Source organism: Ktedonobacterales bacterium, assembly GCA_036557285.1.
Taxonomy (GTDB): Bacteria; Chloroflexota; Ktedonobacteria; order Ktedonobacterales; family DATBGS01; genus DATBHW01.
Window position 1 is genome coordinate 1 of sequence record DATBHW010000037.1, and the last position, 48,425, is coordinate 48,425.

The 48,425-nt window shown below is 60.0% G+C and carries 34 protein-coding genes and 1 other RNA gene; 19 read left to right on the forward strand and 16 right to left on the reverse strand.

What is annotated here, in order from left to right:
* Positions 1–441: 441 nt before the first annotated feature.
* Positions 442–1,158, reverse strand: coding sequence for an HD-GYP domain-containing protein (locus VH599_10420; GenBank protein HEY7348718.1), 717 nt, complete (start codon positions 1,156–1,158; stop codon positions 442–444).
* Between the two features lie 556 nt (positions 1,159–1,714).
* Between VH599_10420 and VH599_10425 the strand changes: the two genes are divergently transcribed.
* Positions 1,715–2,518: an SPFH domain-containing protein gene (locus VH599_10425; protein HEY7348719.1), complete on the forward strand. Its 804-nt coding sequence runs from the start codon at positions 1,715–1,717 to the stop codon at positions 2,516–2,518.
* A 10-nt stretch (positions 2,519–2,528) separates the two neighbouring features.
* On the opposite strand, the gene VH599_10430 is transcribed toward VH599_10425, so the two are convergent.
* Complete coding sequence (locus tag VH599_10430) at positions 2,529–3,344, reverse strand: helix-turn-helix domain-containing protein (GenBank protein ID HEY7348720.1); 816 nt, start codon at positions 3,342–3,344, stop codon at positions 2,529–2,531.
* Positions 3,345–3,477: 133 nt separating this feature from the next.
* Between VH599_10430 and VH599_10435 the strand changes: the two genes are divergently transcribed.
* The 6 genes from VH599_10435 to VH599_10460 all read left to right on the forward strand — a co-directional run bounded on the left by VH599_10435 (position 3,478) and on the right by VH599_10460 (position 12,369).
* Entirely contained in the window at positions 3,478–3,651 is a 174-nt protein-coding gene (locus tag VH599_10435; GenBank protein ID HEY7348721.1) for an Arc family DNA-binding protein, read from the forward strand.
* Complete coding sequence (locus VH599_10440; GenBank protein ID HEY7348722.1) at positions 3,638–4,909, forward strand: transposase; 1,272 nt, start codon at positions 3,638–3,640, stop codon at positions 4,907–4,909. Before VH599_10435 ends, VH599_10440 begins: the two co-directional genes overlap by 14 nt.
* A gap of 148 nt (positions 4,910–5,057) precedes the next feature.
* On the forward strand, positions 5,058–6,806 hold the full coding sequence (locus VH599_10445; protein HEY7348723.1) for a long-chain fatty acid--CoA ligase: 1,749 nt from the start codon (positions 5,058–5,060) through the stop codon (positions 6,804–6,806).
* A gap of 82 nt (positions 6,807–6,888) precedes the next feature.
* Positions 6,889–8,670 (forward strand): acyl-CoA dehydrogenase family protein, encoded by a 1,782-nt coding sequence (locus VH599_10450; GenBank protein ID HEY7348724.1) that lies wholly within the window; start codon positions 6,889–6,891, stop codon positions 8,668–8,670.
* Positions 8,671–8,752: 82 nt separating this feature from the next.
* Positions 8,753–9,946: a thiolase family protein gene (locus tag VH599_10455; protein HEY7348725.1), complete on the forward strand. Its 1,194-nt coding sequence runs from the start codon at positions 8,753–8,755 to the stop codon at positions 9,944–9,946.
* A gap of 32 nt (positions 9,947–9,978) precedes the next feature.
* Positions 9,979–12,369, forward strand: a complete 2,391-nt coding sequence (locus VH599_10460) for a 3-hydroxyacyl-CoA dehydrogenase/enoyl-CoA hydratase family protein (GenBank protein HEY7348726.1) — start codon at positions 9,979–9,981, stop codon at positions 12,367–12,369.
* Positions 12,370–12,458: 89 nt separating this feature from the next.
* Here the strand turns inward: VH599_10460 and VH599_10465 are convergent, their stop codons facing one another.
* Positions 12,459–13,316: a DMT family transporter gene (locus VH599_10465; GenBank protein HEY7348727.1), complete on the reverse strand. Its 858-nt coding sequence runs from the start codon at positions 13,314–13,316 to the stop codon at positions 12,459–12,461.
* A 219-nt stretch (positions 13,317–13,535) separates the two neighbouring features.
* Here VH599_10465 and VH599_10470 point away from each other — a divergent pair, with 219 nt between their 5' ends.
* Positions 13,536–14,444, forward strand: coding sequence for a WD40 repeat domain-containing protein (locus VH599_10470; protein HEY7348728.1), 909 nt, complete (start codon positions 13,536–13,538; stop codon positions 14,442–14,444).
* Here VH599_10470 and VH599_10475 read toward each other — a convergent pair.
* From VH599_10475 to VH599_10485, 3 genes are all read right to left on the reverse strand, one after another.
* Complete coding sequence (locus VH599_10475) at positions 14,441–15,070, reverse strand: hypothetical protein (protein ID HEY7348729.1); 630 nt, start codon at positions 15,068–15,070, stop codon at positions 14,441–14,443. The genes VH599_10470 and VH599_10475 overlap by 4 nt on opposite strands.
* Before the next feature lie 39 nt (positions 15,071–15,109).
* Positions 15,110–15,655, reverse strand: coding sequence for a holo-ACP synthase (acpS, locus tag VH599_10480; GenBank protein ID HEY7348730.1), 546 nt, complete (start codon positions 15,653–15,655; stop codon positions 15,110–15,112).
* Between the two features lie 61 nt (positions 15,656–15,716).
* Positions 15,717–18,557 (reverse strand): nucleotide sugar dehydrogenase, encoded by a 2,841-nt coding sequence (locus VH599_10485; protein HEY7348731.1) that lies wholly within the window; start codon positions 18,555–18,557, stop codon positions 15,717–15,719.
* 390 nt (positions 18,558–18,947) lie between these two features.
* Between VH599_10485 and lgt the strand changes: the two genes are divergently transcribed.
* Together lgt and VH599_10495 are read left to right on the forward strand one after the other, a co-directional pair.
* A complete protein-coding gene (gene lgt, locus VH599_10490; protein ID HEY7348732.1) occupies positions 18,948–20,204 on the forward strand; it encodes a prolipoprotein diacylglyceryl transferase in 1,257 nt (418 codons plus the stop codon).
* 153 nt (positions 20,205–20,357) lie between these two features.
* Positions 20,358–20,951, forward strand: coding sequence for a hypothetical protein (locus VH599_10495; protein HEY7348733.1), 594 nt, complete (start codon positions 20,358–20,360; stop codon positions 20,949–20,951).
* A gap of 38 nt (positions 20,952–20,989) precedes the next feature.
* On the opposite strand, the gene VH599_10500 is transcribed toward VH599_10495, so the two are convergent.
* Complete coding sequence (locus VH599_10500; protein ID HEY7348734.1) at positions 20,990–21,406, reverse strand: response regulator; 417 nt, start codon at positions 21,404–21,406, stop codon at positions 20,990–20,992.
* An 86-nt stretch (positions 21,407–21,492) separates the two neighbouring features.
* Positions 21,493–24,297, reverse strand: coding sequence for a GAF domain-containing protein (locus VH599_10505; GenBank protein ID HEY7348735.1), 2,805 nt, complete (start codon positions 24,295–24,297; stop codon positions 21,493–21,495).
* Positions 24,298–24,492: 195 nt separating this feature from the next.
* Here VH599_10505 and VH599_10510 point away from each other — a divergent pair, with 195 nt between their 5' ends.
* Positions 24,493–24,690 carry a hypothetical protein gene (locus VH599_10510; protein ID HEY7348736.1) on the forward strand — a complete coding sequence of 66 codons (198 nt, stop codon included), beginning with the start codon at positions 24,493–24,495 and terminating at the stop codon, positions 24,688–24,690.
* A gap of 181 nt (positions 24,691–24,871) precedes the next feature.
* On the forward strand, positions 24,872–26,179 hold the full coding sequence (locus VH599_10515) for a pitrilysin family protein (protein ID HEY7348737.1): 1,308 nt from the start codon (positions 24,872–24,874) through the stop codon (positions 26,177–26,179).
* Between the two features lie 307 nt (positions 26,180–26,486).
* Here the strand turns inward: VH599_10515 and VH599_10520 are convergent, their stop codons facing one another.
* Both VH599_10520 and VH599_10525 read right to left on the reverse strand, forming a co-directional pair.
* Positions 26,487–27,443, reverse strand: a complete 957-nt coding sequence (locus tag VH599_10520; GenBank protein HEY7348738.1) for a threonine/serine dehydratase — start codon at positions 27,441–27,443, stop codon at positions 26,487–26,489.
* 56 nt (positions 27,444–27,499) lie between these two features.
* Positions 27,500–31,339 carry an ATP-dependent helicase gene (locus tag VH599_10525; GenBank protein ID HEY7348739.1) on the reverse strand — a complete coding sequence of 1,280 codons (3,840 nt, stop codon included), beginning with the start codon at positions 31,337–31,339 and terminating at the stop codon, positions 27,500–27,502.
* A gap of 145 nt (positions 31,340–31,484) precedes the next feature.
* Here VH599_10525 and VH599_10530 point away from each other — a divergent pair, with 145 nt between their 5' ends.
* The 6 genes from VH599_10530 (at position 31,485) to VH599_10555 (ending at position 40,826) form a co-directional block, all read left to right on the forward strand.
* Complete coding sequence (locus VH599_10530) at positions 31,485–32,171, forward strand: hypothetical protein (GenBank protein ID HEY7348740.1); 687 nt, start codon at positions 31,485–31,487, stop codon at positions 32,169–32,171.
* Positions 32,172–32,197: 26 nt separating this feature from the next.
* Complete coding sequence (locus tag VH599_10535) at positions 32,198–33,130, forward strand: MBL fold metallo-hydrolase (GenBank protein HEY7348741.1); 933 nt, start codon at positions 32,198–32,200, stop codon at positions 33,128–33,130.
* A 41-nt stretch (positions 33,131–33,171) separates the two neighbouring features.
* Entirely contained in the window at positions 33,172–34,932 is a 1,761-nt protein-coding gene (gene argS, locus VH599_10540) for an arginine--tRNA ligase (protein HEY7348742.1), read from the forward strand.
* A 412-nt stretch (positions 34,933–35,344) separates the two neighbouring features.
* Positions 35,345–37,996 carry a DNA translocase FtsK gene (locus tag VH599_10545; protein HEY7348743.1) on the forward strand — a complete coding sequence of 884 codons (2,652 nt, stop codon included), beginning with the start codon at positions 35,345–35,347 and terminating at the stop codon, positions 37,994–37,996.
* Positions 37,997–38,305: 309 nt separating this feature from the next.
* Positions 38,306–38,686 carry a hypothetical protein gene (locus tag VH599_10550; GenBank protein HEY7348744.1) on the forward strand — a complete coding sequence of 127 codons (381 nt, stop codon included), beginning with the start codon at positions 38,306–38,308 and terminating at the stop codon, positions 38,684–38,686.
* A gap of 100 nt (positions 38,687–38,786) precedes the next feature.
* Positions 38,787–40,826 carry a HAMP domain-containing sensor histidine kinase gene (locus tag VH599_10555; GenBank protein HEY7348745.1) on the forward strand — a complete coding sequence of 680 codons (2,040 nt, stop codon included), beginning with the start codon at positions 38,787–38,789 and terminating at the stop codon, positions 40,824–40,826.
* A 20-nt stretch (positions 40,827–40,846) separates the two neighbouring features.
* Here the strand turns inward: VH599_10555 and VH599_10560 are convergent, their stop codons facing one another.
* The 6 genes from VH599_10560 to ffs all read right to left on the reverse strand — a co-directional run bounded on the left by VH599_10560 (position 40,847) and on the right by ffs (position 46,628).
* A complete protein-coding gene (locus VH599_10560) occupies positions 40,847–41,635 on the reverse strand; it encodes a hypothetical protein (GenBank protein HEY7348746.1) in 789 nt (262 codons plus the stop codon).
* A 223-nt stretch (positions 41,636–41,858) separates the two neighbouring features.
* The gene (gene recA, locus VH599_10565; protein HEY7348747.1) at positions 41,859–42,953 is read right to left on the reverse strand and encodes a recombinase RecA; all 1,095 of its coding nucleotides are present in this window, start codon (positions 42,951–42,953) and stop codon (positions 41,859–41,861) included.
* Between the two features lie 262 nt (positions 42,954–43,215).
* A complete protein-coding gene (gene recR, locus VH599_10570; protein HEY7348748.1) occupies positions 43,216–43,815 on the reverse strand; it encodes a recombination mediator RecR in 600 nt (199 codons plus the stop codon).
* 29 nt (positions 43,816–43,844) lie between these two features.
* Entirely contained in the window at positions 43,845–44,147 is a 303-nt protein-coding gene (locus VH599_10575) for a YbaB/EbfC family nucleoid-associated protein (GenBank protein ID HEY7348749.1), read from the reverse strand.
* Positions 44,148–44,284: 137 nt separating this feature from the next.
* Positions 44,285–46,330 carry a DNA polymerase III subunit gamma/tau gene (gene dnaX, locus VH599_10580; GenBank protein HEY7348750.1) on the reverse strand — a complete coding sequence of 682 codons (2,046 nt, stop codon included), beginning with the start codon at positions 46,328–46,330 and terminating at the stop codon, positions 44,285–44,287.
* 32 nt (positions 46,331–46,362) lie between these two features.
* Positions 46,363–46,628, reverse strand: an RNA gene (gene ffs, locus VH599_10585) — signal recognition particle sRNA large type.
* A gap of 250 nt (positions 46,629–46,878) precedes the next feature.
* Here ffs and VH599_10590 point away from each other — a divergent pair.
* On the forward strand, positions 46,879–48,425 hold a 1,547-nt coding region (locus VH599_10590; GenBank protein HEY7348751.1), incomplete at its 3' end, for a protease pro-enzyme activation domain-containing protein.

Genomic DNA, 48,425 nt, shown 5'->3' on the forward strand with positions numbered 1-48,425 from the left:
GGTGGTGTCATTGCTTCCCCTTGCTTTTGGTCATTGCTGGTGATAGACTGCTTTCCGGGCGTGGTGGGGTTCCCCTCCAAAATCGCCGAGGGGGTAAAACGAGCGCGTCCTCTGCCGCCGATTCGGCAAGCGTCTGGCAACGGATAAGCACACAGCCAAAGGGCGAGAGGAAAGGCAAGCGTTCTCCGACTCCTCTGCGTGAGCAGAAGCAGGAGATAGAGGCCGTGAGCAGTTCGGCCAGTACGGGTAACGTGTGTTTGGTTGATTCAGCCTGGGGCGCTGATGACCACTGCATTCGTACCAACAAGGCAATGGTTGTCCATTGTTGAGAAACTGTAGAGATATGCCTCATGACGACCCGCTGAGGGTATTGAAAACTAAACAGAGCCGCCCGCGTTGAGAGCGGGCGGAACAATGCAGCGAAAACGCCAGCTTCTCTGCTCACGACTGGCCGACCAGCAGCGGCCCACTGGGACGCCTGGCGCTGGAGGCGGCTGCAACGCCCGCCATCTGGAAGGGCAGCGTTTTAGACACGGCAGGGAGCCGACGAGTAATCACCCGTTCAGCTTCCGGTTCGAGCGAATGCAGGAACACCCGCGCCAGACGGGGATCGAAACGGCGGCCAGCTTCGGCCAGCACATATTGCCCCACCGTCTCTGGCGAAAGCGCCGCTTTATATGGCCTTGCCGAGAGCAGCGCGTCATACACATCAGCCACTGCCAGCATGCGAGCGCCTATCGGAATCGCTTCGCCATGCAGACCTGATGGATACCCATGTCCATCATAGGCTTCATGGTGATAGAGAACCGTCTCGATGAAGAATGCATCAAGACCATAGCCAGCCAGCATCTGTGCGCCGACGATAGGGTGGCGCTCCATCTGAAGGCGCTCTTCACCAGAGAGCGCGCTCTCTTTGAGCAGAATATCGTTGCCGATCCAGGTTTTGCCCAGATCATGCACCAGAGCCGCCAGAGCAAGCTGATGCGCGCTCTGTTGGTCCCAGCCGAGGCGGCGCGCCAGCCGCTCAGCATATCCTGCCACCCGCTGGCAGTGTTCATAAGTCAGGACATCGCGCTTCTGAATACTTTGGGCCAGATCATGAAAAATGCGATCAGTCTCATGCTGGCCGATAGACAGGATCATTTCTAGCGCAGCCACCTCGCTGCCTCCCTCTCCCAAATCCTTTTGGATACCAATTTGTACAAGCCGCTCAGCCTGGTTCCACTCGCCTTTATTACGTCAGGAAGAGCGGAAGTATCACGACATTGTGATAGCCCCGTAAGCTCGCACATGGCTCCTGCACCCTATAACGCTGCGTTATCTGAAAGGTAACGAGCGCTTGTCGTTTGCCCCGGTTCAGTAGGACTTTTGGCAGGGGAAGAGCTTGCTTTCGCTCTACAAGCGCCAGTTGCAAGAACCTTGCCAAAACTCCCCTTGCATGACCGCCTTTTTAGAAAAGACGTTGAAACTCACCTTTTTGTTTCTTCGTACTTTATTGTTTCCTTTTGGAAAAAGGAAATGGCGGCGGGTTCATAGCAGGCAGCAAGGTTCAGCCCAAATCCGGCACAGGATGTGCTATGAGGAGGTTAATGCCTTGCCCGTTTGAGTGAACAATGAAGCACCCCCGGCCAGGGCGGCATGCTCTTCTGTTACCCTGGCCGGGATGAAATAACCGGCGCTGGCGCTGCCCGCGGGGTTTGAGGGCCGAGAGACTATGACGACGTACCGCATCCTCTGCTTTATTACGCTGTGCATTTGTCTGGTGTTCATCTTCTACTATCCCTGGACCGTCTTCTTTCTGCTCCCCCTGTGGGTCGCATTTATTTTGCTGCTCTGGAAAGTAGCTATGGTGGCCGTCAGCGAACCCAAACGCGCCATCATCTTTCGTCTGGAGGTCTTCCACCACATCGCCAGATCGGGCTATATCTTCCTGATGCCCGGTCTGGACCGGATTGAGCGTGAAATCTCTGTTGCCGAAGAACTGCTGGAATTGAAGGTTCCCCAATTTGTGACCGCCGATGGTCAGCGGCCAAATTGCAATCTGGAGATCGCCTGGAAGATAAGAAACGATGTCGAGGGGCGCGTGAGTGATAAGGTGCGCGAGACGGCGCTTATGCCTGAAGAACGCCGCCAGAAGCTCGTCGAGCATACCCTCATCCGTATGGCGCGTGAACTGGCGCTGAGCTACAACTACGACCAATTGAAAGACAACCGTATCCGCGAAGGCTTCTGCACCACCGTCGTGCAGGCGGTCAACGAGATGCTCAACAGTCATGGCCTGGTCGTCGAGCGCATCTTCTGGCGCGGTTCTTTTACGCCCCCCTCTGTGCTGGATGCGCAGGTGCAGACCCAGGTGGCGGAAGAAGAGGTCAAGGCTATGGTAAAGATGATTAAAACCATCCGCGACGACCTGGGCGAAAATATCAGCGCCGAAGACCTCTATGCCATGCACGAGTTCATCAAAATGATGCGGAAGGGCGGGGCGAACCCCTTCAATCGCAGCGCCCACCAGGGATAATGAGGAACCTTCAATCGCCCGATGACCTTGGCCCCTCACGGTGCCAGCCGGAGGCTTGGAACGCCTCCAGCGCCGCCTGATCGCCAGGGATATAGCTCACTATCGGGTATTCGGGCGCGCCGCTGAAGACCGTCAGCGACGTGCGCAGTGTCAGCCAGCCCAGGCGCGAATGGCGCATCTCAAAGACAAAACTCGGCGCTGGAACGCCACCAGGCTCAGTCGCGCGGGCAAGGCGAGTAAAATCGGGCAGCCTGCGCAGGTCACGCCAGAGGGTGTGGTATTCGGGGAGATAGGTATAGGCGCTCACGTTGAACTTAAAATCGCTCAGCAGACGCCGCGCCAGGCTTTCCCAGGGACGAAAACGCGCGCGATAGACCGGATCAAAGATAATTGCCAGCAGGTGCGTCGGCGGCGCTCTGTGCAGGAACAGGCCATGCGCCGCCAGCTCAAACAGGTCAACAGCCGCCTGGTTCCACGAGCGAATATACCAGAGGCGATCCAGGTTATGGGCAGGATACGAGATGTTATGCACCAGCAGAGCCGCCAGGTTATTAAAGTCGAGCAGTTCGCGCTCTTCCGTAGTATCTTCGGCGTGTTCGCCAGTCAGCGCGTAAAAAGCGTCGAAGAACTGGCGGCGCTCCGCGCCCCGTAGTTCCAGCGCCCGCGCCAGCGCCCGCGCTACATGTGGCGAAGGGTTGGCGCGCTGCCCCGTCTCCAGGTGATAGATATACGTCCGCGAGAGGCGCGCTGCCTGCGCAAGCTGCCCCTGCGACATGCCCCGACGGCGGCGATATTCGCAGATGAGGGTGTTGAAGGGTGTTTGCATAGTTGTTAGCTGTTAAGGCCAGTATAGCATGAAAAGTGTTGGAACCGTTCGCAAGAAATAATGCTATTGCTTGGCGAATAACGACAGCTATGTCCTGCTTGCGGTGGTGCTACTACTATAGTATTATGGGGACATGAAAGAACCATCTCCGATCAAGAAAACTCATGTCTATTTGCCCGTTGCGCTGCATGCTCAGTTGCAAGAACTCGCTCGCCAAGAACGGCGTTCGCTCAACAGCGAAATTGTCTGGCTCTTGGAGCAAGCCCTTGCGGCCCGCGAGAAAGGCCAGGCCCATGCAACTGGTTGAGCAGCACATCATCGACAAGGCTGATAAACGTTTTGCCGCGATTGATGCTGCCGCGTTTGCCGCCAAGAACCTCTATAACGCCGCGCTGTACGAGGTGCGGCAAGCCTTCATCTTTGAGGGGCGCTCTCTCTCGAACAAAGCAGTCTATCATCGGATGAAGCACACGGATGCCTATCGTGCCTTGCCCTGCAAAGTCTCCAATGACGTGCTGCGCCAACTGGATAAGAACTGGCGAGCCTTCTTTGCCGCGCTGAACGCCTGGAAGGAAGACCCCTCCAGGTTTGTTGGGCGGCCCAAACTGCCCAGGTACAAGGACAAAACCAAGGGGCGTTTCCTGCTGACCTACGACATCCAGGCCATTTCCCGCCGGGCGCTCTCACGGGGTAAGCTTCGTCCTTCTGGGCTGAACATTGAGGTCCAGACCGCGAAGCCTCGTATCAAGCAAGCTCGCATTGTCCCACGTCTCGGCTTCTATGTCGTGGAAATTGTCTATGAGCAGAGGGAATCTGCTCCTTCTGGCGATCCTGCCCTCTTTGCCGCTGTCGATCTGGGCGTAGATACGCTGGCTGCGCTAACCTCAAACAAAGTGGGCTTTGCTCCACACCTTGTTAACGGGCGCGTCCTGAAAAGCTACAACCAGTTCTACAACAAGCGCCAGGCGGAATTGCAGGAAGCGTTAGACCATCCGGGTACGACGGCGCGCATGGAGCGGCTGATCACCAAACGGACCCGGCGTATCAACCACTACCTGCACGCCGCCAGCAAGACGATCATTGCCTTGCTGGTGGCAGAAGCCATTGGCACGCTGGTGATTGGCAAAAACTTGCTGTGGAAGCAAGAGGTCGAGTTAGGCCGGGTCAACAATCAGCATTTCATGCAGATACCACATGCCCGCTTCATCGACATGCTGAGCTACAAAGCGGAACTGGCGGGTCTCCGAGTGATCGTGCAGGAAGAAAGCTACACCAGCAAAGCATCCTTCCTGGATTTAGACCCGTTGCCAGTCTATGACCCCAAGCGGAAAGACCAGCCAGTCTTCAGCGGGAAGCGCGAGCAACGTGGGTTGTATCGGGCAAGGGATGGGCGACGCATTCAGGCGGATGTGAATGGCTCCTACAACATTGGCAGAAAAGCAGTCCCCAACTCCTTCGGGCAGGGGATAGAGGGCGTTGCAGTACGCCCGGTAGGGCTACTGATCTCTACGGTCATCCTGTCACGGACACAGGATAGAGCAGCAGCCCTACGAATGCGAGCATAGTTAACTACGCTTCAAGATACTGTTAGCTGGCAACATTCATATCCAGGCAGAAATCAGCTTATAATAAGTAATAGAGGTATTGTATGCTGGTTCATGGCTATGCCCCGCGACGGCGCATAGCCGCAGGCCCTGTGAGAGGAGCGCCTCTATGTCGAACGCTCAGCCAACCAGCCAGATGCAAACGGGCAGCCCTGACCTCAACGCTCGCCCCTGGCTTCGCCATTACGATCCCGCCGTTCCGTCAACGCTCACCTATCCCGACAAGCCGCTCACCTGGCTGTTGGGTGAAGCAGTTCGCAATTATAGCAAACGAGAGGCGATCATCTTTTATGGGCATCGCTTTACTTATGCTCAGCTTGGCGCAATGGCTGATCGCTTTGCCGCCGCGCTCATTGAGCTTGGTGTGAAGCCTGGTGATCGGGTCTCTATCTGCCTGCCCAATATCCCACAGTTTCCTATTGCTTTTTATGGGGCGCTCAAAGCAGGCGCGGTGGTCGTGCCTACCAATCCCATCTATACTGAATCTGAGCTACAGCACCAGCTTGCCGATTCCGGCGCGGAAACCATCGTGGTCCTTGATCTGGTCTACCACCGCCTGCTGAATGTGCGCAACCAAACGCAGGTGAAACGAGTCATTGTCGCGGGCGTGCAGGATTACCTCCCGCCCCTGCTGGCGGCAGGCTATCTCGTGCAGCAGCGCCGCGCCAGGCAGCGGCTGCCTTCCAAACAGGAACTGCGCGCTGATGACACCATCCACCAGTTCAAGGACGTGATCGGCAAACAGGATGAGCATTGGTTTCAGTTGCACGCGCTGCCCGCAGCGGCCAAAGCGGATGACGTGGCGGTCCTGCAATATACCGGCGGGACGACGGGCCTTTCCAAAGGCGCGATGCTCACCCATCGCAACCTGCTGGCAAACGCTATGCAAGCCTGGGCCTGGACCGAAGAAGCCAAAAAGCCGGAAGTCATTCTTTGCGCCGCGCCCTTCTTCCATTCTTACGGCCTGACCGTTGCTATGAACGCGGGCATCTGGAGCGGCTCTGCGCTGGTCCTCATGCCGCGCTATAAAGCCAGAGATGCCATCAAGATGATCGAGAAGTATCATCCCACGATCTTCCCTGGCGTGCCGACCATGTACCTGGGTATCGCGCACGAGATCGAGCAGCGCGGCGGCGACATTCGCTCGGTGCGTATCTGCGTCAGCGGCGCAGCGCCGCTGCCCAAAGAAGTGCAGGCCAACTTCGAGAAGCTTTCCGGTGGCAAGGTTGTCGAGGGCTACGGACTCTCTGAAGCGTCGCCTGTCACGCACAGCAACCCTTTATATAGCGAGCGACGAACGGGTATTGGCTTGCCCATATCGGATACCGAAGCGACGATTCAAGACCCTGAAACGGGTGAAATGCTGCCTCCCGGCCAGCCGGGGGAGATTTGCATTCGCGGGCCGCAGGTGATGAAAGGGTATTGGAACCGGCCCGAAGAGACGGCGAAGATGCTGCGCGGCGGGTGGCTGCATACCGGCGACATTGGCGTGATGGACGAGGATGGGTACTTTTCGGTGGTAGATCGCGCCAAAGATATGATTATCGCTAGCGGCTATAAGATATTCCCCCGCGAAGTGGAGGAGATACTGTATGCTCATCCGAAGGTTGCCGAGGCGGTGCTTGTTGGCATCCCCGATGAGTATCGCGGCGAAGCGCCCAAGGCATTTATTGTACTCAAGCCGGGCAAGCAGGCGACGGCAGAAGAGATTATCGCCTACTGCAAGGAGCGGCTGGCAGCCTACAAAGTACCCAAACAGGTAGAGTTTCGCGCCGAACTTCCCAAAACCTTGATCGGCAAGGTGCTGCGTCGGGCGCTGCGCGAGGAAGAAGCAGCAAAGCGCGCGGCTGGCAGGTGAAATCGCGCCCTGGGGGCGGGGCGACTCCAGCCAAAAACGTAATGTGTATTTTTCATAGTACAGCTTCAAGAGGGGAAAACGAGTGGCAACAGAGATGAAAGTGCAGACAGGCGCAAACTTTTTGATCACGCCTGTCACCCAGGCCGAGTTCCTGACGCCCGAACAGTTTGACGAAGAGCAGCGCCTGATCCGCGACACCGCGCGCGCTTTTGTCGAGCGCGAGGTGCTGCCAAAGAGTGACGCGATTGAACACAAGGAGCCAGGCGTGCTGTCTGGTCTGCTCAAGCAGGCGGGCGAAAAAGGCTTGCTGGCGGTGGACGTACCCGAAGAGTACGGCGGCGCTGATCTGGGGCTGATCGTCAGCACCATCGTCGCTTCCGAGGTCCGCGACGCCTCGTTTGGCGTGGCAATGGGCGCTCAGACGACCATCGGCCTGCTGCCGATTGTTTACTATGGCAATTCTGAGCAGAAGGAAAAGTATCTGCCCCGGCTGGCGACAGGCGAGCTCATCAGCGCCTACTGCCTGACCGAGCCGGGCAACGGCTCCGATGCTATGGGTATCAAGACCCGCGCCCAGCTTTCCGAGGATGGCGCGCATTACATCCTCAACGGCGGCAAGCAGTGGATTTCCAACGGCGGCTTCGCCAATGTCTACATCGTCTTCGCCAAGGTTGATGGCACGAAGCATACCGCCTTCATCGTCGAGCGCGACTGGCCGGGCGTCTCCACAGGCGCGGAAGAAAAGAAGATGGGCATCAATGGCTCATCAACCGTCAGCGTGTATTTTGATAACGTCAAGGTACCCGTCGAGAACGTGCTGGGCGAAATCGGCAAGGGCCACAAGATCGCCTTCAACATCCTGAACATTGGCCGCCTCAAGCTGGGCGCGGGCGGCGCGGCAAGCTGCCTGGGCGCGCTGGCGCTGGCAACGCCCTATACCAGCGAGCGCAAAGCCTTTGGCAAGCCGCTCAACGCCTTTGGCATGATTAAGAAGAAGCTGGCGCACATGGCCTCGGATGCCTACGCCGCCGAGAGTCTGGCCTATCGGACAGTTGGGATGGTCGAGGTCGCGCGACGCAGCGCGGGCGAGGACCATCAGGCACAGTTGACCGCCATCGAGGAGTACGCCATCGAAGCCGCCATTGCCAAAGTCTTCGGCACCGAAGCCACCGCGCGCTGCGTTGATGAGGGCGTACAAATCTTCGGCGGCTACGGCTTCATGCAGGAGTATCCGATTGAGCGCGCCTATCGGGACGCGCGCATCACGCGCATCTTCGAGGGTACCAACGAGATCAACCGGCTGCTCTCAGTCGGCACGCTTTTCCGCCGGGCGATGGCGGGCAGGATCGATCTCATGTCGGCCTATGGCGCCGCCGAGAGCGAGGTCAAGAGCGGCAAGGCTTCGGACTTCGCCGCCAGCGACACGCCCACCGATCTGCGCGACGCGGTGAACGCGCTGGAGCGAGCCAAGCGCGCGACGATCTACACCGTCACGAAGGGCGCGCTCAAGTTTATGGCGGCAATGGAAGAGGAAGAGGAGTTCATGGAGTACGCCGCCGATCTGCTGATTGACCTGTACGCTGCCGACAGCGCCATTGCCCGCGCGCTGATGGCGCACAGGGCTGGCGATCCCCGCGCGCAGGTACACACACAACTGGCGCAGTTGACCCTCTGGCGCTTTTTCTCGAATATGCGCGCCAACCTGGAACGGGTCTTGATGGCAATCACCACTGGCGACGAACTGCGCGCCGAACTGGCGCAGGCGCGCGCCTATCTAGGCCACTACGAACTCAACGCCGTAGCCCTCCAGCGCGAGATAGCATCGCTGGTCGTGGCGAAGGGCGGCTATCCGCTGGCAGCCTGAGTCTTGGTACCCTTCGTCCCCATGCCCAGCCAGATGTTCTGCGCGGCCTGGGGACTTGCCTACACAAAGGAGCAAATACATCATGCCGGATGCGGTTGTTGTCAGTGCTGTGCGCACGCCGATTGGCCGCGCCGTCAAGGGCAGCCTCAAAGATGTACGCGCCGACGATCTGGCGGCGCTGGCGGTACGCGCCGCTGTTGGCCGCGTGCCAGCGTTGGATTTAAGTTTGATTGAAGATGTGATTCTGGGCTGCGCCATGCCCGAAGGCGAGCAGGGCATGAACGTGGCTCGCATCGTCACGGCGCTGGCGGGCTTGCCCTATACCGCTGGCGGCGTGACGGTCAACCGCTTCTGCGCCTCCAGCCTTCAGGCGTTCAACATGGCCGCGCAGAACATCTTGCTGGGCATGGGCGACGCCTATGTCGCTGGCGGCATCGAAAGCATGTCGCGCGTGCCGATGGGCGGCTTCAACCCCGATTTCAATCCCAAACTGGTGAACAACCCGCAGGGCATCGAAATCTGCGGCAAGCCCGGCACGAAGAATCCCGGCTTCGATCAGGTCTATATCTCGATGGGCATGACCGCCGAAAACCTGGCGAGGCGCTATCAGATCAGCCGCGAGGCGCAGGATAGATTCGCGCTGCGCAGCCACCAGCGCGCCATTGCCGCGACGGATAACGGCACGTTCAAGCGCGAAATTGTCTCTGTTCCGCTCCCTGACGGCAAGATCATGGAGAGCGATGACGGCCCGCGCCGCGATACCTCACTGGAGAAGCTGGCGGCGCTGGAGCCTGCTTTTCTGAAGAGCGGCAGCGTCACCGCTGGCAACAGCAGCCCGCTGAACGACGGCGCGTCGGCAGTGGTAGTCATGTCGGCAGAGAAAGCCAAAGAGCTTGGCATCACGCCAATTGCCCGCGTGCTTTCGATGGCTGTGCAGGGCGTCGAGCCGGATGTGATGGGCATCGGCCCCGTCGGCGCGGTCAAGAAAGCCCTCAAGCGCGCCAGCCTGAAGCTCGACGATATTGACCTGATCGAACTGAACGAAGCGTTCGCCGTCCAGAACCTGGCCGTGATGCAAGAACTTGGCATCGAGGAGGAGAAGCTGAACCTGCATGGCGGCGCGATTGCGCTGGGCCACCCGCTGGGCTGTTCTGGCGCGCGCCTGATCGCCACGCTGATGAACGCCCTCCAGACGTATGACAAGCGGCTTGGCATGGCGACGCTCTGCGTCGGCGGCGGCCAGGGAGTCGCCACCATCTTTGAGCGTCTCGCGTAGGCTGCGCGCAAGCACCAGAAAGAGGTTTGAGCATGACCTACAACGTTGAACGCGCAGCCGTCATCGGCGCGGGCGTCATGGGCGCTGGCATCGCCGCGCATCTGGCGAATGTCGGCATCCCCACGCTCTTGATGGACATCGTGCCGCCCGACGCCCAGGGCAGCAAAGACCACGCGGCGCGCAGCCGCATCGCCGCCGTCGGCATCGAGCGCCAGTTAAAAGCCAAACCCGCGCCCGGCTTCTACGCTCCGCGCAGCGCGTCGCTGGTCACGCCCGGCAATATCGAGGATGATCTCCCCAGACTCTCAGGCGTTGATCTGGTGATCGAAGCCGTCTTCGAGCGGCTGGACATCAAGCGCGATCTCTACACTAGAATCGAGCCGGTGCTTGGGCCGAACACGATCATCACCTCCAACACCTCCGGCCTTCCGGCGCGGCTGCTTCTGGAGGGGCGCGGCGCGCAATTCCAGCGCCACTTTTTGATTACGCATTTCTTTAATCCGGTGCGCTTCCTCAAGCTGCTCGAACTGGTCCCCGGCGAACAGACCGACCCGCAATTGCTGACGTTTATGCAGCGGTTTGGCGCAGAACGACTGGGCAAGGGCATCGTTGTCTGCAAAGACACGCCAAACTTCATCGCCAACCGACTGGGCAGCTACGGCTTCTGCGTGACCATCCGACGCATGCTGGACGAAGGCTATAAGATCGAGGAGGTGGACGCCATCTTTGGCGAAGCCCTGGGCCGCGCCAAATCCGCCGTCTTCCGCACCGCCGACATTGCCGGAATTGATACGCTGGTCCATGTCGCCGACAACCTCTACGAGAACCTGCCCAACGACCCACAGCGCGAGGTCTTCAAGATTCCCGGCTTCGTGCGCGAGATGGTCAAACGCGGCTGGACCGGAGATAAGGGCGGCCAGGGCTTCTACAAGCGCGTCAAGGACGCCGACGGCCAGACGCAGATTCTGGTGATCGATCCGGCCACCCTCGAATATCGTCCACAGGGAAAACCGCGCTTCGACTCTATCGGCAAGGCACGCAACAACCCCGACTCTGCCGAGCGCGCGAAAATCATCATCGGCAGCGATGATCGCGCGGGCAAGCTGGCCTGGGAAGTGACCGCCGACGCGCTGGCCTACGCCGCTGAGCATGCCGCTGAGATCGCCTATAACATCGTGGACATTGACCGGGCCATGCGCTGGGGCTTCAACTGGGAGCAGGGCACGTTCGAGAGCTGGGACGCGCTGGGCCTGGAATGGACGGCAGAGCGCATGCAGCGCGATGGCCGCCCGCTGCCGCAGCTCCTCAAGGACGCGCTGGCAACGCCGGAAACGCGCTTCTATCCAGAGACGCAGACGGGCCAGAGGCGTTACTTTGACTTCAACGGAAAGCAGTTCCAGCCGGTAACGGGCGAAGAGGGTCTGGTCCGGCTGGCGACACTGCGCAAAAACAACCGGATCATCGAAGAGAACGCTTCGGCCACCCTCTACGATATGGGCGATGGCATTCTCTGCGTCGAGTTCCACGCCAAGATGAACGCCCTCGACGAAGAGATGGGCAAGATGATGGCAAGAGGGCTGGAAGAGGCGCAGAAAAACTTCCGCGCGCTGGTCATCGGCAACGAAGCGCCCGACTTTTCTGCCGGGGCCAACATCTTCTCCCTGGTGATGGCCGCCAGAACGGGCCAATGGGAGGTGATCGATCAGCAGGTGCGCGGCCTGCAAGACCTGAACAGGGCGATGAAATACAGCCAGACGCCCGTCGTCGTCGCGGCGGCAGGTCGCACGCTGGGCGGCGGTGCTGAGATCGTGATGCACAGTTCTCAAGCGCGCCTGGCCGCCGAAACCTATATCGGCCTCGTCGAAACCGGCGTCGGCCTGCTCCCCGCTGGCGGTGGCTGTAAGGAGATGCTGGCGCGCTGGGCCAAAAGCCACGAAAAAGGGCCGTTCCCGCCAGTGCGGCACGCCTTTGAGTTGATCGCTACAGCCACCGTCTCCACCAGCGCCGCAGAAGCGCAGGGCTATCGCTTCATGCGCAAAGAAGACGCGATTACGCTGGACCGCGAGCGCCTGCTGACCGACGCCAAAGCCGATGCTGTCGCGCTGGCCGAAGCCAAAGCGCGCGGCGAATGGCAGCCGCCCACGCCGCCAACCTTCCATTTGCCGGGGCCAGGCGCGCGCGCGGCGCTGGAGGAACAGGCGCGCGGCCTTTACCTGCAAGGCAAGGCCACCGAGCATGATCTGGTCGTCGCCAGCCAGCTAGCGCGGGTGCTGACCGGCGGCGAAACCTCGTTTCTGCGCGAAATGAGCGAGCAGGACGTGCTTGACCTGGAGCGCGAAGGCTTCCTGAGCCTGCTGGGTACCGAAAAGACCCAGGAGCGCATCGCTTACACGCTCACCACTGGCAAGCCACTCAGAAACTAAAAGCGCATATGGGTAGAGCGTGCTGGCGGCGCCAGCACGCTCTACCCATATGCGCTTTTACCCCTCTCCCAATGCGCCCCATCATCAAATCACCCCGCCACAGCGATGACCAGGATGCCGCCGAAGATCAAGACAGCGCCAATGGCGCGCTGCGCGCCAAACCCTTCGTTTAGCCAGAACCAGCCCGCCAGCGCGCCAAAGACAACGCTCACCTCACGAACGGCCCCGGCATAATTGACCTGCGCCTGCGTGTAAGCATAAAGCACCAGCAGATAGGTCACCATCATCAGCACGCCCACGAGGCTGATGCGCAGCCAGTTCGCCCGCCATTCCGTCAGCATCGCCTTCTGGCCGTAACGCGCCAGCAACGCCGGGGCAGTAAACACAGCACTCAAAGCAAGCACCACAACAGTATAGGGAGCCGGATTCACAAAGCGCACCGCAGCCCCATCAATCACGGTATACATGGAGATAGAGAGCGCCACCAGCAGCGTGGCTCCAATAGCAGCCTTCGACACACTGGCCGCTTTCCGCTGCGCCCACCAGACGCTGCTCCCCACGACTAACAGGCCCAGCAGCAGAATCCCCAGCCCCACCAGCCCAAAGAGCGTCGGGCGCTCGCCCAAAAAGAGCGCCGCCCAGATAGCCAGCAGCGCGGGCGCTGTGCCGCGTGCCAGCGGATAGACCAGCGAGAAATCGCCGAGCTTATAAGCAAGCGTCAGGGCGATAAAGTAGACGGCCTCCAGCGCCGCGCTGCCTAGAATATAGGGCCAGGCGGCGGCAGGAAGGGCCGCGCCAAAAATCACCAGCGGAGCAAAGCACACCACGCCAACCAGCAGCGCCCACCAGGTAAAGATTTGCTTTTCTCCGGCCCGCTTCACAAACAGGTTCCACAGCGCATGCAGTGCCGCTGCGAGCAGTAACAATCCCAACGCGCTGAGTGGCATGAAGATACTCCTTAACTGAAAAGAGAATAGGGTGCCTGGAATGTTTTGCTGCTCAGGTGGCCCCAGAGACAAAAACGGCGGGCACCCGCCTCAGAAACAGGTTGACATTCTCAGCCTCCAGCCATAGTATACAGGATGCCAGGGAACTGACGCTACCAGCGCCAGGGAAGGAAAGGCGCCAACGGGCTGGCAGGAGGGCCAATCGCAAAGGAGCAGGGGATGATGGCTCGCAAGCCTCAACCATTACGTCATTTAACCGGGCATAGCGATTGGGTGCAGAGCCTTGCCATCTCACCTGACGGCCAGATGCTGGCGTCGGGCGCTAACGATCACGCGATCCGGCTCTGGAAGATAAAGACCGGCGAATGCCTGCAAACGCTGGTCGGACACGGAGGAAACATCCTGGCGCTGGCGTTTGCTCCCAATGGGCAGGCGCTTGCCTCTGCCGCAAGCGACCAGAGTATCCGCGTCTGGAATCTGCGGCGCGGGCGCACGCCGCGCGTCATCGAACAGCCGAATACTACCGTATGGGGTCTGGACTTTGCTCCTAATGGTTCCTGGCTGGCATCGGGAGCAACCGATAAATGTGTGCGCCTCTGGCATCCAGCGACGGGAAAGCCTGTCGGCGAACTGGGAGGCCACGACGATGAAGTCACCAGCGTCACCTTCTCCCCGGCAAGCCATCTGCTGGCATCAGGCGCGAATGACGAAACCGTGCGGCTCTGGGATATGCCGCAGCATCGGCTGGCGCGCGTGCTGGATGGGCACTTCGGGGGGGTAAACGCCCTGGCGTTTTCGCCGGATGGCCGCTTACTGGCCGCAGGCTCGAACGATTATCTCGTGCGGCTCTGGAACCCGGAGACCGGCGACCTCCTGCAAACCCTGGAAGGACACGAGGAGATGGTGCGGGGCGTCACCTTCTCAGCCGATGGCAAGCTGCTCGTTTCGGCAGGCTATGACGGGACCGTAAGACTCTGGCAGCCACAGACAGCCCGCTGTCTAGGCGTCTTAGATAGCTTTGAGGGCGGAGTGAACGCCGTGGCGTTCACTCCAGGTGATGCGCTGCTTGCTACCGCTTCTAATGATCCGGTGATACGACTCTGGCATTCCGCTGACCTGCCCCTCTAAAGGGGACCGGACCCAGAGCCAGGCGCGGGCCTTCGATAGAAAGTCGGCTGCTCGTCCTCCAGGGGCGGCCCGAAATCAGAGGCCAGGGCAGAATCCGCAAAACCTCCTGACAGCGTTGGTCCAAGATCATCCGGCGTCTCAGCGCCATAATCGTTGATTGGCTGCGAGACAGGAACCGCTTGATAATGGCCGACAGAGGCGGCAGCAGGAACGACTCCCGCGCCAGGGGACACGCCCAGCGTCACGTTACTGCCTACACGCGCCGCGTTTTTGGCCTTCGCGCGCCTGCGGGCGCGGGACACCTCCAGAACGACACCGATCAAAAGCGCCAGGGCAGCGATTCCACCAATCAGCCACTCAAACTTGGCAGCGCCAAAGAGCAGTTCATCTGAACAGGCGTCAAAAGAAACGCAGGAGACTCGGTGGGTGAAATAACGGTAAGCCAGGCGGGCTGGCGAGAGTACCTCGCTTCCTGCCAGCAAGAGCGCAGCGATCCCGCTGAAGAGAAAGAGAGGCCGCCGCGTGGCGCGGGCATACCGCAGCGCAACCACTCCCGCGACAAACCAGAGGATGGCGACCACAATCTGCGGCCAGGCCAGGGAGAGTGCTAAATCCAGGTATTGCATTGGGAACCTCCAAAAGAACCCGGCGCTATGATTGGGGTACTAAGCGGGTGGGCGCCCCGCGCCTGCGTCTGAGAAATAGTCGCTCGCGCTGACTTCTCCGCTGATAGTCAGCGCAACTACTACAGCAATCGCGTACCGATGGGTATGGGAAATACTCAGATCGATCTGCGCGATGTCCAGGGCCGCTGCCCGCGCCGCCGCGTCGCCCAGCAGGCGCAAGGAAGGTTTGCCGCCGGGCTGGCGCAGAATCTCCATATCGCGCCAGGCCACAGCGCCTCCAACACCAGTACCCAGGGCTTTGGCGCAGGCTTCTTTGGCAGCAAAGCGCCCGGCCAGCCAGGTCATGCGTCGGCGGCCCTCCTGAAGCTCTTCCGGCGTAAAGACCCGCTTCAGAAAGCGCGCATCAAAGCGCGCAACCGTCTGAGCAATGCGCTCCACCTCAACCAGATCGATCCCCACCAGAACACCAGGCGCTCCAGCCAGCGCGCCTGCAAACGCAGCAGCCGAAGCGCCAGCCGTCGCAGGCGCGCCCGGCTCCTCTGTATGGCGGATCGGTTGCGGCTTATCGGTTCTCGTGCCAGCCATTGCCATTCCTCAAAAACAGCGCCAAAAACATCACCAGTACTGCCAGCGCCACGCCACAGAACTAGCTGGCGTTGGAGGCTTTTGGTAAGGCCCCCGAAACACGAGCCTCAGCAGCGCCATTCGCGCTTTGCCCATTAGCCAGGCCAAGCAGCGCATTGCCCGAAGCACGCCCCATGCCACGATATGTAAATCCCAGCCGCTGCATCTCCGTTGGCTCATAGATGTTGCGGCCATCAATCAGGATAGGCCGACGCATGCTATCATGGATACGCAGCATATTGAGCGACTTGAACTCATTCCATTCGGTGACGACGACCAGCGCGTCAGCGCCCTCAGCCGCCTCGTAACTCGTCTTACAATACGTGACCGGCAGACCAGCCATCACCTGCTGCGCTGTCTCTATCGCCACCGGATCATAGGCCCGCACCTCGGCCCCTTGCGCCAGCAGCCAGTGAACAATATCAACTGAAGGCGCGTCGCGCATATCATCGGTATTGGGCTTGAAGGCCAGGCCCAGGATGCCAACAGTTGCGCCGCGCAACCCGCCCAACAGCGAAACCAGTTTATCCACCACCAGCCGCCGCTGATCCTGGTTAATCTCCATGACCGCATTCAGAAGCTGCGGATGCAGGCCGGCCTCTGCGCCCATGTGCGCCAGCGCCTTCACATCCTTGGGGAAGCAGTTATGGCTAATCAGTCCAGACGACGCGATCAATGTCCCGGTGCTCGTCTCCATACTATAGACCGTCGTTTCAACGTCTTCGTGCTTCACCTCACGAACCACCAGCGTCGCAAAAGGGCCATGCCGCTCAAAGCCATGTGGCTGAATGTGACGCTGATAGCCTGCCAGGACGCGCTCAATCTGTGCGCGGCGTTTCTCGCCAAAAGCATCTTTGAGGGAAGCAATTTGTTCGTAGCCGCTCACGCGTAGAATATAGGCTGGCTGCTTTGATTTATTCATCCAGCGTGTGCGTATAGAAGGGATAACCCCAACGGTTTGCAGCAGCAGCGCCATCCCATCAGCCAGGGTTTTGCTGACCGTTGCGTATTCCAGCATCAGGTTCTGGCCCTTCTGCACCAGCGTCACCGAGCCATCGCCGCTGAACGCGCCACGAATCAACTCCTGACGCAGCAATGGCGAAACATTAAATGCCAGGCGCGGGAGCGATTTATCCTCTGAGCGCATACCGCAGCGCAAAACATCTCGCAGCAGCCACGCCAGGATGCGTGAAGAAACAATCGTTGTCAGCGCGCTGGTGGCGCGTCGTTCGATGAACTTTAGACCCCAGCGGCCCAGAATGCGCTGCGCATCCGCGATATATTCAGCTTCGTTTTCATGGAAGCAGAGGCCGACGCGCTCACGCACCGCGCCAGCCCGGCCCACATCGCGCGAGAGATAGCCTTCGGCCAGATAATAGCCGCACAGCCGCAGCAAATCGGCGTCAACCGGGATCAACGCATTGATCTTCGTGGCCGCGCCCTTGGCCGTATAGAGTTGCAATTTCTCGGCGGAAATATCGAGAGCGCCCGCCTCGCTGAGATGGCGGAAGAGGCGCAGCGACATCCGGTTATGCTGCCTGATCTCCTGGGGATACTTGAGCATCGTCGTCGGAATCGCGGCGGCGAACCGCGCATATTGTTCGCTGAACGTATGGTCGTTGGAGGCAACGTAGACATCCGCCTCCAGTGGGGTATCCCGCAGCAGTTCGATCAGATTGAGCGGCGCCGCCTGCTCGACAGCAGGAAGTTCGGTTAGTGCCATCAGATGATCGCCAGGTACAACTGCCGACGCCGACCAGATCATGAACTGCTCATTTTTGTGCAAAACAATCGGGTGATCGGCGGTGACGCGCAGCGTGCGACCCATGCTGGTGTTGATCGTCACCATCCTGCCTTTGTAGGGGCGCCGTGTGATAGCCTTGACATCGGCCAGCGTGGGCTGCCCCGTCTCCAGATCAAACGCCAGAACGCGCTGTTCAGCGGGCTGAACCAGTTCCACCACATCGCCCCGGAACGGCTCGCTGTCCTTCGCCCCTTTGGCAAAGAGGGTATCAAAACGTTCCGTCGCTACATGAGGGCTGTTCAGCGCGAAGACCGACTCCTCGCCAACAAAACAACTGCCCCCGTATCCCAGGCCAGCGTCCAGCATCGGGCGTCCGATGCGTTTATCATAGCCCATCCCGGCGGCCACTTCTTTGACATCTGCCCCCAGCCGCTCGCAGATACTGGCAATCTCATTGATAAAAGAGATTTTCGTCGCTAGAAACGCATTGGAAGCATATTTAATCATTTCAGCCGTATAAATATCGGTAATGACCATCGGCGCGCGCAGCGGCAGATAGAGTTCAGCCACCAGCGTGGCGGCATCGCGCTCCGTGGACCCCAGCACCACGCGATCAGGCTGCAAGAAATCCAGCACTGCCGCCCCCTCGCGCAGAAATTCGGGATTCGAGACCACCGAGAAACGGACATCCGGGCGCTTGAGGTTCTGACGAATGAGGGTAGCGACCACATCCCCTGTGCCGACCGGGACGGTACTTTTATTGATAATGACGGCGTAATGGTCCAGTTCTTCGGCAATGGAACGCGCCGCGCTCTCCACATAATGCAGGTCAGCGCCGTATCCATCCTGGCCGGTGGGGGTACCAACCGCGATAAAGATGAACTCCGCGCCCGCCAGACCCTCTTGATAGCTGGTCGTGAAATGCAGCCGCTCCGCCAGCACGTTGCGCTCGACCAGTTCGCTCAGGCCAGGCTCATAGATAGGCAGGATACCAGCTTTCAATTTTTCAATCTTTTCGGGGATAATATCAACACAGGTCACTTGATTTCCCATATCGGCCAGGCAAGTCCCCGTCACCAGACCCACATACCCTGTGCCAATGACGCAAATCGTTCTCAAAAAGATACCTCCTCGCAACAGGCGCCTTTCGGACAGCCTCCCTATATGTAACGAATCGCTGCGCTTCCTGTCACCATCTCCGGGCTGGTGAGCCAGATTTCCGCCCTCCCCAACGGCAGGCGCCAGCCGGGCCTGAATTCAGGCGCTCTGCCGGGGCGCATACAAAGTGCGGTCTCTATTATAGCAAATCCGCTTGAAGAGCAGCGTTTTCCTGGCAACTCCAGGCATTCAAGAAGATAAAACGCTCTACTCCACGGTGGCCCCTCCTTATTGATCATGCCTGGCTAAAATTGACAATTAGCAGTGGCTGGGCCATAATGGCGGTGGCCGGGCATTGAGGACACGCAAGCGCACGCTCTGCCGATACAAGCCAGGAGGAAGGCTGCTACTATGCCACATAGCTTCTTGACACTCGCGTACATCATTATCAATATCGATCCTGTCTTTCAACTTGGCCCCCTGGCGATTCACTGGTATGGAGTCGCCTACGTCGTGGCTATCTCGATAGCACTCTGGGCAATTCTGCGCTATGCCAAACGGCTGGGGCTGGACCAGGAGATTGTCTACAGTGTCTTCTGGTGGGCGGCCCTGGGCGGACTGATTGGCGGGCGTTTATATTTCGTCATCCAGCAACCTGATCTCGTCTCGAACTACATAAAAAACCCTATCAACATCATTGCCGTCTGGAACGGCGGCATGGCCTTCTTCGGGGCCATCTTCCTGGGCGTAGCAACGGTGGTGTTTGTCGCCTGGAGACGCAAGCTCCCCATCTGGTTGGCGCTGGATATTGCCACCTTCTTCGCAGCCGTCGGACAGATTTTCGGGCGCTTTGGCAATCTGGTCAACGGCGATATTGTCGGCTACGCAGCAGGCGCCATCTCCGTCCCGCCCGACACCAATAGCTGTGCGCTGGCCTCCTCAGCGCCCTGTCTGGGCCTGGTCTCGGACCCGCATGTCGTGCCGTGGGCAACCCTGTATACCAATCCGCATGCCTTCACCCAAACCTCGGTCCCTGTGCATCCGGCGGCAGCTTACGAGATCCTGATGAACCTGATCTTACTGGCAATTCTCCTGCCGCTCCTGCTGCGTTTGCCGCGCATCAAGATGGGGCTGGTCTCGCTCGTCTATCTGGTGGGCTATGCCATCACGCAGTTCATCGTCTTTTTCTTCCGGGGCAGCGAGCCAACCGTCCCCTTCCTGGGCATTGATGCGCTCAAGCAGGCCCAATGGACCGCTGTCTTCGTGCTGATCGCTATGGTCCCTTACTACTTCTTGATCCAGCGCACCTCGCGCTCCTGGACCGCCGAGGAGGCGGAAGAAGTGAATGCCCGACAGGCCCAAAAGAGACTCCCGTCTGCCGCGCCACAGGAGGAGCAGGACGCAGAACAGAAGCCAGCCTCAGAGCACACCCGGAAAGATGCGATGGAGGAACACGGGCTGATGGCTGAGTATAATGAGGCTCTGGCCGCCGAACTGCGCACCGAGGGAATAGAGGTCGCGCCCGCTGCTTCAGAAGAGCCATCCAGGACCGATGCAGAGAACGGGTCCACCTCTGCCAAAAAGCCGCGCTCGCGCACCGGCAGCGCCAGCGAGCGCAGCGCCAGACGCGGAGGGAGCAGCGAAAAAAAGGCGGCCCCTGAGAACTAATACCTTCGGCAGAGGGAGCCAGACGCAGAACGCAGATCAGCGCGAGAGAGGGGGCCAGGTATGGAGCCAGGCAAGCCAAGGGGGTACCTAGCGGAAGCGGTCGGTGGCACAGCAACACAGCGCGGAGTGAAGCTGGGGATTATTGCTGGATGCGTGTGCATATTTTTGCTCTTTGGCGCGGGCGCGCTTCAACACGGAAGTTCCAGCACCATCAACCAGAGATCAGTTCAGATCACGTCGCTTTTGCTGGAGTTCCTGCCAGGCTACCTGGCGTTGGCAATTGCAGCGGTGCTGGCCTACTACGCGGGCCTCAGCACGCCCGAAGCCCAGAGCAGCGAGGGCGGCAGGGATGGGTTGATCGCCGGAAGCATTACCATGCTCCTCTTCTGGCTTGGACAGACGCTTTTTGTGATAGTAACCGGGCTGGGCAGTCCCCAGGGGCTGGGGCTGGATGACTTTCTTAAAACGCGCCTCCTCGCCGCCGTTTTGTTCTTTGTCGTCGGGGGAGCACTTGGCTGGGGAGGCAGCCGAGCGGCTGCGCGGCGAGCGCGCTCGATTCTTGCCGCGCCAACCAGCACCCTCCTGAGCCTGACAGGCTCTGGTATCGAGAAGCCTGTCCCCATCCCTCAAGCGGCCCCGCCAGAGCAGAACGCCACAGCCGACGCCGCTGATTGGCATCTGGAGGGGGATGAAATGGCGAGTCTAGAAGCGCCCGCTGACGCTTCGGAGTATGAGCATGATCGCTGAAAAAAGACAGGGCAGGGAGGATACCCCTGCCCTGTCCTTCAGGACCGGGCCTCAGAAACAAACGGGTTCAGACACTCCAGCAGATGATCGACATCAAAGGGCTTGGCGAGATAGCCCTCTACCTGGAGATCGCGCGCCTGGTCCAACTTTTCCCCTGCCGACATCAGAATAATAGAGAGTTGCTGGCGCAGCGTCACACGTTCCGCCAGATGGCGACAGAGTTCCCATCCATCCATGATGGGCATCATCAAATCAAGCAAAACGATACGTCTTTTGCCATCCTCCAACAACTCCAGCGCCTCCCGCCCATCGCGGGCGGTCTCCGTCTGAAATCCCTCCAGCGAGAGCGCATCCACCAGCATCTTACGGATGGCAGCATCATCATCCACAATCAACACCCAGGGCGGTTCGTCAGCCTCCGTCTGGGCAGAGTCCGCGCTATGAACGATCAGCATAATTGCACCCCCTTGACCCACGTAACGAGCGTTCCACAGGTCGCCAGGAACACTACGCTGTGTACAACGAACAAGGCGCAGAATCTTCACCCATGTGGAGGGAGCGCAGCAGCTTTGCCGCTGCCGGACGCATCAGCCGGAGGGGTCGTCAGCGGCAAAGCAAAGCTAAAGGTGGACCCCTCGCCGATGGTACTTTCTACCCAGATGGCTCCACCCATTGCGGTCAGATACTGGCGACAGATATACAGGCCCAGGCCGGTCCCGCGCACCGGAGTAGTCAAGGAGCGCTGGAGCCGGACAAATTTTTGAAACAGCTTTTTCTGATCTTCAGCCGAGATACCATCCCCGCGATCAACCACGCTGACAATCAGATAGGGAGCAGGCTCCGTCTGCGAGGACGCTTCAGATAGGCTAAAGTGCTGCTCCACATGGGCGATAAAATCAATAGGGTTGGAAAAAGGAGAGTATTTTCCGGCATTGGTCAGCAGGTTCGTCATCACCTGGCGCAGCCGATCCGGATCGGCATGAACCCACAGGTCGGTGGGAATATCCATATGAATCGGCTGCTGAATATCGGGCTGTACCAGCGCCAGCGCGCTCTCAGCCAGAAGGCGCACCTCAACCGGCTGGGGATTCAGGGAGAGCTTGCGCGAATCCAGGCGCGAGGCATCCATCAACGTTGTCACCATGCCCACCAACTGCTGAGCGGCGCGCGTAATTTCTGAGGAAAAGCGGCGGGCCTGGTCCATTGTCAGCCTGGCGCTGTGGCGCTGGAGCAGCGAGGCATAGCCATGAATCGCGCTCAGCGGGGTGCGAAACTCATGCGAGGCTGTCACAATAAAATCATCCTTCAGACGATCAAGCTCTTTTTGCTGCGCCAGCGCCTGCTCTAGGTCCGTATAGAGCTGAGCATTGTTGATTGCCACCGCCGCCTGGCCGGCCAGCCCCTCTAGCAAGGAAATCTCATCCGGCTGGAAGAGATGGCGCTCGCCAGGGGTATAGACGACAAGCAGTCCCAGAAGCGTCCCCTGCCGCCGAATGGGAACCAGCAGCAGCGAACGCACATCATAGCGGCGATAGACCTCGCCTGTGAGCGTTTCGGAGGCCCGTTCAGCTTCCAGATCATTCAGCACAACCGTCTCACCAACCTTGAGCCGCTTCATGATGCTGCTTGAGGGCTGAATTCGAATCTCCTCCAGCGCGATAATACCCCAGGCGTGAAAGTGCATCTGGTTGGCATTTGATGCCCGCGCCACCAGTGTTTTCTCATCGTCCTCAAAGAGGAAAACGGTACAGAGTTGCGCTTCCGTCAAGATGTTGGCCTGCTTCACCAGCTTTTGCAGGATCTCATCAACATGTAAGCTGGCGTTCAGGGTATTCACAGCGTTGTTGAGCGCAGCCACCTGGCGCTTCTTACTTTTTGCCTGTTCCAGTGAACGGGTGCTGAGCGCGTAAAGTTCCGCATTCTCAAACGCAAACGCAGCCGTATGCGCGATGGTTTCCAGCATCTCAATCTGCTCACGCGAGTAGGAGCGCGGCTGCTGGCTCGCCACACCCAGCGCGCCGAGGATATGCTCGCGCGTTCTGGTCAGCAGTGGGACGATCAACATAGACTCAAACGATTCGCCGCTCAGCCAGCCAGACTGGAGAGCCTTCGCATACTCCTGGCGCTCTTCCGGGGTAGAGATGGTGACAATCGCGCCATCCTTGACTTTCTTCCACCAGGCAGGCATCTGCTTTTCTCTCACGGCGCGGTGTTTAGCAGGCGCGGCATGCTCTGTCGCTGCCTGCTCCGCAGCATAGGCAAATTCGACCTCTTCCTTGTCTCGATCCCGATGATATAGGAGGATGGCAAAAGACGTGGTGCCCAGCACAGCGACGATCAGTTGATGCAGTTCCGCAAATAGTCGCTCTTGATCGAGCGTCGTCGAAAAGTGAAGCGTCACGTCATGCAGCAGGCTCAGGAACTTTGCCTGGCGGTGGCGGGTTTCCTCCAGCCAGGCGGTTTGCAGAGCCAGCGCCACGCGGTCCGCGTGCAGTTGCAGCATTTCCATGTAACGCTTGGGAGGCGACCAATGCTTATCTTGAAACGCAACGGCAATCACCCCGACAACCGAAGCAGGCTCATCAATCCCAAGCGGAAGCAGCGAATCAGGAACACGAATGGGCGCGCCAATATGCCAGGCCAGGTTCTGATCCGGCGCTGTCGTCTCGTCGCGTGGAAGCTCCCGACACTTCTCATCGGAGAGAGTGATAGCCTGGTTCATTTTCCAGACGTGCCCAAGAAACCCTTGACCACAGCGATAGCCAGGCTCCTGAGCCTCTACTCTATTGACAGATGAAGACGCTGATGGGTCATTCTCTTCGCTGGTCTCCAAGGCAGCCTCCTGGTCTGCGGCCTTACTGGGAGACTGGGCAGCCGATGGCAGAATGGGCAGGGGGCGTGTGATTTCTAGCTCAGGCGCCGCTGCTCCTTCTCTTGTGAGAACGTCTGGACGGGCAAGCGGCGGTGATGGATTTCCCAGCGCGGCCAGGGCTGTGTAGGTTTCTTCAAGCACCCCGATGACGCGCTCCTGGCGAATGACTAAGTGCTGGCCTGTTGGATCCAACATCGCCAGCACACCACCATCAGCGCGCAGCAATTCAATGGCAGCATTCAGCGCGCGCGCGTAGAGTTCGGGATTCGCAGGAAAATCCAGACTTTTCAGGCCAGCCGAGAACACCAATCCCTCTTGGGGGCCAGCAGCCCGACTCACCCGGCGCAGCCTGGCTCGGTGATAGCCATGCGCTGCTCCAGCCCCACTTGCTGCCCCTGGCGCTGAGGCGGACGGTGAGAAGAGCGCCACAGAATGCAGCGAAGAGGCTGGCGAGCCATCGGGAGGCTGTTTCATCAAACTGTTCCTTCCAACTAGAGACTCGACCCCACAACCAGGAGAATCGGCCAGCACACCCAATCCCTGGGCGCAAACGCCAGCTTGAATCGGATGCCCCTATATAGCAACGGTGCCAGCATAACACAGCGGCACAACTGGCGCAAGACTGACCAGTGAGGGTTCTACCAAATCTGAGGTGTTGGCAAGCGAGGCGTGTTACTTGTAGCGCCGCCTTCCAGGCGGCCACCGCTGCGCCAGGGCGAGCGTTCGCCCTCCAGGCCAACCTACCAGCGGGCCAGCGTTGAGCCGCCAGGAGGGACGCGCGAGCGACCAACGGGAGCGAGACTGCCGAGGCCCAGCCGAGGCAAGCGGCCCTTCCCGAAGGGGGGCGGCGCTACAAGTGGCCCCTGATAATTGGTGGAACCACCAGTGGGTCACGTTTGACAGCGCAGACCAGCAGGGGCTATGATGACAGAAATCCCCGCCAGAGATAGGCAGCGATGGCGGGATCATTCTCACTGTTTTTTCACCTGCGCGGCACACGCCCTTCCAGGCGCCAGCAGCGTGTCCCCCAAGAAAGGGCTGCATATTTATGACCATTTCAAGCTCACAGGGAATGAGCGGAGCAAAGAATAACGCAAACGGCGCCAGCAGCCGCTTCTACACCCACCGACTGAGCAATGGCTTGCAGATACTGGCCGAACACATGCCCGATTTCGAGTCGGTGGCAGTAGCGTTTCATGTGCGCACCGGCGCACGCGACGAAGCGAACCCTCGTCTCTATGGTGTCTCCCACTTTCTGGAGCATATGGTCTTCAAAGGCACCCAGAAACGCTCTGCCGAGGAGATTAGCCTGGCGTTCAATAACATCGGGGCCGAGTTTAACGCCTTTACCTCGCTGGAGCAAACCTTCTATTACGCGCGCATCCTGGGAGAGAACCTCGCGCCAGCTATCGAAATCCTGGCCGATATGATGCAGCCCAAACTGGATGCAGACGAGTTTAACACCGAGCGCGGCGTGATTATCGAAGAGATTGCCCGCTCGGAGGAAGTGCCAGCGCGCCAGGCGTACCGCTGGCTGATGAAGCATTACTTTGGCGAGTATGCGCTGGGCCGCGAGGTGTTGGGGTCGCGCGACAGCATCGGGGCCATGAATGTCGAGTGGATGCGTGACTACTGGCGGCAGCGTTACAGCGCCAACAACCTGATCCTCACGGTGGCTGGCAATTTCCAATGGGATCAGGTGTTGGAACTGGCCGAACGCTACTGCGCAACCTGGCAGAGCGGCGAAGCCGGACGCGCGCGGCAGCCTTACGCGCCCGCATCAGCCCGAACCGCCGTGTGTACCAAAGAGAAGCTGCAACAAGAGCAGCTTTTACTGGCCTTCCCATCACTGGGGCTGGAAGACCCCGATTATTACACTATGGAACTGGCCTGCATGGCGCTGGGCGATGGCTCCGGTTCGCGGCTCTTCTGGAACATTCACCAGAAAGGGCTGGCCGAAGCGGCAGTGGCCGGGCTGATGGCTTTTGACGGAACCGGGCTGGTGGAACTCTATGCCACGACCAGTCCCACCAACGCGCCAGAGGTGCTGCGCCTGATGCGGGCAGAACTTCAGGGGCTGGTCGAAGAAGGCGTTCACGAGGATGAACTGCGGCGGGCCAAAGACAAGCTGATTAGCCAGATCGTCTTGAACGCCGAGCATACCGCCAGCCGCATGCAGGCGCTTCCGGCCACCTGGCTCTCCGAAGGCAAATTGAAGTCAGCCGAAGATGAGGTAGCCGACGTAGAAGCCGTGACCGTCGAGAAAGTGCGGGATACGCTCGCCCGCTTCCCCATCATGGAAAAGCTCGTCGTCACCGGGTATGGTCCGCTTGATGAGCAAGGGCTGGGCCTCTGAAAGCGGCATCGCTGCAAGAGACGAAGAAGGGAGCGCGCGGGCAGAGATGCTGCCCGCGCGCGCGCTTTCTCGTTGGCCTGAGCGGCCATAATGCCGTATAGGGTTACAAGTTCGACAGGCAAGTGTTGCTACCGGCGCGTCTACCATTCCGCCACACCTCCGAAGAGGTGGCAGGACTCGAACCTGCACTCTTGTTACAGAACTGGTGTCCAAAGCATGTATGCCTATCCAGTCAGGGCAACCCTACACTATGATTGTACCACAAACGCAGCCACTGGGAAAGCCACCCGTTCTTAAATAGATAGACCTATAAAAGCTGTTTCAGGCGCTCGCGGTCAACGTTTCCGCCGCTGAGGATGGCAACGACCTTTGCTCCCTCAGCGGCATTTACTTTGCCGCAAAGCAGGGCCGCCACGCTGGCCGCTGCGGCAGGCTCAGCCAGCAGCTTGCAGCGTTCCAGAATCAGGCCCATCGCCTGGGCAATCTCGGCATCGGAAACCAGCACCGCGTCATCCACATAGCACTGGGTGAGCGAAAGTGTCAGGTCGCTGGTGAACGGCGCAGTCAGCCCATCGGCAATCGTGTTGATGCTCTCCAGCGCCGCCGGTTTGCCCGCGTCCAGCGAGCGGCGCATCGTCGGCGCGCCCTCCGGCTCAACAATCACGATGCGCGTCTGCGGGCGCTTCGATTTGATGGCCGTCGCCACGCCAGAGCAGAGGCCGCCTCCACCGCAAGGGATGATCACCACATCGGGATCAGGCATATCTTCCAGAATCTCCAGGCCGACGGTCCCCTGTCCGGCGACAATGCGCGGATCATCAAACGGCGGAATGAAGAGCAGGCCGCGCTCGCGCTCAAGCTGGTGCGCGTGATCGAAGATGCCCGACATACTCGTGCCAAAGAGAACAACCTCCGCGCCATAGCCGCGCGTCGCATTGACTTTGCTGCGCACCGCCGTTTCAGCCATCACCACCGTTGCAGGCACATGCTCGGCAGCGGCGCTCCAGGCCACCGCCTGCGCGTGATTGCCAGCCGAGACGGTAATCAACCCACGCTGCTTCTGCTCAGAACTCAGCGACGCCAGCTTATTGAGCGCGCCGCGCACCTTGAAGGCTCCCGTTTTTTGCAGCAGCTCGGCTTTCAAGAAAAGGCGTACCGGCGGCTGGGCCATCTCCCCCAGCGCCTGGGCAGAAAGCAGGGGCGTGCGATGCAACCGACCGGCGATTACGCGCTGCGCCTCAACGACATCCTCAAGCGTCACCATTGACATACTCTCCTTACTTCAAGCTTTACGAGTCTATATGGTTTGGGGTTCCCCGATTATTCCGCCGGGCAGATCATCAGGAAGGGGCAGCGTGGGCAGAGGCGGCGGTCTGGCTTGGGTGGATAGCGTCGGGCGCGCATGCCAACCAGCGCCGCCGCCAGGTCGGCGCGGCGATTCTGGGCTGCGCGGCTGTCCAGCGGGACAGGCACAAGCGCGCCAGTACTCAGATTATGCTCATAGACCTCCACCGGACGGCCAGGAGTGCGCTGCTCCTGCGCCAGCGCGTAAAGGACATGGCGCACCTCAACATCAGCCTTCTCCTCATCTTTGCCGCTCATGCGGTGCCGCACCAGCCGGACCGGACGCTCAGGATCAACGGCCAGCGGCAGCCCCTCTTCTTCCACGCGATCAACCGTCACCTGAATAGCCTGCCCATCCAGGCGCGCATCCAGTCTCTGCGAGAGGCGGCTGCTGGCAGCCAGCTTCGCTGTTGGGCGCGCCTCATCGTCTGCCCTATCTGTCGCCGCTTCTTGCGCCTGGCTTTCAGCAGCGCCGGTCAAGCCCCTCCAGGTGCGTTCGATGACGCGCAGGCCATGCGCAAAATAGTTTTCCGCAAAGGGGTGTTCCAGTGGTCCAAACTGACGCCAGTTCTCGGCAAAGAGTTCCTGAGCGGCCTCCAGGCTGAAGGCTGGTTCGGCTGACGCGCTGGCGTTCTCTTCTGGCTGGCTCGCCAGGCCCGATGCAGCGCCTGCGGCTGCCAGGCGCTCATGCAGAACGCGCAGGGTGCGCTGCACACACTCATAGAACTGGCGATAGCCCTGCCCCGCTGGCTGGAAACCATAGACATAGCGATATTGATACTGGCGTGGGCAGCGCAGATAGGTTTCAAGCTCCCCGGCGCTGATAGCCGCCGGGCGAGCGCCGGGTTCTTTTTCCAGCGCCAGTCCATCCGCCGCGCTCTGCGCTTCGCTTGCCTTCCCTTCCAGCGCCGCCAGATCAGCTTCGCCCCAACGGACACGGCGCAGGCGAGCGCCAGGCGCTTCCTCGATATGGCGCAAGAAATCGGAAGCGGCGGCCCTACGCTTTTTATAGCGCTCGGCATAGCTCAGCAGCAGTTCATCGCGGGCGCGGGTCAGGCCGACATAAAAGAGGCTGGCTTCATCGAGCAAGTGCGCGACGCGGGCATCGTGGCGGCTGCGGATGGTTTCATCTTCGCACAGCCCCGGCGGCATCGGCGCGGCCTCGCTGCGCATACTGACCGGAAAACGCTGCTGCGCCAGTTGCGGCAGATAGACCACAGGAAACTCCAGGCCCTTGCTGGCATGCACCGTCATCACGCGCACGATGTCCGCTGCTTCGCCGTCGCCATCTTCCGGCTCGCGGCGTCCCCCATCATCGGCGCGCAGTTCAATCAACACGCGCAGATACTCCAGAAACCGCTCCCAGCGTTTGCCAGGGTCAGCCGCCGCACCCTGGTCCTCTTCGGCCTCGCGCTCGCGTTCCTGCGTATCAAAGCGTCGGGCAAGGTCCAGCACGCCGCGCAAGTGGTCGAGATGCGGGCGCGCTGGCTGGCGGCTAGCCTGGTCATTCGCCTGGAGCAAACGCCGCGCCAGGGCGGTATGAATAAAGACATAGTGCGCCAGCAAGGTCCAGAGATCAGGAGTCGCGCGCAAGTCTGCCAGGATGTCTGCCAGACGCATCGCCCCGACAAATCCCTGCGGCGAAAGCGTGGGCAAACGCTCAGGCTGCCAGAGCAAGACCCCAGCCGGAATGCCTTCGCGCTGCGCGTGCGCAAAGAGCGCCAGCAGATCATCACGCGGGATGAAATGATCGGGCTGCGCCGCCGCGCGCAGCAGGCCCATGCCGCTTGGCTCGGCCAGCAGCGCCACGATTGCCAGCAAATCCTTGACATCAGGCTGCTCCAACAGGCTCCCTCCGGCGCTGGCAGGCATGCCGACGCGCTCCAGCCCCTCGATCACCATGCGCGCCTGTTCGCGGGTGCGGCAAAGCACCACCTGATCTCGATAGGGGACGCCGCGCGCGTGGCGCTCTTCAATAGCCGACACCAGACCGGCAATCTCGCCCTGGGCATCGGGAGCTGCTGCAAGCGTGATAATCGGTTCCTCCGGGGCCAGTCGCACCGCCTCTTGACTCTCGGAGGCGGCTGATTGCTCAGATGGTGCTTCCTGGCTTGTACGCTCAGGGGCTTCTTTCTGATCTTCGCTTGGCGCGCCCGGCTGGCTGCTCACAGAGAGGCGCAGCGCCGCCTCACGAAAGGCCCCTGCGGCAGCGACAATATCGGCCAGCGAGCGATAGTTGCGGCTCAGCGGCAGCACCTGCGCGCCAGGGTAGTCACGATGAAACTGCCCGATATTGGCCGGAGAAGCGCCGCGAAAACGATAGATCGCCTGGTCTTGATCGCCCACCACCCATATATTGGCTCGCTCGCCCGCCAGCAGCTTGAGCAGCACACCGCTGGCGCGGTTGATGTCCTGAAACTCATCAACCAGAATATGCTGGTAACGCCCATGCAGTTCTGCCAGCGCGGCGGGAGTCGCCTTGAGGAACTGCACGGCTAGCAGAATCAAATCGCCAAAATCGGCGTTGCCCTGCGCCGCCAGCGCCTGCTGATAGACCTGATAGACCAGCGCCACCTCGCGCGCTCTTTCTGCCTTCAGCCGCTCTTCATCCGATTGAGCACCCACCAGCGCCGCTTCGGCCAGGCGCAGATAGTCTTCAGGAGTGGCAAGCTCATCTTTCGCCCGCGAAATTGCGCCAAGCAGCGTGGCAAAATGCAATTCAGGATTGCTCAAATGTCCGTAGTGGCGCAGCGGCAGCCGCCCGGCTACCTTGCGCAAGAGAAAGTAGCTGCCCGGCAAATCCAACAACGCAAAATCGGGGCGCAGCCCCACCTGCGGCCCGTACAGGCGCAGCAGATCGGCGCAAAAGCTGTGGAAGGTGCTGACCGTCGGCAGAACAGACTCTGCTCCAAGCAGCGCGGCGATCCGCTCGCGCATCTCCAGGGCAGCCTTGTTCGAGAACGTCAGCGCCAGGATACGATCAGGCGCAACGCCCTGCTCTTCAACCACATGACGCACGCGCCCCACCAGCGTGCTGGTCTTGCCGCTGCCAGGGCCAGCCACCACCAGGGCAGGCGTCGCGGCGGCAATCGCGGCCTGCTGCCAGGGATCATAGGTTCCGGGGGCGCTGGTCGGCTGCGTCTTCGCCCTTCTGGCTGGCCTCGCTTGCGGCATCGCTGGCTCTCTGAGATTCGGCTGCTCGCGCAGCATCTCTGCCAGGCGACCCAACAGTGCTTGCAGTGTCATCCCAAAGTGCGCAGCCAGACGTTCAGGGTCCAACGGCTCGCGTTCAGGCGTACCCAGGAAGAGGAGGCGCACGCGCTCAAGTGGAGCGAGCAGCGCGGCGGCAAAAGCATCGGCGGCGCGTTCGCGGCGGGCGCGAGGGCTATAGGATTGGCCGGGTTGCAGCAGTTCGTCCTCCGCCAGTCCCCCAGCCAGATAAGCCTCGATGTCCTCAGCGGTGCAGGCGCCCTGCTGATCAGACCCAACCAGTGGCAGACCGCCCGAAACAACATCGGCCTGGCCGCCGACCCGGCGGTGCAGCGCCCAATGCCCTAATTCATGGGCCAGCGTGAAGCGCCGCACAGGCTCATCCAGAGAGACGCTCAGCCAGATCAAATCTTCGCCCGGCTCCAACCAGCCCAGCGTGCCTGGTGGCGCGTCCACCGGGTTAAAGCGCTCCACCGCAACCCCTTTCCAGGCTACCAGCGAGTCAATCGGCATGGCAGCCAGGGGATCGCTTTGTTCAGGATGAGCCGCTTCGTAACTTACACGCAACTGCTCGGCAGCAGCAATCGCCTGGGCAATATCATTCATCACAGCGGAACTCCCGCGAGTCCAGATCACACACAGACCCCTCTATTGTACCATAGGCGCTATCCGTGTGAGCACTGGCTGGCAGTTTTCGTATGTTATAATAGGGATTGGTTTTTTTGTTCTCTTCATCAGGAGAAAAGACAAAATGGAAGCTGCCGAGATTTTGTCCACCGCCCGCAGCGACAGCGCACCCTCCAACTGGATCATTTTGCCGCTGCGCCGCAATCAGGTTCGGTTTACCATTCTTGGATGGGCGCTTGGGGCCATCATGGGGTTGGGCCTGTTTATCGCGCTGTTTCTCGCCACCTGGCCGGAAAACTTCGAACACGGCGCGGGGGGCATTATCATCACGGGCCTCTTCCTTGCTGCGTTGGGGGTCACAGGCGTCGGGAGTCTCTGGTTGCTGGCGAAAGATACCCGTCGGCTGCTGCAAGCCGATCAGTGCATGATCGTTATCACCCCTGAGGTCTATTGTAAGCAGGAGAAGAATAAGATCGATCTGGTTCCGCTCGAAGAAGTAGGCTTTCTTACAACCAAGGGGAGCAGCGCCCCAGCCACGCACGCATCATGGGCCATATATACCACGCCGGAAGCCGTAGATCGGTCAGGAGATCAGAAGATTACCGCTGGCACAACCGCAGGACGTATGTTAGGCATGCGCCGCAAGCCGCGCGGCCCCACATCCGTCGCTTTTGTGGACCTGCGCAGCGATAAAAAGATTCAGGTGACGAATGACCATAGCTATGGTCATCCGTATGAAGTGGGCGGGACGCTGAGCGCCTACGTCGAGGCGCGCCTGAAGAACATGGAGGCCGAGGCGCGCAGGCGCTGACCAGCCAGAGCTAGAGAGGACCGCTGGTGGAGCAGATAGAGCAGGAAGGCCAGCAGCCCAGGCTGATAGAAGTTCCTAACAGCGGCTGGGATAGTCGGCTGCGCCTCTTCAGGGCCGGGGATGAAGTCGATACCAGCGTGCTGGTTACAGATCGCTATGTCGTCGTCATAGACACGATGGCAGCGCCAGAACTGGCAGCGGCGATCATAGAAATGATCCACCCGTCACTGGCCGGGCGTCAATTGCTGGTTATCAACACCCACGCAGATTATGATCACTGCTGGGGAAACGCGCTCTTTGCCGCGCCGGGTGGGGCCTATCCGGCTCCAATCATCGCCCACGAGCAGGCGCGCAAGCGTTTGCACAGCGAGGAGGCACGCCAGTATCTGGCGCAGCGCCAGCAAAAGGCTTCGCGGTTCGCCAATGTGCGCCTGGTCGCGCCGACCATCACCTTTACCGATAGCCTGTTGATTGACGGCGGTGATCTCACCCTGGAACTGATCCCGACACCCGGGCATACTGAGGACCATCTCTCTGTCTGGATACCAGAACTGCGCCTCTTGCTGGCAGGCGATGCCGCCGAGCAGCCTTTTCCCTATATCGAAGCGGCGGAGACGCTGCCCATCCTGCGGCGTTCGCTGAAGCGGCTAGCGGCTCTGAACGCGGCAACGGTGATTCCCTGTCACGGCGATACTACCGATCCGGCGCTCATCACGAGCAACAGCGCCTATTTCGATGAGGTCGAGCGCCACGCGCGCGCCGCGCTCGCGTCTGGGCTGGTCCCAACGGATTGGCGCGAGCGCGCGGATATAGCAGAGATCATCAGCCTGCCCTTCGAGCAGGCGCTCAAGAACCTGGGAGCAGACCCTGCTTATAGTAAGGACGATATGTATCGAACCTTTCACCGCGCAGCGGTGCGCGCCACTCTGGCACATTTGCAACAGGAGGCTGGCAGATAGACCAGTGCCAGCCTGGTATATCTCACATTGGAGAAAATGCCGTGATTCGGGACATCATTCAAGAGGTAACAACGCGGGCCGCCCGGGCAGCGCAGAAGGAAGGAACGCTGCCCCAGGTTGAACTGCCCGCTTTTGAGATAGAACGGCCACAATACGTCAGTCATGGCGATTTTGCCGCCAACCTGGCGATGAAGCTGGCAGGCGAGATCAAGCGGGCCACAGGTGAGAAGGCCAATCCGCGCCAGCTTGGCGAAGCCATTGCCGCAGAGGCCAGAAAGCTGGCCGGAGCAGAACCGGATTTTCATCTGGTCGAAACAGTAGAAGTCGCCGGAGCAGGCTTTATTAACTACCGGCTCAGCCCAACCTGGCTCTTCCAGCAGGCTGATCGTGTGCTGGCAGAAGGCGACCACTTTGGGGAAATCGCTCTGGGGCTGGGTGAGCGCGTGAACCTGGAGTTTGTCAGCGCCAACCCAACTGGACAGGTACATGTGGGCAACGGGCGCGGCGCGTTCATCGGCGACACGCTGGGCAACGTCATGCAGGCCGCTGGCTACAATGTCACCAAGGAATATTACTTTAACGACTTTGGGCAGCAGATTTTCAATCTGGGGCGCTCGCTTGCACACTTCCTGGCTCACGAGATCGGCGCGCCGGAGATTCCCAAGATCGAAAACGGCTACTACGATTACTACTACGCCGAACTCGCCAGACAATTCGTTCCCGACGCCGGGCGCTATCTGGCGCTGCCAGAGGCCGAACGCGACGCCGCGCTCGGCAGCCTGGCGGCAACGATCATCATGCAGGGCATCCACCAGACGATGGCGCGGCTGGGCATCCAGTTCGATGTCTGGTTCAGCCAGCATTCGCTGGAAACCAGCGGCGCGCTTCAGGAAGCCATTGCGCTGCTGCGCCAGAAAGGCTACCTCTATGAGCAGGATGGCGCAACCTGGATGCGCAGCACCGACTTTGGCGATGACAAAGATCGGGTGATCCTCAGGAGCAGCGGCGACCCAACCTATATCGCTCCAGACGTGGCCTATATCAAGAACAAGTTTGAGCGCGGCTTCGACCGGATTATCTGGGTGCTGGGACCGGACCATCACGGCTACGTCTCGCGCCTCAAAGCGGCGGCAGGCATGCTGGGCTACGACCCGGACCACGCCATCGTGCTGCTCTATGGGAACGTGACGGTGCAGGGCAAGCGCATTGGTAAGCGGCTGGGGAACGCGATCCCGCTGGATGACCTGCTCGATGAGATCGGCAAAGATGTGACCCGCTTCTTCTTCCTGATGCGCAGCAACGACCAGCATCTGGATTTTGATATGGAACTGGCGCGCGAACAGTCGGAAAAGAATCCGGGGCTGTATGTGCAGTATGCGCACGCCCGCATCGCCAGCATCTTTCGCAAAGTCAGCGAGCGCCTGAACCTGGAAGAACAGCATTTCGCCGGGGCCGATATGCGCCCCCTGGCGGATAACCCGGCTCCCCAGCGCGACGCGCAACTGGCGCTGATGCGCGAGATGCTAGCCCTGGAAGAAGTGATCGAGCGCATCAGCCTGACGCTGGAGCCGCATCACCTGACGAAGTATGCAACCGATCTGGCAACAGCCTTCCATACTTTCTATCATGACTGTCGCGTCTTGCAGGCCGAAGATGAGGCCACGCGGCTGGCGCGGCTGAAGCTCTCGCGGGCCGCGCAGGTCGCCCTGGCGCGGGCGCTGCATCTGATGGGCCTGGAAGCGCCAGAGCGCATGGTCCGCGAAGCCGAGGGCGAAGGAGAAGAGGCTGGAGCAGAGGTATAAGCTCTCTTAGCAGATCACGAACGCCAGAGCGTCCAGCCAGATCATTTTGGCCGCTCTGGTGGTTTCTTTTCTGAATCGGATCAGGTGTACTCCCCTTGAAGTAGCCGGGCAAGTGTGCTATCTTTACCAAGAACCATTCTGTACAGGCATGGAACCGATGCTGGCGTGGGCGAATTGGCGCTTTCTCATGGGCGAAACGGCCCTTTTTTTGCTAAAGAACACCCAGGCAAAACAGCGTGCCAGGCAGGCGTAAATTGGGCGGACGATGGCAGCGGCGCGACTGAAACGTTCGTCATGAAGTTTTGGCGAAGTTTCGGCTTTCTGTTTTCCTGTTACATAGAAGGACCAACCAGCATACCCTGCTGGCGCTCTATAGATTGAGGACGGCGGGCCAGCCCGCTTGTATACAGCCATGCCAGGAAAACATCATGCCTCGCAGGGGTCTGCGAAGTCGGAATACAGCAGCCAGACAAAGGGAGCGCAAGGCTGGAAGCAAATCAACTACGCATCAGGGGGGGAAGTCGCAACCAAAACGGGAGAGAAAGCAACCACCACCAGACCCAGGACAACCAAAAAGAACACGAAGTCGTCCCCAACGCGCACAACGCGCCGTAAAAAGCCAGCCGACGAAAACCCACCTGCGCCACCGACCCGCGACGCCGTCATCATTAACTGGATGCTGAGTTGGCCGGGACATGTCAAGCAAGGCTTTGCCGCAGGCATCTTGCTCGTTTTCACCATCACACTCGCCGTTGGCCTGCTCATCCGCCTGCAATCACACAGCCCGCTGACTGTGCTAGGCAACGCTTTTTATGATCTGCTTGGCTGGGGCGCATATCTGCTCGTCATCGGCCTGACTGCCCTTGCCCTTGCCAATCTGGCCGAGGCCGCAACTCGCACCCGGCTTATTCGCCTGGGGCTGGTGATCCAGTTGAGCATCCTGGGGTGCCTGCTCGTGCTGGGAAGCCGAGTCTTCTTTGGCGGTGATACCGGCCAGCTTTTTGGTGCGCTGCTGACCGCGCCGCTTGCCGGATTCCCCCTCAACGCGCAACAGGTGGGCGTGCTGGGAGCCATAGCCATCATGCTGCTGCTCATCTTTCGTATCACCTTCAGTCATCTACTCGGCGTCCTTCGCTGGCTCTTTGGCGTGCTGCGCTGGTTCTTTGGCGCGCTGGCTGCGCTGGTTCGCGCCATCTTTGGCGGCCTCGCCTCAGCGATTGGCCGCGCCCAGGCACAGCGGGCCGCCGGAAACCTGGCTGCTGCCTTTTTCGAGCCAGAAGAAGAGGCCGATGCCACCCAGACCAATGCCACCGCCGTCGCCAGGGCGCCCTTTCCACGTCTGCGCCGTCGCGCAGAAGGCGTTGTAGCCCTGGATGACGCTGAAGACCTCGCCAGCGCCACGCAGACAGCAGATGGGTCCGCTGGGGACACCATCCCGCCACTGCCCCCCTTGCCCATGAAAAAAGGCGCGGCGGCCAGAGCCACGTCGGGCAAGGCCAGCGGTCCAATCTCCGCAGCAAACGCTGCGCCCGCTGTGCGCTACCAACTTCCGTCCATTACGTTGCTGAACGGCGTCGTTGAGCATCGCCAGCTTCGCCAGGAAGATATGATCGAAGAACTCGCCCGCAAAGTGGAGCGCACGCTGCGCAGCTTTCGGGTGGACGCCGAAGTGCGAAGAGCCGACATTAGCGTTGGCCCAACAGTCATTCGTGTCGGCGTCCGACCAGTGGAAAAGGTCAAGAAAGATTATCGTGGGCATGTCGTTTTGGATGACGAAGGCGAGCCGGTCCTGGTACGCACGCGCGTCAGCCGCATCATGGCCCTGCAAAACGACCTGGCATTGGACCTGGAGGCCAAAAGCATTCGCATGGAAGCGCCTGTGCCTGGTCGTCCCTATGTAGGCGTCGAGATTCCCAATAAACAGAGCCGTCTGGTCACGCTGCGCGAGATTCTGGCGGGCAAAGATTACGAAGAGAGCCGCCGCAAATCCAGGCTGACCGTTGCCCTGGGGCGTGATGTGGCTGGCCGCGCGCGCATCGGCGATCTGGCGCGCTTCCCGCATCTGCTCATCGCCGGAACGACCGGCGCAGGCAAGAGCGTCTGCATCAACAGCATCATCGCCTGCCTTCTGATGCAGACCACACCCGAAGACGTGCGCTTTCTGATGATCGATCCCAAGATGGTCGAACTGACCGGCTTTAACGGCATCCCTCACCTGCTGGCCCCCGTCGTGACCGACGTAGAGAAAGTCATCGGCACCCTCAAGCGCGGCATCAAGGAGATGGAGCGGCGCTATCGCCTCTTCTCGAAAATTGGCGTGCGCAACCTGGAAGCGTATCGCAAGGCCCGCGCCCAGCGCCGGGAATTGGAAACACTGCCCAATATCGTCATCATCATTGACGAACTGGCCGATCTGATGATGGCTGCGCCCGAAGAGGTGGAGAGCTTGATCTGTCGCCTGGCGCAGCTTGCGCGGGCAACCGGCATTCATCTGGTTGTGGCAACCCAGCGGCCATCGGTGGACGTGATTACCGGCCTCATCAAAGCCAACTTCCCCACGCGCATCTCTTTTATGGTCAGTTCATCCATTGACTCGCGGACCATTCTCGACATGGGCGGCGCGGAGCGCCTGCTGGGACGGGGCGACATGCTCTATATGCCAATAGACGCGGGCAAGCCAGAGCGTATCCAGGGTACCTTCCTGGCCGATGATGAATTAGAGCGCATCGTCGAACACTGGCGGCAAACGCCTGCCGGGCATACTCGTCCAGAGCAATCGTGGGAGCCAGTCAGGAACGAAGACGAAGAACATCAGCCTGAAGATGATTTATTCACGCAAGCGGAACAGGTCGTGCGCGAGGCTGGCAAAGCCTCTATTACCCTCTTACAGCGAAGGCTCGGCGTTGGCTATGCCCGCGCCGGACGGCTCATCGATCTGCTGGAGGCGCACAAGATTATTGGCCCTGCAGACCCCAGCGGACGCCCCCGCGAAATCCTCGCGCCAGCCCTGGAAATGCAGGGCGATGCCTGGCCGCCTGTCCCCACTACTCCACAGGCTCCATGACCACTTTTCCCAGGCGGGGCCAGCGCCCGATGAAGCAGGGGCTAGCGTGACCGACGGGCGATCTGCTACAATGCTTCCTGGGAATCTCAAGGGCAAGGTCGCCCCCACAAAACAGCTTGACCAAAACGCCGCGCCCGCCCCCACCTGGTTCCCACGCCTCAGAACAGGCGCAAGCTCAACCAGACAGGCGCAACTCTGGCATAACGAATGCTAGAGATTGCCATGAGGGAGTTGAAACGCTGGGGCAAGAGAGCGGCGGAGTAGCAGACAGAAGAGCAGAGACCAGTCTCTTCAACGGAGGGTGGGAAGATGGCCCAGAGCGCCCAGCAAGCATCAACGAAACAACAGCAGCCACAAAAACACAGACAGCCCAAACGAACAGATCTCATTTTTCATCTGGTCAAGACAGGCAGACTCGTCGTAGCCGTCCTGGGTGATCGGCGGGTATCGTTGGTACGGAAAGGGGCATACCTGGGCGCGCTAGGACTCTTGCTGCTGATACCTCTCCTCCCAGAGATGGCGGCGCAGATCGTCACAGTAGCTTCGTTGTTACTTCCAGTGGAGATTCTGGAGCTTCCGCTTGACGGGGCGATTGATTGGGTGACATTTGCCGTCGCAACCTTCTCCCTGCTGAAACTCTTCCCCAAGGAGATCGTGGGTGAGCATTACGACCGGCTTTTCCGGCGCTAATATAGATCGTGTCGCTGTTACCCTGTAGAAACCGCGCAGCGCCTTTCGCTGTGCGAGCGACGATCTCTTACCCATTCACCGACGTTTGAGGGAATACTCCGTGATTGCGAAAACCCGCCTGGCCTGGCACGCGCCTGATGGCGTCAGCGGCATGCCTCTCGTCGATCCCTTGCACGATCCGGCTGCCCGCCAGGTTCTCGATAATTTGCTTGCCATCCAAATGCAGTTGGAACTGGCGACAGGCATCCCCGTCTCCGTCTACGGCCCAACCGGCCAGACATTACCTGGCATCTCGCCGGTCAGGTCCAGGCCCGGCGAACAAGGAACACCGCTCGCCAAAGATTTGCTGACCCCCAGGAGTTGGCCTCAGCACAGCGGCCAGATGCTGGAAGTCATCTACGGCAGCAACCTGCACTTTTTTATCACGCCCTTTATCCTGGGCAGCGTCCCCCTCGCTCAGATCATTCTGGGGCCGCTCCAGATTTTCGAGCCGGGCGCGCAGGAGAGCCGCGCCGACAGCAGCGAATCGCCCGCTGCGATTACAGCCATGATAGGAGCGCCGGTGCTGGCGTCATGGAAGGCGCAGGCTGCCGCCGAGATCGCCAGAACCCTGGTAAGCAGGCTCAGCATGCCCAACGCTGAGGCGACACCGCGCCTCTCCCCGCCAGAGCAGCCCCTGAGATTGCGCGATGGGGAATCAACGGCTCTGCCGCTGCGTGGAAATACTGTACACAGCCGACCAGAGAGTGCTATACGCCTGGGAGCACTGGCCCAGGATGCCCTGTTGCCCGACAGGTCAGCTACAGAACAGGTACAGACAGTAATCGAGAGTACCCCCATGATCCAGACACCACCCGGAAACCCCGACTCCACGCCAGCATGGCCCGCGCCGCCACGCGCCCTATCAGCAGGCGGCCACCAGACCGAGAACCAGAACAGCGCCGCGAGCTTGTTTCATGCTTTGGTTGAAACCATGCCACAGGCAGTCATTATCAGTGGCGCGCCCGATGGGCATATTGTGCTGGCAAACCGCTCCGCCCGCATGCTCTGGCCGCGATTGCTTGGGAGGCAGGCGCCAGGAGTCGAGACCTCAGCGCCCTTGCGCTCCTGGGTAAGCGCCGATCAGTACCCCCCGGAATGGCTGGGCTTGAGCGTCGCACTCCATCAAGCCGAGTCGTTTCGCGCCGAGATCAGCGTTGAGATCGAGGCTGACCCCTTATCCCAGGGCCAGCCAGCAGAGCAGGCGAAACAGCCACCAACCTCCCCCACTGATACGCTCGTGCGCGGGCCAAGGCAGTACCCCATGCTGGTCAGCGCCTTCCCGCTGCGCACTGCCCAGGGGATCGCCAGCCACGCCGTCGCCATCTTTGAGGATTTGAGCGGCCTGTTGGAGCGCGAACTCTTCAAAGATGAGTTACTCCTGGTGGCGGCACACGATGCCCGCAATCCGCTGACGCTGATTAGCAGCTATGCCCAGCTTCTGGAGCGCAACCTGGCGATGGAAATCCCGCCCGGCCAGGTGTTGGAACGCGCGCGCGGACGCCTGGCCGACATACAAGAGCAGGTCGAACACCTTTCAGAACTAACCGACCAGCTTTACACCGTGACACGTCTGGAGAGCGCCCGGCAGCGCCCCTATAGTGAAACGGTGAACCTGGCGCGCCTCATCCAGCGATCAGCGATTGACCAACAGATGCTGACACCCGGACGAACCATAGAGACAGTGGTTGAGCATGACCCCTGCCAGGTTCAGGGAGACCAGACACAGCTACAACAGATCATCATGCGCCTGCTCAAGAATGCCGTCAGATACAGCCATCCTGACAAGCCTATCAGCGTGTCTCTGCGCTGCACCCCCGAAAACAACCCGCTGTGGGCAGAGGTTAGCGTGCGCGATCAGGGCGTGGGCATTCCCCGCGCCGATCTCCCCCATATTTTCGAGCGTTTTTATCGGGTCATCGGCAACGAGCAGCGGGCGCGCGTGGCCGGGATTCGCCCCCCAGGCAACGAGCCAACCAACCTGGGGCTGGGCCTCTATCTCTGTAAGCAGTTGATTGAACGCATGGGCGGACATATCTGGGCAGAAAGCGTGGAGGGGAAAGGAACCATCGTGAGCTTTACAGCGCCGCTGAAGCAGTAGCTCGCGCGCTGACAGCAGAGCTAATCGTTTGCAGCCGATTCTGCCCGCCAGATCGCCACCTGATGGTTGACAAAATCAATATACCCCAGGGTATTGTTACCATCAGAGGAGGGGGCGTAAATGGGCAGAATTGCTTCAACCGTCTTGATGCCCCGGTTAACGAAGAAAATACGCATATAGTGGAACCAGCCTGCAATCCCTTCAGGCCAGGTAGGCCAGCAGGCCCAGCGCCCGCAGCGTGTATCGCTCGCCAGCCCCTGTGTATAGCCAGGGTTATGGTAGGTAGCAGCTACCGAACCATCGGACGCCTCGCGGCTCTCTTTCATCCAGAAAGCCAGGGCAAAGACAGGATCGATCCCATATTGGATACCAGAGGCGTACACATCCCCGGCATAGGGCAAGATAGGGCTGTTGACCCGTTCGAGAACACGCTCGATCTCCACCACCGAAATCGTCGGGCTGCGCGCGATCAGACTTGCTGGCGGCTTTGTCGGCACAGGGGTGGGGGGCGGCGGCGCTGGCACCAGGCCCAATAATTGGCCGCCGAAGTTCAATACATTCGGCGCTAACCCTTCAACCAGCCCGGTTCCTATCAGCGCCAGCCCAAAAATAGCGGCAAAGAGGCCCAGACGCATCCCACGCCAGCGGACTGGCAACGCAAGCCGCAGCCTGGGCGCTTTTGAGGGAACCGGCGGCGTGTCAGGCGACTCTCCAGCCCTCGCTGGCAAGGCTTTCGGCTGCGCCGGAGGAAGCGGCGCAGTAATTACCGTAAGCTGTCTTGCCAGTTGCTCGCGTTCCTCAGGGGTCATCGCCAGGTCATCCTCCGTCTGATGAGCTTGCTGGCTCCCAACAAGCCAGGTCACAGGTGGTTTGGAGGAAGCACGCCTCCACTCTGAACACTCTAGCACAGGAAGCATTCTTCAGACAATGCTACAGCCGAGCTATCAGGACCAAGGTACTATTACAGGCAGCGAGGAGCCGGAAACCAGGCAGTACCTGGTTTCCGGCTCCTCGCTGCCTGTAGAGTGCGGGCTATTCCTCTTCTTCAGCAGCCGCGCCAGCAGCCGCGGCGGCCCCATCGGCTGGCTTGTAACTGCTGATATTGGTGCGGATTTGCTGATCAATCGCGGCAGCCACATCCGAGTTCTGGCGCAAATACTCTTTGGCGTTCTCGCGGCCCTGGCCCAGACGAATATCGCCCACCGTAAACCACGCGCCGCTCTTCTTTACAATACCCATCTCCAGGCCCAGATCGAGCAGCCCGCCCTCGCGGGAGATACCCTCGTTAAACATGATGTCAAACTCAGCAACCTTGAAAGGCGGGGCCACTTTGTTCTTGACCACCTTGACCTTCGTGCGGTTGCCCACCACATCCGTACCCATCTTCAGGCTCTCAATGCGGCGAATCTCCAGACGCACCGAGGAGTAAAACTTGAGCGCCCGCCCACCTGGCGTGACTTCCGGGTTGCCAAACATCACGCCCACCTTCTCACGAAGCTGGTTGGTGAAGACCACCGCCGTCTTGGAGTTATTGATCGCGCCCGTCAGCTTGCGCAGCGCCTGGCTCATTAAGCGCGCCTGCAAGCCCACATGGGCATCACCCATCTCGCCTTCGATCTCAGCGCGTGGCGCAAGCGCCGCCACCGAATCAACCACCACCACATCAATCGCGCCGCTGCGCACCAGCATCTCGACGATCTCCAGACCCTGCTCCGCCGTATCTGGCTGCGAGATCAGCAGATCGCTCGTGTTAATGCCGCACTTCTCAGCATAGCTGGGGTCCAGGGCATGCTCGGCATCTACGAACGCCGCCACACCGCCCTTCGCCTGCGCCTGCGCGATGATATGCTGACAGAGGGTCGTTTTGCCAGAAGATTCCGGGCCGTAGATTTCGGTGACACGACCACGCGGGATACCGCCTATCCCCAGAGCTAGATCAAGACCCACCGAGCCGGTAGGAATTGACTCAACAAAGATCTTGGCGCGCGCCTCGCCCAGCTTCATGATCGCGCCCTTGCCAAACCGGCGCTCAATCTGTGACACCGCCATTTCCAGGGCTTTTTCGCGCTCTGAGGTGTTTGCGCCTGGCGCTGCGCTGATCCCTACGCTGCTCCGCTCTGCCGCCATATGATAATCTCCTCTCGGACTGGCATCGCCGCCTGTGGGCTTTATCTCCGCCCTGGCACAGCGCCAGCCTTACACCTTTCATCATCTGATGAATAGCTCAATGAGTTGGGGAAACCTTGAACAAGTGTACTATAGTTGAAGGCATTTCGTCAAGTCCTGCCATTGCGCTTGAACGCTCGCTGGCGCCTGCCCTCACAACATATATATCTTCTTTTCGACACAGACAAAAACGGAACGCGGGGCCGCCCGGCAGCCCCGCCATTCACATGCCCTGGCGGCCCTCCAGCGCGCGGCTCAGCGTCCCCTCATCAGCATATTCCAGGTCGCCCCCAATCGGCAGGCCACGCGCCAGCCGGGTCACTTTGACGCCATGCTGAGCCAGCAGCGGCGCGATGTACTCAGCGGTATAGTCGCCTTCATAGTTGGGGTTCGTCGCCAGAATGACCTCGCGGACGGAGCCATCCGCTACCCGCCGCACCAGTTCCTCGATACGCAAATCTTTGGGGCCAATGCCCTCAATTGGCGAAAGCGCGCCATGCAGCACATGATAGAGGCCCTTGAACACCCCCGTCTTCTCCAGGGCCAGCACATCCAGCGGCTCTTCCACCACGCAGATCAGGCCATGTTCGCGTTGGGGACTCGCGCAGATGGCGCAGGGGCTGGTCTCAGTGATGTTAAAGCACACCGAACAGGAGATAATGCTCTCTTTGACGCGCGTAATCGCCTCGGCCAGACGGCGCGCCTGATCGGCTGGGCTGCGCAAGATAAAAAAGGTGAGGCGCTGCGCCGTCTTGGGGCCAATGCCCGGCAATTTCGCAAATTCTTCAATGAGCGCCGTCACCGGCGCGGCAGTCGTTTGCATAGCTCTCCCCAGCGCGACATTAATTGAAACTAGAACATCCCTGGCATCTTCATGCCGCCCATCATACCGCCAAACATCTTCTCTTGCTGCGCCCGCACCTTCTCGAAAGCATCATGAGCAGCGGCAATGATCAAGTCCTCAAGCGAGGCCACATCTTCAGGGTCCACCGCCTCAGGCGAAATCTTGACGGCCAGCACCTCATACGTCCCCTTGAGCGTCAGCGAGACAGCGCCGCCGCCCGCCGTACCCTCGAAGGAGGAATTCGCCAGCTCCTCCTGCATCTTCATCACTTTCTGCTGCATCTGCTGGAGGGCTTTCATATTAAATGCCATGACTCGTGGAGGCTCCTTTCGGGGGTCGCTCGCAAAAACAATCAGGGATCAGCAGCGCAGGACATCCGCCGGGAGAAGCTGCCACACACTTCCAGAGCAGGGCTTTTCCCGCGCGCTGCCCTTTCATTATACGACATCTACTCGCCCAGTGACTCCCACTCGACCAGTTTCGCGCCATAGGTTTTGATAATCTCTTCGACCACCGGATCCTGGCGCACCTTTGCCTCAAGTGGATTCGCCGGGGGAGCGGACGCCTGGGCAGGACTTGCCCTCCTTGGCGGAGCAGCGGACACGCCATATCCATTCTGAGAGGGCAGGGCATCTGATGATCGCCCTGCGGGCGCAGCGCCGTTTGCCGGAGCGTCAGACAACCGGGTCGGCGCGGCGGGCTGAACTGACTCAGCCTGGCGATCTGCTTCGGACGCTGCCCCCGGCTCCTGCGGCCCTGCTGCGCGCCCCTTGTCCGACTGAATGGAAGGTAGAGCAGGGGCCACAGTCACAGAGACCGGAATAGGCTCGTCTTTCTGGAGAAACCGGCAACTGCAAGGAACCTGAAGAATCTCTCGCAAGGCCCACTCCACCACACCCCGGCTCTCCGGCTCCAACAGCCGTTTATAGTGGAAATCAAACTCTACTTGAATGAACACTTCGCACCCATCCGTGTTGGTGACAGCGACCGGATGGGCGTCGTTGAGCAAGGCCGCCAGCTTGTTAGTCTTCGTCTTGCAGGCTTTCTTAATCATCTCCCACTGGCTGACGGCAATTTCCAACGCCAGGCCAGGCAATGGCGCAGCCAGCGCCGCCGCAGCTTCTTGCTCATCATCCACAGACGCGCCAGACGCAAAAGACACCTCAACGCCAGCGCCCGCTTCTCCTGCCAGGGAGGCGGCGCCAATCGTTTGGACCGCTGCCGAAGGCGATCCGGGCGGCTCCGCAGCGCCGCTGGCCTGAGTATCCTCCCCAGGCGCGGGCGGGAGGGCGTGGGCCGTATGGCGCGGTTCAGGGGCCGACGCTGAGGAGGCAGGGCGCTGAGGAGGTCTGGCGGGGCTGTTCATCGGACTGTTCGGCGCATCGCCAGCCGCCTCCGTTCGCTGACGATGTAAATGCAGGCAATCAATAAAAGCCAGTTCTACCGCCAACTGAGGGATCGTAAGAGCGCGAGCGCCGACATCATTCTGCGAAAACAGGCGCGCGCAGGCGGAAAGCTCATCCAATGCGAACGACCCGGCAAGCTGGCGAATCTCATCAGCCTCTTCCGGGGTGCGATCCAGCACCGCGACCACATCCGCGCCAGCCCTGGCAAGCATCATCGCCCGCCAGTATTCGGCCACCTGCGCGCTCAACTGGCGCAAATCCGCTCCCGCCTCGGCCAGTTGGTTAATCAAATGCAGGCCATCCGCGCCGCGCAGCAAGGCGATATGCTCGACCAGCTCGCGCACCGCATGCGGGTCGGCCAGGCCCAGCATCTCCTGCACCCCGCTCTGTGTCACCGTCTGGCCCATCGCTGCAATAGCCTGATCGAGCATGCTCAGCGCGTCACGCATCCCGCCGCCCGCAGCGCGGGCCAGCAAATCTGCCGCGCCGTTTTCCAGCGTGACGCCCTCTTGTCCGGCCACATACTGAAGATGCCGAACAGTATTACGGAAGGTATGGCGCTTAAAATAAAAGGGCTGACAGCGCGAAACGATGGTGGCAGGTATGCGCTCCGCATCTGTCGTCGCCAGCACAAAGATCACATAGGGAGGCGGCTCTTCCAGCGTTTTCAGCAGCGCATTAAAGGCTGGCTCGGTCAGCATATGCGCCTCGTCCAGCACATACAGCTTATATTTCCCGCTGACGGGCCTGACGGCAACCCTCTCGCGTAGGTCACGAATCTCATCAATGCCGCGATTCGAGGCCGCGTCAATCTCAATCACATCCAGCGAGCGGTTCTCGGTGATCTCGCGGCAGTTCGGGCAGACGTTGCAGGGTTCGCCGCTTTGAGGATTCTGGCAGTTTAGCGTCTTGGCGAGCAAACGCGCCGCGCTCGTCTTGCCGGTGCCGCGCGGCCCGCAAAAGAGATAGGCATGGACAACGCGCCCCGACTGTAGCTCATTCTTGAGGGTCTGCACCACAGCTTCCTGGCCGATCAGTTCCTGAAAAGTCTGTGAGCGCCATTTACGATAGAGGGCTTGTGATGCCATTGGCGTATCCCCCAAAGGGCAAAAAGAAGCGGTCGTGCACCCACCTTCGACTCGCGCCCATCAATCCACCACCGGCTGCCAACTCAGGCCAGGCTCCCCTGCGTCACCCAGGGAGGTTTCCTTACCGCTGCTTCAATCACGATCTGACGGGGTTCGGAAACATCTGCCGCGCAGGACCCAACCATCAACGCCACATACCGTTCACAAGAGTCACTTCGATAAGCCGCAGAGTGGGAATTCAATCCCGCATTTTGAGCGTTTCGGGTTCAGGGTGGCCCAAGCACCCCATCTAGCACGACCTGATTTGTATTTTATCCGCTCCCAGGCCAGGTGTCAAGAATCGGCTTGGGTGAACTACTTGATCTCTGTATGCTCTGTGCCTACCTATCACCCAATATACCCATCTCCCTGCTTGCTTACGGATCTGCATAAGATGACTACCCATTGAATATAGAACATGTTTTCAACTTTGTCAACTTGAGGAGGCGAAGGGTCATGGGTCACTGGCGCTCAGTGAATTACTCCACAGCCAGGAGATGAGCAACTTCATGGGCAAACGGACAGAAGCGCGGTATAGTTGGGGTAATCTCATCGTCTTTTCAGTCGTGTGCAGGAAGGAGGGGGCGCGGCAGCGGAATCAGCCCTTTCGCAGCGCGTTCACTGGTATGAGCGACCATCTCACCGTTTCTCGTCTCCTGGGGAGGCATATACTGTTCCGTCTGCTGCCAGGTTTGGCTGCGCTGGGCTTCATCCTGGCAGGCTGTGGCAATCCCACAACCACCCAGAACCAGCGCTCCAGCACCCCAGTCTCGCTACCCGCTATCCCTGCGCTTGGTGGGCTACCAGCGGGGATAGTCAATGCGCTGCCCGCTGGCGGCCTCTCTCCCGATACCACCTTGCAATTGACCATCGGACTCAAGACCAACCGCCAGGCATTGGCCGATGATCTGGCCGCCATGTCCGACCCTTCTTCCCCACACTACGGCCAATTTCTCACCCCGGCTGAAGTCGCGCAGCGCTATGGCGCATCCCAAAGTACCATTGACACCGTGACCCATTTTTTCACCTCGCAAGGCTTTAAAGTCGTTGCCCTTTCGTCCCTGCGCGATAGCCTGACCGTCTCTGGGACCATCCTCCAGATTGCTGCCGCCCTGCACGTGGTTACACAAAACTTCCAACAACACGGGAAGACCTTCTTTGCTCCGGCGGGAGACGTGACCCTGCCGCCTGATATTCAACAATACATCACCTCCATCCTGGGAATGAGCGACTTTGGGCAGCCCAACCCCAAGCCCACGCCACCACCTGATCTGCCGCCAGCCTGTAAGGGTGAATCAGGCACCCGGCCCGAAGCAATTGCCAACACCTATCACTACACTGACGCCTACAACGCGGGCTATACCGGCAAAGGCATCAGCATCGGCGTTGTCGAGTTTAACGACGATGTTTCCGAAAAAGATGTGAATACCTTCCTGAGTTGCACCACCGGCGGCAAGCTCCATCGGCAACTGGTGCGCGTCAACGGCGGCGCCGTCGCCACCGATGACGGCTCCACAGGAGAAGCCGAACTGGATTTTGAATACCTGGCTGCCCTGGCTCCAGACGCGCAGTTGGTGGAATATCAATACAACTTCTGCGCGAGTATCATCTGTCTGCCAGATACCCCCTCCTTCCCGGCAGCATATGAGGCTGTGCTCAGCAAGATTGCCCAGGACGGGCGCGTGCAGGTCGCCAGCGCCAGTTGGGGCGCCGACGAGCAATTCTTTAGCCGCAGCGAATTGTTTGCCATTGACCAGACCATTCAGCGTATGGCCGCCGAAGGCATTACCCTGGCGGTGGCGTCAGGCGATTGCGCCGCCTTTGACGATGGCACGTATGGCAAACCCACCATTGACTTCCCTAGCTCGGACCCCTACGCCCTCGCAGTTGGCGGCACGGTCCTCGCCACGGATGGCACAGGAACCCGCGCCAGCGAGCCAGCCTGGTCCAGCGCCAACCCGGATAAAGGCCAGTGCGATAATTCCTGGGGAACAGGGGGCGGCGTGAGCGTCGTCTGGCGCCAACCAAGCTGGCAGAAAGGGGCGGGCGTGAAAAA

Coding starts and splice junctions, on each gene's coding strand:
- VH599_10425 (HEY7348719.1), top strand. CDS start 1,715: ATGACGACGTACCGCATCCTCTGCTTTATTACGCTGTGCATTTGTCTG.
- VH599_10430 (HEY7348720.1), bottom strand. CDS start 3,344: ATGCAAACACCCTTCAACACCCTCATCTGCGAATATCGCCGCCGTCGG.
- VH599_10435 (HEY7348721.1), top strand. CDS start 3,478: ATGAAAGAACCATCTCCGATCAAGAAAACTCATGTCTATTTGCCCGTT.
- VH599_10440 (HEY7348722.1), top strand. CDS start 3,638: ATGCAACTGGTTGAGCAGCACATCATCGACAAGGCTGATAAACGTTTT.
- VH599_10445 (HEY7348723.1), top strand. CDS start 5,058: ATGTCGAACGCTCAGCCAACCAGCCAGATGCAAACGGGCAGCCCTGAC.
- VH599_10455 (HEY7348725.1), top strand. CDS start 8,753: ATGCCGGATGCGGTTGTTGTCAGTGCTGTGCGCACGCCGATTGGCCGC.
- VH599_10460 (HEY7348726.1), top strand. CDS start 9,979: ATGACCTACAACGTTGAACGCGCAGCCGTCATCGGCGCGGGCGTCATG.
- VH599_10465 (HEY7348727.1), bottom strand. CDS start 13,316: ATGCCACTCAGCGCGTTGGGATTGTTACTGCTCGCAGCGGCACTGCAT.
- VH599_10470 (HEY7348728.1), top strand. CDS start 13,536: ATGATGGCTCGCAAGCCTCAACCATTACGTCATTTAACCGGGCATAGC.
- VH599_10475 (HEY7348729.1), bottom strand. CDS start 15,070: ATGCAATACCTGGATTTAGCACTCTCCCTGGCCTGGCCGCAGATTGTG.
- acpS (HEY7348730.1), bottom strand. CDS start 15,655: ATGGCTGGCACGAGAACCGATAAGCCGCAACCGATCCGCCATACAGAG.
- lgt (HEY7348732.1), top strand. CDS start 18,948: ATGCCACATAGCTTCTTGACACTCGCGTACATCATTATCAATATCGAT.
- VH599_10500 (HEY7348734.1), bottom strand. CDS start 21,406: ATGCTGATCGTTCATAGCGCGGACTCTGCCCAGACGGAGGCTGACGAA.
- VH599_10505 (HEY7348735.1), bottom strand. CDS start 24,297: ATGAAACAGCCTCCCGATGGCTCGCCAGCCTCTTCGCTGCATTCTGTG.
- VH599_10515 (HEY7348737.1), top strand. CDS start 24,872: ATGACCATTTCAAGCTCACAGGGAATGAGCGGAGCAAAGAATAACGCA.
- VH599_10520 (HEY7348738.1), bottom strand. CDS start 27,443: ATGGTGACGCTTGAGGATGTCGTTGAGGCGCAGCGCGTAATCGCCGGT.
- VH599_10525 (HEY7348739.1), bottom strand. CDS start 31,339: ATGAATGATATTGCCCAGGCGATTGCTGCTGCCGAGCAGTTGCGTGTA.
- VH599_10530 (HEY7348740.1), top strand. CDS start 31,485: ATGGAAGCTGCCGAGATTTTGTCCACCGCCCGCAGCGACAGCGCACCC.
- VH599_10545 (HEY7348743.1), top strand. CDS start 35,345: ATGCCAGGAAAACATCATGCCTCGCAGGGGTCTGCGAAGTCGGAATAC.
- VH599_10550 (HEY7348744.1), top strand. CDS start 38,306: ATGGCCCAGAGCGCCCAGCAAGCATCAACGAAACAACAGCAGCCACAA.
- VH599_10560 (HEY7348746.1), bottom strand. CDS start 41,635: ATGACCCCTGAGGAACGCGAGCAACTGGCAAGACAGCTTACGGTAATT.
- recA (HEY7348747.1), bottom strand. CDS start 42,953: ATGGCGGCAGAGCGGAGCAGCGTAGGGATCAGCGCAGCGCCAGGCGCA.
- recR (HEY7348748.1), bottom strand. CDS start 43,815: ATGCAAACGACTGCCGCGCCGGTGACGGCGCTCATTGAAGAATTTGCG.
- VH599_10575 (HEY7348749.1), bottom strand. CDS start 44,147: ATGGCATTTAATATGAAAGCCCTCCAGCAGATGCAGCAGAAAGTGATG.
- dnaX (HEY7348750.1), bottom strand. CDS start 46,330: ATGGCATCACAAGCCCTCTATCGTAAATGGCGCTCACAGACTTTTCAG.